Origin of the sequence: Bradyrhizobium sp. AUGA SZCCT0222, assembly GCF_018130205.1 — a bacterium.
Classification (GTDB): domain Bacteria; phylum Pseudomonadota; class Alphaproteobacteria; order Rhizobiales; family Xanthobacteraceae; genus Bradyrhizobium.
In genome coordinates, this window is the sequence record NZ_JAFCLX010000038.1 from 1 (window position 1) to 56,449 (window position 56,449).

At 63.7% G+C, this 56,449-nt stretch carries 54 protein-coding genes (1 of these 54 cut by a window edge); 22 read left to right on the forward strand and 32 right to left on the reverse strand.

From position 1 onward, the window contains the following. Positions 1-668 precede the first annotated feature (668 nt). From JQ629_RS26970 to JQ629_RS26980, 3 genes are all read right to left on the reverse strand, one after another. The gene (locus tag JQ629_RS26970) at positions 669-1,091 is read right to left on the reverse strand and encodes a DUF5413 family protein (protein WP_212390429.1); all 423 of its coding nucleotides are present in this window, start codon (positions 1,089-1,091) and stop codon (positions 669-671) included. A 111-nt stretch (positions 1,092-1,202) separates the two neighbouring features. Further along, positions 1,203-2,810, reverse strand: coding sequence for a hypothetical protein (locus JQ629_RS26975; RefSeq protein ID WP_212269197.1), 1,608 nt, complete (start codon positions 2,808-2,810; stop codon positions 1,203-1,205). Between the two features lie 37 nt (positions 2,811-2,847). After that, entirely contained in the window at positions 2,848-4,140 is a 1,293-nt protein-coding gene (locus JQ629_RS26980; protein WP_192737578.1) for an adenylosuccinate synthase, read from the reverse strand. Between the two features lie 373 nt (positions 4,141-4,513). On the opposite strand from JQ629_RS26980, the gene ybaK reads away from it, so the two are divergent. After that, positions 4,514-4,987 carry a Cys-tRNA(Pro) deacylase gene (gene ybaK, locus JQ629_RS26985; protein WP_212415208.1) on the forward strand — a complete coding sequence of 158 codons (474 nt, stop codon included), beginning with the start codon at positions 4,514-4,516 and terminating at the stop codon, positions 4,985-4,987. 4 nt (positions 4,988-4,991) lie between these two features. Here ybaK and JQ629_RS26990 read toward each other — a convergent pair whose 3' ends face one another. Genes JQ629_RS26990 through JQ629_RS37265 form a run of 4 tightly spaced genes read right to left on the reverse strand, consistent with a single transcriptional unit; the run spans position 4,992 to position 8,143 of the window. Continuing rightward, on the reverse strand, positions 4,992-6,191 hold the full coding sequence (locus tag JQ629_RS26990) for an MFS transporter (protein ID WP_212415209.1): 1,200 nt from the start codon (positions 6,189-6,191) through the stop codon (positions 4,992-4,994). Positions 6,192-6,208: 17 nt separating this feature from the next. Further along, positions 6,209-6,412: a hypothetical protein gene (locus JQ629_RS26995; RefSeq protein WP_212269200.1), complete on the reverse strand. Its 204-nt coding sequence runs from the start codon at positions 6,410-6,412 to the stop codon at positions 6,209-6,211. Beyond that, complete coding sequence (locus JQ629_RS27000) at positions 6,405-7,010, reverse strand: isochorismatase family protein (RefSeq protein WP_212034333.1); 606 nt, start codon at positions 7,008-7,010, stop codon at positions 6,405-6,407. Before JQ629_RS27000 ends, JQ629_RS26995 begins: the two co-directional genes overlap by 8 nt. Further along, positions 7,007-8,143 carry a GNAT family N-acetyltransferase gene (locus tag JQ629_RS37265; protein WP_249135296.1) on the reverse strand — a complete coding sequence of 379 codons (1,137 nt, stop codon included), beginning with the start codon at positions 8,141-8,143 and terminating at the stop codon, positions 7,007-7,009. The genes JQ629_RS27000 and JQ629_RS37265 overlap by 4 nt, the downstream gene beginning before the upstream one ends. Before the next feature lie 251 nt (positions 8,144-8,394). On the opposite strand from JQ629_RS37265, the gene JQ629_RS27010 reads away from it, so the two are divergent. The 9 genes from JQ629_RS27010 to JQ629_RS27050 all read left to right on the forward strand — a co-directional run bounded on the left by JQ629_RS27010 (position 8,395) and on the right by JQ629_RS27050 (position 16,600). Next, a complete protein-coding gene (locus JQ629_RS27010) occupies positions 8,395-9,390 on the forward strand; it encodes a LysR family transcriptional regulator (RefSeq protein ID WP_249135299.1) in 996 nt (331 codons plus the stop codon). 9 nt (positions 9,391-9,399) lie between these two features. After that, complete coding sequence (locus tag JQ629_RS27015) at positions 9,400-9,798, forward strand: helix-turn-helix domain-containing protein (protein ID WP_212415211.1); 399 nt, start codon at positions 9,400-9,402, stop codon at positions 9,796-9,798. Positions 9,799-10,035: 237 nt separating this feature from the next. Continuing rightward, complete coding sequence (locus JQ629_RS27020) at positions 10,036-10,965, forward strand: DMT family transporter (RefSeq protein ID WP_212415212.1); 930 nt, start codon at positions 10,036-10,038, stop codon at positions 10,963-10,965. A 76-nt stretch (positions 10,966-11,041) separates the two neighbouring features. After that, entirely contained in the window at positions 11,042-11,842 is an 801-nt protein-coding gene (locus tag JQ629_RS27025; RefSeq protein WP_212415213.1) for an MlaD family protein, read from the forward strand. A gap of 42 nt (positions 11,843-11,884) precedes the next feature. Next, positions 11,885-13,102: an alpha-hydroxy acid oxidase gene (locus JQ629_RS27030; protein WP_349631326.1), complete on the forward strand. Its 1,218-nt coding sequence runs from the start codon at positions 11,885-11,887 to the stop codon at positions 13,100-13,102. 140 nt (positions 13,103-13,242) lie between these two features. Beyond that, entirely contained in the window at positions 13,243-13,539 is a 297-nt protein-coding gene (locus JQ629_RS27035) for an antibiotic biosynthesis monooxygenase (RefSeq protein WP_192737587.1), read from the forward strand. Between the two features lie 202 nt (positions 13,540-13,741). After that, complete coding sequence (locus tag JQ629_RS27040; protein WP_212415214.1) at positions 13,742-14,287, forward strand: TRAP transporter small permease; 546 nt, start codon at positions 13,742-13,744, stop codon at positions 14,285-14,287. A gap of 1 nt (position 14,288) precedes the next feature. Then, the gene (locus JQ629_RS27045) at positions 14,289-15,596 is read left to right on the forward strand and encodes a TRAP transporter large permease (protein WP_212269207.1); all 1,308 of its coding nucleotides are present in this window, start codon (positions 14,289-14,291) and stop codon (positions 15,594-15,596) included. Positions 15,597-15,637: 41 nt separating this feature from the next. Beyond that, positions 15,638-16,600 (forward strand): TRAP transporter substrate-binding protein, encoded by a 963-nt coding sequence (locus tag JQ629_RS27050; RefSeq protein ID WP_249135297.1) that lies wholly within the window; start codon positions 15,638-15,640, stop codon positions 16,598-16,600. A gap of 67 nt (positions 16,601-16,667) precedes the next feature. On the opposite strand, the gene JQ629_RS27055 is transcribed toward JQ629_RS27050, so the two are convergent. Then, positions 16,668-17,090: a DUF1330 domain-containing protein gene (locus JQ629_RS27055; protein WP_212415216.1), complete on the reverse strand. Its 423-nt coding sequence runs from the start codon at positions 17,088-17,090 to the stop codon at positions 16,668-16,670. A gap of 132 nt (positions 17,091-17,222) precedes the next feature. Between JQ629_RS27055 and JQ629_RS27060 the strand changes: the two genes are divergently transcribed. Next, the gene (locus JQ629_RS27060; RefSeq protein ID WP_212415217.1) at positions 17,223-18,158 is read left to right on the forward strand and encodes a DMT family transporter; all 936 of its coding nucleotides are present in this window, start codon (positions 17,223-17,225) and stop codon (positions 18,156-18,158) included. A 111-nt stretch (positions 18,159-18,269) separates the two neighbouring features. Beyond that, positions 18,270-19,247: a Bug family tripartite tricarboxylate transporter substrate binding protein gene (locus JQ629_RS27065; RefSeq protein WP_212415218.1), complete on the forward strand. Its 978-nt coding sequence runs from the start codon at positions 18,270-18,272 to the stop codon at positions 19,245-19,247. Positions 19,248-19,355: 108 nt separating this feature from the next. Here JQ629_RS27065 and JQ629_RS27070 read toward each other — a convergent pair whose 3' ends face one another. Together JQ629_RS27070 and JQ629_RS27075 are read right to left on the reverse strand one after the other, a co-directional pair. Next, positions 19,356-20,702, reverse strand: a complete 1,347-nt coding sequence (locus tag JQ629_RS27070; RefSeq protein ID WP_212415219.1) for an amidase — start codon at positions 20,700-20,702, stop codon at positions 19,356-19,358. Between the two features lie 136 nt (positions 20,703-20,838). Then, positions 20,839-22,524: a methyl-accepting chemotaxis protein gene (locus JQ629_RS27075; protein WP_212415220.1), complete on the reverse strand. Its 1,686-nt coding sequence runs from the start codon at positions 22,522-22,524 to the stop codon at positions 20,839-20,841. Positions 22,525-22,766: 242 nt separating this feature from the next. Between JQ629_RS27075 and JQ629_RS27080 the strand changes: the two genes are divergently transcribed. The 4 genes from JQ629_RS27080 (at position 22,767) to JQ629_RS27095 (ending at position 27,302) form a co-directional block, all read left to right on the forward strand. Then, positions 22,767-23,810: a C-terminal binding protein gene (locus tag JQ629_RS27080; protein WP_212415221.1), complete on the forward strand. Its 1,044-nt coding sequence runs from the start codon at positions 22,767-22,769 to the stop codon at positions 23,808-23,810. A gap of 157 nt (positions 23,811-23,967) precedes the next feature. Then, complete coding sequence (locus tag JQ629_RS27085; RefSeq protein ID WP_212415222.1) at positions 23,968-25,308, forward strand: ABC transporter substrate-binding protein; 1,341 nt, start codon at positions 23,968-23,970, stop codon at positions 25,306-25,308. Between the two features lie 133 nt (positions 25,309-25,441). Beyond that, the gene (locus tag JQ629_RS27090; protein WP_192737598.1) at positions 25,442-26,407 is read left to right on the forward strand and encodes a carbohydrate ABC transporter permease; all 966 of its coding nucleotides are present in this window, start codon (positions 25,442-25,444) and stop codon (positions 26,405-26,407) included. Continuing rightward, complete coding sequence (locus tag JQ629_RS27095) at positions 26,400-27,302, forward strand: carbohydrate ABC transporter permease (protein WP_212415223.1); 903 nt, start codon at positions 26,400-26,402, stop codon at positions 27,300-27,302. Before JQ629_RS27090 ends, JQ629_RS27095 begins: the two co-directional genes overlap by 8 nt. Positions 27,303-27,312: 10 nt before the next feature. Here the strand turns inward: JQ629_RS27095 and JQ629_RS27100 are convergent, their stop codons facing one another. The 6 genes from JQ629_RS27100 to JQ629_RS27125 all read right to left on the reverse strand — a co-directional run bounded on the left by JQ629_RS27100 (position 27,313) and on the right by JQ629_RS27125 (position 32,811). After that, on the reverse strand, positions 27,313-28,137 hold the full coding sequence (locus JQ629_RS27100) for an energy transducer TonB family protein (RefSeq protein ID WP_212415224.1): 825 nt from the start codon (positions 28,135-28,137) through the stop codon (positions 27,313-27,315). A 5-nt stretch (positions 28,138-28,142) separates the two neighbouring features. After that, positions 28,143-28,592 (reverse strand): TonB system transport protein ExbD, encoded by a 450-nt coding sequence (gene exbD / locus JQ629_RS27105; protein ID WP_212415225.1) that lies wholly within the window; start codon positions 28,590-28,592, stop codon positions 28,143-28,145. Positions 28,593-28,595: 3 nt separating this feature from the next. After that, on the reverse strand, positions 28,596-29,390 hold the full coding sequence (exbB, locus tag JQ629_RS27110) for a tonB-system energizer ExbB (protein WP_212415226.1): 795 nt from the start codon (positions 29,388-29,390) through the stop codon (positions 28,596-28,598). 32 nt (positions 29,391-29,422) lie between these two features. Then, entirely contained in the window at positions 29,423-29,938 is a 516-nt protein-coding gene (gene hutX, locus JQ629_RS27115) for a heme utilization cystosolic carrier protein HutX (RefSeq protein ID WP_212415227.1), read from the reverse strand. Positions 29,939-29,950: 12 nt separating this feature from the next. After that, complete coding sequence (hmuQ, locus tag JQ629_RS27120; protein ID WP_212207247.1) at positions 29,951-30,286, reverse strand: heme-degrading protein HmuQ; 336 nt, start codon at positions 30,284-30,286, stop codon at positions 29,951-29,953. Positions 30,287-30,435: 149 nt separating this feature from the next. Then, entirely contained in the window at positions 30,436-32,811 is a 2,376-nt protein-coding gene (locus JQ629_RS27125; protein WP_212415228.1) for a TonB-dependent hemoglobin/transferrin/lactoferrin family receptor, read from the reverse strand. A gap of 259 nt (positions 32,812-33,070) precedes the next feature. On the opposite strand from JQ629_RS27125, the gene JQ629_RS37270 reads away from it, so the two are divergent. The 5 genes from JQ629_RS37270 to JQ629_RS27150 all read left to right on the forward strand — a co-directional run bounded on the left by JQ629_RS37270 (position 33,071) and on the right by JQ629_RS27150 (position 37,631). Then, positions 33,071-33,277 (forward strand): hemin uptake protein HemP, encoded by a 207-nt coding sequence (locus JQ629_RS37270; protein ID WP_249133696.1) that lies wholly within the window; start codon positions 33,071-33,073, stop codon positions 33,275-33,277. Positions 33,278-33,283: 6 nt separating this feature from the next. Next, a complete protein-coding gene (locus tag JQ629_RS27135; protein WP_212415229.1) occupies positions 33,284-34,237 on the forward strand; it encodes a heme/hemin ABC transporter substrate-binding protein in 954 nt (317 codons plus the stop codon). Further along, the gene (locus JQ629_RS27140) at positions 34,234-35,337 is read left to right on the forward strand and encodes a FecCD family ABC transporter permease (RefSeq protein ID WP_212415230.1); all 1,104 of its coding nucleotides are present in this window, start codon (positions 34,234-34,236) and stop codon (positions 35,335-35,337) included. The genes JQ629_RS27135 and JQ629_RS27140 overlap by 4 nt, the downstream gene beginning before the upstream one ends. Next, positions 35,334-36,134 (forward strand): heme ABC transporter ATP-binding protein, encoded by an 801-nt coding sequence (locus JQ629_RS27145; protein WP_212415231.1) that lies wholly within the window; start codon positions 35,334-35,336, stop codon positions 36,132-36,134. The genes JQ629_RS27140 and JQ629_RS27145 overlap by 4 nt, the downstream gene beginning before the upstream one ends. Positions 36,135-36,275: 141 nt before the next feature. After that, entirely contained in the window at positions 36,276-37,631 is a 1,356-nt protein-coding gene (locus JQ629_RS27150) for an esterase-like activity of phytase family protein (protein ID WP_212415232.1), read from the forward strand. A gap of 164 nt (positions 37,632-37,795) precedes the next feature. Here the strand turns inward: JQ629_RS27150 and JQ629_RS27155 are convergent, their stop codons facing one another. The 12 genes from JQ629_RS27155 to JQ629_RS27210 all read right to left on the reverse strand — a co-directional run bounded on the left by JQ629_RS27155 (position 37,796) and on the right by JQ629_RS27210 (position 51,001). Further along, positions 37,796-38,632 carry an enoyl-CoA hydratase-related protein gene (locus JQ629_RS27155; RefSeq protein WP_212415233.1) on the reverse strand — a complete coding sequence of 279 codons (837 nt, stop codon included), beginning with the start codon at positions 38,630-38,632 and terminating at the stop codon, positions 37,796-37,798. A 269-nt stretch (positions 38,633-38,901) separates the two neighbouring features. Next, positions 38,902-40,557 (reverse strand): mucoidy inhibitor MuiA family protein, encoded by a 1,656-nt coding sequence (locus tag JQ629_RS27160; protein WP_349631327.1) that lies wholly within the window; start codon positions 40,555-40,557, stop codon positions 38,902-38,904. A gap of 441 nt (positions 40,558-40,998) precedes the next feature. Then, positions 40,999-42,588, reverse strand: a complete 1,590-nt coding sequence (gene serA, locus JQ629_RS27165) for a phosphoglycerate dehydrogenase (protein WP_212415235.1) — start codon at positions 42,586-42,588, stop codon at positions 40,999-41,001. Between the two features lie 150 nt (positions 42,589-42,738). Continuing rightward, positions 42,739-43,911 carry a phosphoserine transaminase gene (locus JQ629_RS27170; RefSeq protein ID WP_212207237.1) on the reverse strand — a complete coding sequence of 391 codons (1,173 nt, stop codon included), beginning with the start codon at positions 43,909-43,911 and terminating at the stop codon, positions 42,739-42,741. A gap of 79 nt (positions 43,912-43,990) precedes the next feature. Further along, positions 43,991-44,203: a hypothetical protein gene (locus JQ629_RS27175; protein WP_212269228.1), complete on the reverse strand. Its 213-nt coding sequence runs from the start codon at positions 44,201-44,203 to the stop codon at positions 43,991-43,993. Positions 44,204-44,380: 177 nt separating this feature from the next. After that, positions 44,381-44,851: a GNAT family N-acetyltransferase gene (locus JQ629_RS27180; RefSeq protein ID WP_212415236.1), complete on the reverse strand. Its 471-nt coding sequence runs from the start codon at positions 44,849-44,851 to the stop codon at positions 44,381-44,383. Positions 44,852-44,868: 17 nt separating this feature from the next. Further along, the gene (locus JQ629_RS27185) at positions 44,869-45,459 is read right to left on the reverse strand and encodes a glutathione S-transferase family protein (RefSeq protein WP_212415237.1); all 591 of its coding nucleotides are present in this window, start codon (positions 45,457-45,459) and stop codon (positions 44,869-44,871) included. Between the two features lie 100 nt (positions 45,460-45,559). Then, a complete protein-coding gene (locus tag JQ629_RS27190) occupies positions 45,560-46,381 on the reverse strand; it encodes an outer membrane protein (RefSeq protein WP_212415238.1) in 822 nt (273 codons plus the stop codon). A 213-nt stretch (positions 46,382-46,594) separates the two neighbouring features. Next, complete coding sequence (locus JQ629_RS27195) at positions 46,595-47,440, reverse strand: outer membrane protein (protein ID WP_212269232.1); 846 nt, start codon at positions 47,438-47,440, stop codon at positions 46,595-46,597. A 278-nt stretch (positions 47,441-47,718) separates the two neighbouring features. Then, positions 47,719-48,978 (reverse strand): MFS transporter, encoded by a 1,260-nt coding sequence (locus tag JQ629_RS27200; protein WP_212415239.1) that lies wholly within the window; start codon positions 48,976-48,978, stop codon positions 47,719-47,721. A 286-nt stretch (positions 48,979-49,264) separates the two neighbouring features. Beyond that, positions 49,265-50,611 (reverse strand): phosphoglucosamine mutase, encoded by a 1,347-nt coding sequence (glmM, locus tag JQ629_RS27205; RefSeq protein WP_212269256.1) that lies wholly within the window; start codon positions 50,609-50,611, stop codon positions 49,265-49,267. 183 nt (positions 50,612-50,794) lie between these two features. Then, positions 50,795-51,001, reverse strand: a complete 207-nt coding sequence (locus JQ629_RS27210; protein WP_212415240.1) for a hypothetical protein — start codon at positions 50,999-51,001, stop codon at positions 50,795-50,797. A gap of 139 nt (positions 51,002-51,140) precedes the next feature. On the opposite strand from JQ629_RS27210, the gene JQ629_RS27215 reads away from it, so the two are divergent. Then, a complete protein-coding gene (locus JQ629_RS27215; protein WP_212415241.1) occupies positions 51,141-52,277 on the forward strand; it encodes an alpha-hydroxy acid oxidase in 1,137 nt (378 codons plus the stop codon). Positions 52,278-52,346: 69 nt separating this feature from the next. On the opposite strand, the gene JQ629_RS27220 is transcribed toward JQ629_RS27215, so the two are convergent. From JQ629_RS27220 to JQ629_RS27235, 4 genes are all read right to left on the reverse strand, one after another. After that, positions 52,347-52,958, reverse strand: a complete 612-nt coding sequence (locus tag JQ629_RS27220) for a single stranded DNA-binding domain-containing protein (RefSeq protein WP_249135303.1) — start codon at positions 52,956-52,958, stop codon at positions 52,347-52,349. A gap of 209 nt (positions 52,959-53,167) precedes the next feature. Then, on the reverse strand, positions 53,168-53,746 hold the full coding sequence (locus JQ629_RS27225; protein ID WP_502753370.1) for a hypothetical protein: 579 nt from the start codon (positions 53,744-53,746) through the stop codon (positions 53,168-53,170). Between the two features lie 146 nt (positions 53,747-53,892). Continuing rightward, complete coding sequence (locus tag JQ629_RS27230; RefSeq protein ID WP_212415243.1) at positions 53,893-54,735, reverse strand: shikimate dehydrogenase; 843 nt, start codon at positions 54,733-54,735, stop codon at positions 53,893-53,895. A 254-nt stretch (positions 54,736-54,989) separates the two neighbouring features. Then, positions 54,990-56,449, reverse strand: partial view of an elongation factor G gene (locus JQ629_RS27235; RefSeq protein ID WP_212415244.1) — the 3' portion only. Its footprint extends 604 nt past the window's final position; only the last 1,460 of its 2,064 coding nucleotides appear in the window; the start codon falls outside the window, past its right edge; the stop codon is at positions 54,990-54,992.

Consider the following 56,449-nt stretch of genomic DNA (forward strand, 5'->3'; position numbering starts at 1 on the left):
CCAAGACTGCCTCCCAAAAAGAAGCCTTGAATCTGATTTGCGCCTAAAAGGGAATCCTTAGAGTCCACACCACCTAGGGCCTGCGCCGGGACGACTGGGATACACCTTCGCCTTCCCGCGGCGCAAAGCGCCCGGGGTGTGCGTGTCGTTCGTGCCCTCGAAAAAATCAGAGGGCGCAGGGAATGCCGGATGCGCGCTGCACCCGCGGTCTCGCGTGCGATTGTGCATAAGAATGCTGCACACGAGCATACAGGGCAGCGGAGAACATCCGACATTCCCTGCGCAATGGCTTTACAGCTTATAACGCGCTCTCCCCGGTGAGACGGCCTCTATTGCCACCGTCGCCCCTCGAAAGCGTTAGCTCCCGAAAGACTTGACGCCGTTACGGGCGCCAGGACCACACGCTTTTACCGTACGCTTCAGCCGCGACCGTCAATCGCAACCTCAACGTCCACCGCAACCCGCCCCTCGTCGTGACGACGGCCGACGCCCCTCTGAGTGGGACGGGATGGGCATAGATGTGCAGGTGATTTGGGGTCGAAGGAAAGGGAAATATTTTTGATTTTCGGAAATTTAGAACTTGACACGATTTCCGGCAATCCGAACTGATTTGCCCCGGCTTCGCCAAGGCTACGCCGGGCGCAGCCGTCGTGCCAGATTGTCGCGCTTTACGTCGAATGCACCGGCGCCTGTTCGTCGGCATATTTGTGCGCCAGCCACGACGACAGCACCGCGGGCACGCCGCCGACCAGCCCGTAAAGGATGAACTGCGTCACGCCGGTGTCCGGGCCGCGCGAGCCATAGAGCAGTTCCGTGACCGTGAACCCGATCGCGCCCACGATGCATATGCGCACCCACCAGGGAAGCCGCCGCACGTGATACAGGATGTCGTCGATGGCGCCGATCATCAGCGCCGGCACGACGCCGAACAAATAGCTGTATTGCAGCGTCTTGGCGAAGGTGCCGAAGAATTTCCCGACCTCCTTCCAATCGGTCTGGGCCCAGTAACCGGAAGCCATCGTGATCGCGAACAGCATCAGCAGCCCGCCGACGAACGGGCCGATAGCTCCGAAGATCAGATAGCGTTTCATGGACCGTCCTCTTCCAATCGCGTGATCAGATGCGGTCTCAGTCTTACGACGATCTTGCGAAAAATTCGACAGGCTTGACGGAAGCGTTGCGAAACAATCCGCCGCCGCCCGCTACTCGCCCCAGGCCGCGAACGCCTCGTTGAACGCCCGTTCACCCGGCGCGCCCTTTTCGATCGCGATGATGGCGCGGCGCTGGTTGACGTAGACCAGCGGCACGTCGAACCAGGAACGCTCCTTCAGGAGCTGCAAATTGCGGGCGCGGTCGGCGTCGACGTTGGAGAGGCCGACCAGGAAGAAGCCGTCGGTGACCTTCACGGCGAGCCCCGCCAGCGGCGTGCCGCGCGCCTGCTCGTTGGATTTCATCAAGATGCCCGGCACGTTGCCGACGCCGCCGCCGGAGAAATCCTGCGGCAGGATGAAGGTGAGCTCCGCGGTGTGGCTTGCGGGGAGCGATGTGTCGGTGTTGCGGCGGAACGACATCGTCATCTTGAACTTGCGGTCGGGAATTTCGATGTCGGCGCGCACGCTGATGTCAGGCTTCTGGTTGCCGCTCGCCTTGATCGGTTCGGTACGCCAGATCACCGAGCCGACATATTGCTTGCCCTTGGGATCGGACGGGTCCTCATCATACAGCACCACGCGCTGCGCCACCGGCGCCACCTGGTCCGAAGACGGCTGGCCGACGCGATCGGGGATCTTCGGCTTCGACTGCGGCGCTGACGGATCCTTCGGCGCTTCGACGACGGGCGAGGATTTGAACAGGCTGCTCACCACGTTGATGGCGGACTTGCCCCCGACCATCGCAGCGCCGATCACAACAAGCACGATGCCGACCGCGATCGCGCTCTTGAACGGGAAAGCCGCGCCGACCCGGCGTGCCTTTTTCGGCTCGCGCTCGCGATCCTGCGACAGCCGCGAACGCTGCGGCGGCGGCTGCATCGGGGAAGCCTGCGGCGAATAGCGGTCGGCCTCCTCGAGCGACTCTTCATAGGAATACGGCGCTTCCGGATCGGCGCCGCGGTTCTCCATGCTCGGCTCGAGCCGGTCGAACTCCGGCGTGGGCGAGGGCACGTTGGCGTAGGTCTTGCGCGCCGAGCGGTTGGCCTGGGCGGCGGCGCGGCCGAGATCGTCGGCGTCGGCGGCGATGTCGCGGAACCCGCGCATGCCCGGAGGCTGTGGCATCTGCGGCGCAGAATTGTCGGGGCCGCGGCGCGCCGCGCCGGTGCGTTCACGGGTCGGCGGCAGCGTCGGTTCCTGCGCCGGCAGCTGCGGCGGACGTGGCGGCGGCGGCGGCAAATCGGGCCGCAGGTTGCGCGGCGGGCGTTGCTGGTCGCCGTCACCAAGCGGCGGACGGCCTTCGCGCGCGGGCGGCGGCGAAGCCGGGCGCGGACGGGGTGGGTTAGCTGCTGGCGCGCCGGATTCCGGCGGGCGCGCATTGGCGCGGCGGAAGGCGTCGCCGCCGCGCGCAGCCCCTGCGCCGCCGGGCCGCGAGGCGTCGCGGGCGCGCTGGGCGGCCTCGGACTCGACCTTGCGGACGGCCTCTTCCAGCGACAGCCGCTCCCGGGTGATTTCCGATTCGCTCAACGGCGGCTGCACGCTGCGCAGCTGCGCGATCAGCGCCGAGCGAGCCCGCTCATAGAGCGCACGGCGGCTCTCGCCGGGAGCACTGGGGTCCAGTCCGGCAATGGCGCGGGCGATCAGCGGGTAGTAGTCAGCCATAACGACTCAACAATGCGGACTTATGGGTAACAACTCGTTAAGCCTCGAACGGGTTTTGAACGAGAATAGTATCCTCGCGTTCCGGGCTGGTGGAAAGCAAGGCGATCGGACAGCCCACCAATTCCTCGACCCGGCGCACATATTTAATGGCCTGGGCCGGCAGATCCGCCCAGGAACGGGCATTGGCGGTCGGCTCCTTCCAGCCTTCGATGGTCTCGTAGATCGGCACCACCCGGGCCTGGGCGCCCTCGCCGGCCGGCAGATGGTCGATTTCCTTGCCGTCCAGCATGTAGCCGGTGCAGACCTCGATCGTGTCGAAGCCGTCGAGAATATCGAGCTTGGTCAAAGCCAGGCCCGTGATGCCGCAGGTTCTTGCGGCTTGTCGAACCAATACGGCGTCGAACCAGCCGCAACGCCGCGGCCGGCCGGTATTGGTGCCGAACTCGCGGCCCCGCTCGCCGATCTTGCGGCCGATCTCATTGTCCAATTCGGTCGGGAACGGGCCCTGGCCGACCCTCGTCGTATAGGCCTTGCAGATCCCGAGCACATAGCCGACCGCGCTCGGCCCCAGGCCGCTGCCGGTCGCGGCCTGCGCCGCCACCGTGTTGGACGAGGTGACATAGGGGTAGGTGCCGTGGTCGACGTCGAGCAGCGCGCCCTGCGCGCCCTCGAACAGGATGCGCTTGCCCTCGCGGCGCTTGAGATCGAGCAGCCGCCACACGGTCTCGGTGTAGGGCAACAATTGCGGCGCCAGCGCGGTGAGGTCCTTCAGGATGACGCGGCCGTCGAACTCCTCCAGCCCGAGGCCGCGGCGCAGCGCGTTGTGGTGCGCCAGCAGGCGGTCGATCTTGTGCGGCAGGGTGTCGAGGTCGGCCAGATCCATCAGGCGGATGGCGCGGCGGCCGACCTTGTCCTCATAGGCCGGGCCGATGCCGCGGCGGGTGGTGCCGATCGCGGTGCCGGCGTTGGATGATTCGCGCAAAGCGTCGAGCTCGCGGTGCAGCGGCAGGATCAGCGTGACGTTCTCCGCGATACGGAGATTTTCCGGGCTGATGGCGACGCCCTGGCCCCTCAGTCGGGTGACCTCGTCGAGAAAGGCCTGCGGATCGAACACCACGCCATTGCCGATGACGCCGAGTTTCGAGGGCCGCAGCACGCCCGACGGCAGCAGCGCCAGCTTGTAGGTCTCGCCATTGATGACGAGCGTGTGGCCGGCATTGTGGCCGCCCTGGAAGCGCACGACGATGTCAGCCTGCTCCGACAACCAGTCGACGATCTTGCCCTTCCCCTCGTCACCCCATTGGGCGCCGACGACGACAACATTGGCCATTTCTAAGCGTTTCCCTGCGACTCACGTGGTTTCAGCATGACCTCCCCGGAAAACTACTGCCCGACTTTCCGGATCATGCTCTCCGGCATGGTTCAGGTTGAACCATGCCGTCGACATTTCTTTAGTTTGGGCATGATCTTCTCGGAAAACCGGTATCCACTTTTCCGGATCATGCCCGTAGCTCGCCCAGCCCAAATCACGACCTTAAGGCCGTTCGCATGCGAGGCAGCCCAACCGGATAAAGGAAGCGGCCCGTCTAGGCAAGCAAGAAGGGAGCTTTGGGGGTCGTCAAAAAGGAGGACAACCCTTTGATATCCCCCAAAAATTTGTGGCGGCGGGAAGGCGGCGACATGAACGCGGAGTAATCTGGCAAATGTCTAAAACCACTCCTGCGACAAAGGCGCTGGAAAAGCTCGGCGTGAAGTTTGTGCTGCACAGCTACGTCTACGATTCCAGCGCGGACAGCATCGGCCTGCAGGCGGCCGAGGCGCTCGGCGTCGAGCCCTGCCGGATGCTGAAGACGCTGATGGCCGAGGTCGACGGCAAGCCGGTCTGCGTCGTGGTGCCGTCGGACGGCGAAGTCAGCATGAAGAAGCTCGCCAGCGCGTTCGGCGGCAAGGCCGCGAAGATGATGCGCCCGGCGGATGCCGAGCGGCTCACCGGCTATCATGTCGGCGGCATCTCGCCGTTCGGCCAGAAGAAGCGCGTGCCGGTCGCGATCGAGGCCACAGCGCTCGGGCACGCGACCGTGTTCCTCAATGGCGGGCAGCGCGGATTGCAGGTCGAGCTCGATCCTGATGACGCGATGCAGGCGCTCGGCGCGATCGCGCCGGCGCTGACGGTGTGAGGGTTCAAGACGCCGCGCGCAGTTTTGCTTCGTCGTTCGGCTGCGCGAAATCGCAGCGCTTGGCGACGACCAGGAACAGCAGGACCAGCGGCACCATCGATGCCAGCAGCGCGGCGCTGGCGACCAGTGCCGCCGACGGCGATCCCCAGGCGTCCTGCAGGCTTCCGGCGGCGGTGGGTCCGGCCGCCATCAGGACGTAGAAGCAGGTATAGAACAGGCCGAAGCCCATCGACCGGTCCGCCGGCTCGAGCACCCTGGCAGGCATCGACAGGATCGCACCCGACATCGGACCGATCGCGACGCCAAAAATCAGGCAGGCGATCGTCGGATGAAAATTCTCCACGAACAGCATCAGCGCACAGGCTGCGATCAAGCTGCAGGCGATGATTGCGGTGATCGGCCGGTCGGCGCGGTGCACGAGATAGCCACCGGTCGGAATGGCGAGAATGGTGAACCAGATCGAAAGACTCGTCAGCGACGCCGCAACCGTCGGCGACGATCCCTGCGCCACCAGCAACAGCGGTGCGTAGCTGAAGAACAAAACGCAGGCGAGATTCATCGCGCCCCAGATGGCGCCCGATATCACCACCGGCATCAGCGCCGCACGCGGCAGCCGTCCGCGGCCGGCGGCCTCCGCCTGGGCCAGCTGCGCCGCGCGCGGAATCATCGCAAACGCGAGCAGCACCGCCACCGAACAGATCGCGCCCGACACCATCACCGCGTGCCAGCCGAGCGAATGCGCGATCCAGGTCTGGATCGGCAGCGCAATCATGGCGCCGAACGGCCAGCTCATCTGCAGGAACGACATCGCCAGCACCATCTCGCGGGCATCGAACCAGTCCGCCACCATCTTGGTCGCGACCAGCCCCACGACCGTGCCTCCGATCCCGCCAATCGTGCGCGCCGCCAGTGCGAAAGCGAGATCGCCGGAGTAACTCAATGCCAGGCCGGAAACCGCCATCAGCACCAGGCCCACGATCCCGAGCGTCTTTTCGCGGCCCCGGCTTCCAAGCAATCCTGCCGGGAATGCGACGATGACACCCGGCAGCATATAGGCGCCGAGCAGCATGCCGATTTCCGAATAGCCGATGCCGAGATCGGCCATCAGAAGATTGGCCGCCGACCCGATCGATTGAAACTGGAATCCGATGGCGGCGCGCGTCGCGAACAACACCGCAAGGATGATCCACCTGCGTCCCGGCATACCGATACTCCTGGGGATCAATCCGTTCGTTCGCCGCTGAGTACGTTGGAGAACTCGGATAATTCATCCTCGGAGATCTCGTGCAGAGTCAAGCGCAATTGCATGATCGCGAGATCGACCAGATGGCCGGCAAAGGAGACGCCGCCGGAAACCAGCAAATTGCGCTGCTCCACCAGCACCGGAAGCACATTACGCAAACGACGCGCACTCAACTCATCCATAGCGGTGCCCCTTGAGAGGTCGCTGTGACGTCGCGACCAGCCACTGGCCCGTGGTGGCGACGTCGGCGAAAAGTTCGATCGCCCTTGTGGCGAGCACATGCACGGCGGCGGCATCGGTATTGGGCCGCGACCGGCTCACGGATGCATCGCTGAGGAAGGTGACGCTGTGCTCCCTGCGCGCGGCATCCATCGCCGTCGCAAGGCAGGTTTCCTCGGCGACGAGACCGGCAATGGCGAAGCTTCCGGCCTGCGAGACCACGCTTTCGAACAGATGATTGCTGTAGCAGGACGGCTGCTGGCGCTCGAACACCATGTCCGACCGCCGCGGCTCGAGACCGGAAATCCAGGCCGACTGGCTCGAGCGTTCGAGTATGCCCGGGCCATCGCCCCGACCCTCGGCTTGCCGCGTGAACGCGATCGGTATGGCGAACTCGCGCGCATGCCGGATCGCGGCCATGCAGTTGTTCAGCGACCGCTGGATGTCGCGCGCGTTGTCCCTGGCCAACGCGGCGTAGTTCTTCTCCTGCAGGTCGACCATGATCAGCAGGCGGCCACGCGATGCGCCGACATAGGTTCGCAGATCGATGACTGAACTCATTGGACGACATCCGCCGCTTCGCAAACTCCCCGGCTGGTGGATTTTTCGAGGATGCCCGGTCTATCCCAGCGGCCTTCGGGACGAATGAGCACGTAGGGATCGTCGTTGATGGTGATACATTGCGGATGCTTCTCGGTCTCGAGTTTGACCTCGACATAGTCAAAGTCGGAAAACACGAACTTGCGGCCGGGCGCGCGCTTGAAGCCACGTTGCTGCCAGAAGCCGAGCAGCCGGGCCTGCGCATGCGCGTACAGCACGCGGTAACCTTTCTTCCGGCACAGTTCGATGGCCGTGTCCACGATCTGGCCGGCCAGGCCGGCGTTGCGACTTTCGTTGCGGACGGCCAGCCGCTCGAGCTTGGCGAAATCCGCAAAATAGCGGATCCGCATGCAGCCGACCGGCTCGCCATCCTTGTGGCAGATCAGATGGGTGGCGGAGAAATCGTTGCCGTCGAATTCCTCTTCAAACGGGCAATGCTGTTCGCCCATGTAGACCGCTCCGCGGATCGCAATGACGCGCGCCATCTCGTCCATCGAGCGGACGACCTCGACGGTGACCGGCTCGGGCGGCATTGCCTTGACCCGCGGAATATCCTTCGAGCGGTCGAACATCTGCAGATGCGGCGCGAACAATTCCTCGTAGCTTGCGCCCGGCTGGAAGCCGAGCGGCTCCAGCACCCGCAGGCCGCCCTTGGTGATGGGACGCGAATAGAGGTTGACGCCCTGGTAGAGCGGCGAGGAGATTTTCTGCAGCACCAGCGGGATCGCTGCCGCGAGCGTACCCTTGGCGTGGATCGCCCAGACATAGATGCCGGCCGGACGCTCCGATTGCCGCGCGACGTAGCACAGCTCGGGATCCTTGGTGTTGAGCCGGCCGTCGAGCAGCCGGCGCATGCCCTCGTGGGTTAGCGGCAACACCGCAAGGAAGCCCTCGCCCTTGGGGTCGCTGATATCGAACCGGTCGCTTCGCGCGATTGCCCAGAAAATATCGGGGTTGTGGCGTGCCGCCGCCTGCAGGACTTCGTTCTTGGTTAATCCCGGTATGTCGGCGCGGGCCCTGTCAACCAGCGAGGCGATGCCGGCGGCCCCGACGGTGAAAATCACCGTGCGTCTGGCCACTTGAAGATTGGTCATTCGCTCCAGAGAATGGGCCGTAGACCGGCTGGCGGGAGCCGAGCGGCTGGCGCGAGCGTGTTCCCGGGCGGATTTTCTGATCAGATCGATGTCGAGCGCGTTCATTGATCGTCTCTTGATTGTGTAAAACTTGGTTTTCTGCCAATAATAGAAATATGGTTCCCTTAAATTAGAAGGCGACAAACGAGGCGATTTGTATGCACTCAGGTGAGCGCAGGGGCGCGCACAGCGGCGCGCACATGCCGGGACGAATGGCGAACTGGGATCTGGTCCGGATTTTCCTGGCCGTCGCCCGAACCGGAAGTTTCCGCGCCGCGGCTGCGGAGCTGAACATGTCCGCCAATTTCCTCAGCAAGCGCATTTCAGTCCTGGAGAATACCTACAAGACGCCGCTGATGACCCGCCACGTCGACGGCATCAGGCTGACGCCGGAAGGCGAGGCGGTTCTGGACGCCGCCAAGCGGATGGAAGAGGCGTCCTTCGGGCTCGACCGCGCGCTAAGCCGGGCGACGCCGGCGCTCACCGGCGAGGTCCGGCTTGCTGTGACCGAGGGGCTCGGCACTTTCTGGCTGGCGCCCCGGCTGGTCGAATTCCAGCGGGTCTATTCCGGACTGCTGGTCGATCTGAAATGCGAGATGCGATCGGCGGACGTGCTCCGGCTCGAAGCCGATGTCGCGGTGCAACTCGAGGAGCCCGCTAATCCCAACCTGAAGCGGGTCAAGATCGGCCGGCTTCACATCATGCCGTTCGTCAGTCCGTCCTATGTCGAAATCTACGGCATGCCGAAAGATCTGAACGATCTGCAGCAAAATCATCGCATGGTGATTCAGGACGCAGAGCAGACCAAAGGCAAGGAGATGTACGAACGGCATGCCGGACGCGAACAGCTCGGCTTTGTCGCGATGCGCAACAACGTCTCCAGCGCGCATGTCTGGGCCGTCTCCAAAGGCGCCGGCATCGGCTGGTTGCCGACCTACATACCGGCGATCGCCGGGCCCTTGATTCCGCTCGATCTTGGTGTCCAGTTTCCGCTCGACATCTGGCTCACCTACCATCCCGATGCGAAGCGGATTCCACGCGTCAAGCAATTGATCGACTGGACCATCCAGGCGTTCGACGGCCGCAAATATCCGTGGTTTCGGGATGAGTTTGTCCATCCCGACGATTTGCAGAAAACCTACAAGGGTGAGCCGCTGGTGAATCTGTTCGCTGGTTTCATGAAAGAATCACGGTCAAAGATTGGCTGAGCGAGACAAATGAGCAAGTCGACCGACGGGCAAATCGATCAACTGGTGAAGGCGCGATGGCTCGCGCTCGGGCTTTCGCAGAACGATCTTGCGGAAGTACTCGGAGCCCCCGGCCAGCCGACGCCGAAAACCAACAACGGGTCGGGCCGCGTTAGTGTCGGCCGCCTGATGCAGGTGGCGGACGCGCTCGGCGTTTCCCACGATCTGTTCGAGGGCCTGTCGCCGTCGACCAAGCCGCAAAAGCCGCAATCCGGCATCGCCAATTCCGACACGATGCAGGCGCTGCTCGAACTGCGTTTGCTGCGCGTGTTCCGCGAGCTGCAGGACGCCAATACCAAGCGGATGCTGATCCAGCTCGCCGAGCAGATCGTCAAGCGTCAGGCCGCGCCCCCCGACCAGGCCGGCTAGAGCCATTTCCGCTCCGATTGAATCGGAACAAGGCTCACGATTCTTGATCTGACGCGTTTTGCTGACGCAACTAACCAGAACGCCCGCGCATCTCCCTCCGCGCATGGTCGCGATGCATCTGCCCCATTGATGAACGCGGCAAATCGGTGTCTGTGACACAGGCCGGGCGACCTTCTCCGGCCCGGCTTGCATCGCCGGGCGGGCCGCGGCGTCATGAACCGGGCCTTGTTTTTGCGAATGTCTGCTTCCGAACCCAACGCGCCCGCGCAGCCCGCGACCTGGATCGCCAACCAGCCCTATTTGTTGCTCAGCATCACCGCGCTGTGCTGGGCCGGCAACGCCATCGTCGGCCGCCTCGCCGCCGGGCATATCCCACCGGTGACGCTGTCGTTCCTGCGCTGGTCGTTCGCGTTCCTCATCATTCTTCCGTTTGCCTGGAAACATCTGGTGCATGACTGGGCCGCGATCCGCGGCCGCCTCGGCATCATGATCTTTCTGTCGATCACCGGCATCGGCGCCTTCAACACCCTGCAATATTGGGCGCTCGAACACACCCAGGCGCTCAACACGCTGCTGCTGCAGTCGGCCGGGCCGCTGATCGTCGCAGTGTGGTCGCTGGTCCTGTTCGGCATGCGGCTGACGCTGGCTCAGGCCGGCGGGGTTCTGCTGTCGCTGGCCGGCGTGCTCGTGATCCTGCTGCACGGCGATCTCACCACGCTCAAGAACATCGAGTTCAACAAAGGCGACCTCATCTTCATCGTGGCGCTGGCGATCTTCGGGCTTTATTCGGTGCTGTCGCTGAAACGCCCCGCCATCCACGGCCTGTCGTTCGTCGCCTTCACCTTCGGCGCCGGCGCGGCGTGCCTGATCCCGCTGTTCATCTGGGAACTGTTCGCACGGCCCCTGATGCGGATCGACACCGCCAACCTGCTGACGCTGTTCTATGTGGCGCTGTTTCCCTCGACGCTGGCCTATCTCTGCTTCAATCGCGGGGTGCAGCTGATCGGCGCCAACCGCGCCGCGCCCTTCTTTCACGTGGTGCCGGTGTTCGGAACCGTGATGTCGATCGCCTTCCTCGGCGAACACCCGGAGCCGTTCCACTTCTTAGGGTTCGCGCTGGTCCTGACCGGGGTATTTGTGGCGTCGCGAAAGCCCGCGACCAGCTAGTTTTGGACAGCCTGGTTGCGGTGACTTGCCGCGCCAAATCCGCTATCACTCGGACCTGCTTCGCAGGATTTCGCTGATGGCGCGCGCCAGCAATCTGATGATCGGGACCTTGACCCTGGCGCTGATCGCCGGGTCGCTCGGCTCGTTCCTTGGCTATCAGAAATTCGCCAGCAATAAGCAGAAGACGCCGTTCCGGGTGATCTTCGAGGGCTCCGCCTCCGGCCTGCGCCAGGGCGGCAGCGTGAATTTCGCAGGCGTGCGGGTCGGCGAAGTGGTGTCGATGCAACTGGACCATCCGCGCCGCGTCGTCGTGCTCACCATGATCGACGGCAACACCCCGGTACGCAGGGACACCCAGGTCGGCCTCGAATTCCAGGGCCTGACCGGCATCGCCGCGATCTCCTTTACCGGCGGCACGGTCGATCCGCCACCGCTCGGCGCCGACGGCATTCCCGAACTGACCGCGGATCCCGAAGGACTGCTGGACATGCAGGAAAGGATCCGCGTCGCGCTGCGCAACGTCGACAAGGTGATCGCCGACAATGAAGTCGCGGTGAAAGACACGCTGCGCAATTTCGAAACATTCACGGCTTCGCTCTCTGGCAGTGGCGAGCGGATCAGCAGCATCATCGGCACCGCCGATGCAGGTATCAGTTCCGTCGACAGCGCCCTGACCAAGACCACGGATTTCCTCGGCGGGCTCGGCAGCGACAAATATGGCGGCGAACTGCTGCCGACCGTGATTTCGATGCGCGAGCTGATCGTAAGCTTCGACAAGAAGTCCGACTCGGCGCTGAAAGAAGCCCGAAAAATGCTGATCGATCTCAGCCAGTCCATCAACAATAGCAAGTTTGCCGCGCCCCCCGCCAGGCGATAGCGTATTGCCCGACAATAAACCAAGAACAGGGACTGCTCCGCCGTGCTCGATAAATCCGCTGGCCTGACCACTCCGCCGCCGACCGTGACCCGCGCCACGAGCGAGGTGCCGCGCGCCTTGAAACGCTATCTCTCGCTCGACGATTTCGAAGCCACGGCGCGGCGGCGGATTCCGAAATTCCTCTACGGCTATATTGCCGGCGGCGCCGAGACCGACGCCGCGGTCCGCGACAACCGCGCAGCCTTTGACGAATATGGTTTCGTGCCGCGCGTGCTCAACGACGTCTCCGGCCGCGACCAGACCACGACGCTGTTCGGCAAGACCTACGCCTCGCCGTTCGGCATTCCGCCGATGGGCTCCTCGGCGCTGTGCGCCTACCGCGGCGACATCGTGCTGACACGGGCGGCCGCCGCCGAAAACGTGCCGATGATTCTCTCCGCCTCCTCGCTGATCACGCTGGAGGACGTGCGCCGGGAAAATCCGGCCGCCTGGTACCAGGCCTATCTGGCGGGCCTGCCCGCCCGTATCGAGCCCCTGGTCGACCGCGTCGCCGCGGCCGGCTACGACACGTTCGTCGTCACCGCCGACGTGCCGGTGCCGCCCAACCGCGAGAACAACATCCGCAACGGCTTTCAGGTGCCGCTGGCGATCACGCCGCGCGTCGCCTGGGATACGGTAACCCATCCGCACTGGCTGTTCGGCACCTGGCTGCGCACCGTGAAGAACCACGGCATGCCGCATTTCGAGAACATGGACGCGCAGCGCGGTCCGCCGGTGCTGGCCAAGAATCTGATGCGCAACATCGGCGCCCGCGACCAGCTCGCCTGGAAGCATGTCGAACTGATCCGCAAGCGCTGGAAGGGCAAGCTCGTCGTCAAGGGACTGGTCTCGCCCACCGACGCCCGGATCGCGCGCGAGAGCGGCGTCGATGGCGTGATGCTCTCCAACCATGGCGGCCGCCAGCTCGACTACACGATGTCGGGCCTGCGCACGCTGCCGGAGATTGCGGCCGAGGCGAAAGGCATGACCATCATGGTTGACGGCGGCATCCGACGCGGCACCGACGTGATCAAGGCGTTGGCGCTCGGCGCCCATTTCGTCTGGGTCGGCCGTCCCTTCCTCTATGCTGCGATCGCCGGCGGCGAGGCCGGCGTGCAGCGCGCCATCAGCTTGCTCCATGCCGAGATCGACCGCGATCTCGCGCTGCTCGGCATCCGCAGCATCAGCGAGATCACGCCGGATCTGGTACGAAAGTTCTAGGGCCGGGGCCGCGCTGGGCGGTTCGCAGCATATTGCAGGCACAGGACTGCTCGCGCGGCGCGGTCAGGGACCTATTGTATTGCGCAACCGTGTGCAGGCTGGGTATCCTCGACACCCTCAAAGGCGAGGGGAGAAGGCCGATGACCGCTTTCAATACGGTGCGTTTCCGAGTGAAACCAGGACGCGATCAGGAGTTTCTGGATGCCCACAAGAACGTTGAAGCGACGTGGCCGGGTCTGACGCACGCCAACATCATCAAGACCGGCGACCGCTCCTACTGCATTATCGCCGAGTGGAAAGACATGGATGCGTGCGTCGCGGCGCGGCCGAACATGATCGCGACCCTCAATTCCTTTCGCGATACGCTCGAAGACCTCGGCGGCGGTCTCGGCGTCACCGATCCGGCGGCGGGTGAGGTTGTGCTGGCGCTGAAATAGTTAGTGGCGGTCTTGTTCGGCATTCCCAGAACGTCCCATTGACGGCTCTGAACAACTCGGAAACCCTGCCCGCGCTTTTCGGGATTGACTTCAGTCGCCCGTTTCGAGCACGGCTGACGGGGCATTTCCGGCCGGGACGGTTGGCTGAAATGGTACGTCTATTGCTTCCGGGCAATCTGCGCGTGAGGGGAAAGAACATACGATGATCCGCCTGTTTCTCGATCGGCTCTATCTTTTCTCCGGCTATCTCGCCGGACTTTTCCTGATTGCGATTTTCGTGCTGATGATGCTGCTGTCGGCCGGCCGGCCGCTCGGCATCAACATTCCGGCGGGCGATGATTTCATCTCCTGGTGCATGGCGGCGACGGCCTTCCTCGGGCTCGCCCATACGTTCAAGCACGGCGAGATGATCCGCGTCGGTCTTTTGATCGACCGCCTCAGCGACAGCGTCCGCCACTATGTGGAGATCGCCGCGCTCTTCGTCGGCACCGGCTTCATCGGCTTTTTCGCCTGGCACGCTTCGGTCATGACCTGGCAGTCGTGGAAATTTTTCGACATTTCGCAAGGCGTCATCGCGGTGCCGCTGTGGATCCCGCAGCTCGGCTACAGCGGCGGCCTCGTGATTCTCTTCATCGCCTTTGTCGATGAGCTGATCCACGTCCTGCGCGGTTTTCCGCCGCGCTACGAATTGCCGAAACCAAAGAGCGCCGAAGAGATCGTCGAGCGCGCCATGCAGAGCGGGGTCTGACATGGAGCTGCTCTCGATCGCCGCCATCCTGCTGGGATTTCTTGCGCTGCTGCTCGGTGCCGGCGTCTGGATCGGCGTCGCCTTGATGGCGACGGGATGGGCCGGCATGCAATTCGCCGGCGGCGCCATTCCGGCGGGCAGCGTGCTGGCGACGACGGTGTGGGGCAACAGCGCGTCGTGGTCGCTGGCAGCCTTGCCGCTCTTCATCTGGATGGGCGAAATTCTCTTTCGCACGCGGCTCTCGGAAGAAATGTTTCGTGGATTTGCGCCGTGGCTGAACTGGCTGCCGGGCCGGCTGATGCACGTCAACGTGCTCGCCTGCGGCGTGTTCGGTTCCGTCTCTGGATCATCGGCTGCGACCTGCGCCACGGTGGCCAAGATCGCGCTGCCCGAACTGAAGAAACGCGGCTATGACGAAGGCCTGAGCCTCGGCTCACTGGCCGGCGCCGGCACGCTCGGCATTCTGATCCCGCCATCGATCACCATGGTGGTCTACGCCGTGCAGGCCAACGTCTCCATCATTCAGGTTTTCCTCGCCGGCTTTCTGCCGGGCCTGCTGGTGATGGCGCTTTACTCCGGCTACATCGCCGTCTGGTCGCTTGCCAATCCGAAGCGCACGCCGCCGGCCGACCCGCCGATGAGCTTTCGCAAGCGCATCTCGGAATCACTCAATCTGTTCCCTTGTCTGCTGCTGATCGCTTTCGTCTTTCTGTCGTTGCTGATGGGCTGGGCGACGGCGACGGAATGTGCCGCCTGGGGCGTTTTGGGATCGCTCGCGATCGCATGGTGGCAAGGCGCGCTGACCTGGCAGGCGTTCTGGGCCAGCGTCATGGGCGCAACGCGGGTCAATTGCATGATCCTGCTGATCCTGGCGGGCGCTTCCTACATGGGCACGTCGATGGCCTATACCGGCATCCCGCTGGCGCTGGCGAACTGGGTGAACGGTCTCCAGCTCAGTCCCTACGCGCTGATCGCGGCGCTCACCGTCATGTACATCGTGCTCGGCACGGCCCTCGACGGCATTTCCATGATCGTGCTAACCACGGCCATCGTTATTCCGATGGTGAAGCAGGCCGGATTCGACCTCATCTGGTTCGGTATTTTCCTGGTGCTGGTGGTGGAAATGGCTGAAGTCTCTCCGCCCGTCGGCTTCAACCTGTTCGTGTTGCAGACCATGAGCGGCAAGGATTCCAACACCGTCGCCAAGGCGGCCCTGCCGTTCTTCTTTTTGCTCGTTCTGGCGGTTGCCATCATCACGGTGTTTCCTGATATCGTGATGCTGCTGCCGCGGATAGCGTTCCCTGGCTAGAGAAAGGTATTGTCATGTTGAGGCTTGTTAAGACGTGCGCAATGGCTGCCGGCGTCGCGGCGCTTGCGATTTCCGCAACGCTCGTTCCCGCGACGGCGCAGACGAAATGGAATCTTCCGGCGGCCTATCCGGCGGACAATCCGCATTCGGTCAATCTGATCGCGTTTGCCAAGGACGTCGGCGACGCCACCGGCGGCAAGCTGCAGATCACCGTGCATGCGGCAGCGTCGCTGTTCAAGGCGCCGGAAATCAAGCGCGCGGTCGCAACCGGTCAGGCGCAGGCGGGCGAAGTTCTGATCTCGCTGCATGAGAACGAGGACCCGCTGTTCGGCGTCGATGTCGTCCCGTTCCTGGCGACGAGCTATCCGGCGGCCAAGAAGCTGTGGCTGGCGTCGAAACCCGCTGTCGAAAAGAAGCTCGCGTCGCAGGGGCTGATGCTGCTGTTCGCGGTGCCGTGGGGTCCGCAGGGCATCTATGCCAAGAAGGACCTCAACACCGTCGAGGATATGAAAGGCCTGAAGTGGCGCGCCTATAATGTCGGGACCTCGCGCATCGCCGAACTCGTCGGCGCGCAGCCCATCACCATCCAGGCAGCGGAATTGCCGCAGGCGCTGGCGACCGGCGTCGTCAACGCGTTCATGACCTCGGGCTCGACCGGCTACGACAGCAAGGCCTGGGAAACCATGACGCACTTCTACGATACGCAGGCCTGGATTCCGAAGAACGTCACCTTCGTGAACAAGGCGGCGTTCGACGCGCTCGACAAGCCGACGCAGGAAGCGATCCTCAAGGCGGCCGCGGTCGCCGAAGAGCGCGGCTGGAAGCTCGCCGAAGAAAAGGCGAAGTGGTATCTTGAGCAGCTTCAGGCCAACAAGATGAAGGTGCTGCCGCCGCCTGCCGCGCTGAAGTCCGGCCTCGAGAAAATCGGCGAGCAGTTGACGGCCGATTGGTCGAAGAAGGCCGGCGCCGACGGTGAAGCCGTGGTCGCCGCCTATAAGAAGTAGGACGAATAGCGCTTGATAGCGAACGCCGTCATGCCCGGCCTTGTGCCGGGCATTTTACGTTCTTCGCTCAGACTCTCGGGGATGGAGACGCCCCAATCCCGAACTTGCTGTACGCCTCATTCGTACAGATGATCACATGCTCGGCGCAGCCATTGTGGCGGTGCGGATCGCAGCGGTTTTCGTAATCCGCCGACGTCATCATGTCGATGAAGGCCGAGACGTCGGGATAGTACACCAGCGCCAGGTAATCCCACTGATTGCCCTGCTGCGCGCCGAGCGCGACCGCCTTGGCGTCGCCGGTCCATAGCAGCGTGCCGCCGCGCGCCTTGATCATCGGCACGGTGAGCGCGCTGTAGCGCAGATAGGCATCCCACCCTGACCCGTCACCGTCGAGCGAGCGCTCACGGAAGCGCATCAGATTGACCATCACGACCGGCCCCTGATGCGCCAGCTCCTTGAGACCCCTGACATTCAACAGATCGACGCCCATGACTTTACTCCTAAATGACTTGCTCCCGGCCAGCTCAGACGAATTCAGGACATTGTAGCATTGCAGCCATAGTAGCATTGCAGACTCAGGCCTTGTCGCGCGGCGAAAATCCGGCACAACTCCCGCGAGACCATGACCAGCCCCGCGCCACTGCCGCCCGCCCGCGATCCCGTCGGCTGGCTCAACAACCAGCCTTACGTCCTGCTGACCCTGACTTCGCTGTTCTGGGCGGGTAACATCGTGCTGGCGCGGCATGTCGGCGACCACGTGCCGCCGATCACGCTGACCACCATCCGCTGGTTCGGCGTCTTCCTGATCCTGCTGCCGTTCGCCTGGCCGCATCTCAAGCGCGACTGGCCGGTTTTGCGCGCCCATCTGCCGCTGATGCTGTTCCTCTCGCTGATCGGCTTTGCCTACAACAACGCGATTTCCTGGTGGGCGATGCAATACACCCAGGCGCTGAACGCGCTGCTGATCCAGTCGTCCGGCCCGCTGTTCGTGGCGATGTGGTCGCTGGTCCTGTTCGGGGTGCGGCTGACCGGCGCGCAGCTGGCCGGCATTGCGCTTTCGCTGATCGGCGTCCTGACCATCATCCTGCGCGGCGATTTCGGAGCGCTCGCCAGCATCAGCTTCAACAAGGGCGACGTGATGTTTGGCTCATCGCTGGTGTCGTTCGGGCTTTACTCGGCGCTGATGCTGCGCCGCCCGGTGACGCATCAATTGTCGCTGATCTCCTTCACCACCTGCTGCGGCGCGATGATGCTGGTGCCGTTCTCGGTCTGGGAGTTTTCGACCGGTGCCGTGCTGAAATTCGATTTCCTGACGCTGGCGACGCTGGCCTATGTCCTGATCTTTCCTTCGACGCTGGCCTACACGTTCTTCAACCGCGGCATCGCGCTGATCGGGCCGAACCGCGCCGCGCCGTTCTTCCATCTGGTGCCGGTGTTCGGCTCGGCGATGGCGATCCTGCTGCTCGGCGAGCAGTTGCGGCTGTTTCACCTGGTCGGCTATGCGCTGGTGCTGGCCGGCGTCGTGATCGCATCGCGGCGGGGCTCGGCGCGGAAATGAAAACGCGCGGCTGCGACCTCTCGACCATGCTGGACCGCCTTTCACTTTCGTCCCGGGCAGGCTAGCTTGCCCGCCAACCCCTCAAAAAAACCAACCGGGAGAAACGACCTTATGATCGCGTCCTTGAAACGATACCGGCGCATGGCGGCGGCAACATCTCTGCTGTTCGCGCTGGCATCAACGGCTTCCGCGCAGGCTCCGTATCCGAACCGCAACATCACGCTGGTGCTGCCGTTCGCCGCCGGCAGCGGCACCGACACCACGACGCGCCTGATCTCGAAGGAGATCGGTGTTTCGCTCGGCGTCAGCATGGTGATCGACAACAAGGCAGGCGCCAATGGCTCGATCGCCGCAAGCTATGTCGCCCGATCGGCGCCGGACGGCTACACGCTGTTCGTGACGACCAACACCACGCATTCGGCCAATCCGTTTCTCCTGAAGACCATGAGCTACGATCCGGTCAAGGATTTCACGCCGATCGCGCGGACCGGCGACCTGCCGTTCATGCTGGTGATCCATCCCGACATTCCCGCCAATTCGGTCGCCGAGCTGATCGCGCTGGCGAAGAAGGAACCGGGCAAATACTCCTACGCCAGCGGCAGTTCGTCGGCGAGCGTCTCCGGCGCGACGTTTGCCCGCCTCGCCGGCATCGACCTGCTGCACGTGCCCTACAAGAGCTCGCCGCCCGCCTTGACCGACGTCATCGCCGGCCGCGTCTCGATGATGTTCATCGACGTTCCGACCGGCCTGCCCCACGTCAATGCCAAGGCGCTGAAGGCGATGGCCGTCACCACCAAGAAGCCTTCCGCTTTGTTGCCACAGCTCCCCACGATGGACGCCACGGTGAAGGGCTTCGACATCACCTCATGGCAGGGCTATTTCGGCCCGGCCAACATGCCGAAGGACATGGTCACCAGGCTGAACGCGGAAATCCGCAAGGTCATCGAGCGGCCGGACATCAAGAGCCAGCTCGCCGAGCGCGGCATGGAGGCCTTCTCGAGCACGCCGGAAGAGTTCGACGCGTTCCTGAAGGAGCAGCTGGTGCTGTGGGAAAAGCTGATCGCCGACGCGGGGATCGAGAAGCAGTAGGGGGTAGATCGTAGGGTGGGCAATGGCGCAGCGCGCCGTGCCCACCATCTATCGATTGACCGTCATCTGCAATGGTGGGCACGCTTGCGCTTTGCCCACCCTACAAAGCTACGAAGCGAAGCCGGTCGGAATACCTGGCTCGAAGCCCAAAGCGGCTTCGACCCATTTCGCGACCCGCAGCATGCGATGATCGTTCAAGTATGCGCCGACAATCTGAAGGCCGAGCGGAAGACCATTCTTGCCGAATCCGGCCGGAAGGGTGACGGCCGGCACGCCGAGCAAGGTCCACGGCGCGCAATATTCCGCGTCGCCGGTATAGTGCAGGCCGCGCGGCGCTTCGCCAAACGCCGGCAATGTCAGCACGGCATCATAGCCCGACATTTCCGAAGTCAGCCTGTGGCGCCAGGCGTCCTGGAACGCCTTGGCCGCAAGGTAGCCGGTCGCCGAATGTGTCTTGCCGCTCTCGACGAGCGACTTCAGATGATCACTGGTACGGTCCGGATAATTTGCGACGAGATCGGCGAATATCAGGGCAGCCTCGCTCGACAGGATGCAATTGATCGTCGTCCAGTTCGCGTCGTCGAGTTCGGATAATTCAAGTTCCTCCAGAATGGCGCCCTCGCCACGCAATTTGTCGATTGCAGCGTCGAACACCTTCTGCTGTTCGCCTTCAACGCGCGACCATTTTGCAAAACGCGCGACGGCAAGGCGCGGCTTGCTCAGCGGCGGCAGGCCGGTGTCGATCTCGACGGTAAAGGCAGGCAACGGCCGGCCATGGAGATCGCGATCGCTCGAGCCGGCCAGATGCGACAATGCGAACGCGACATCATCGACCCGCCGGGCAAAGAAGCCGACATGGTCAAGCGACGGGCTGAGCGGATGCACGCCGATGCGAGGGATGGCACCGAAACTCGGCTTGAATCCGACGATGCCGTTGAACGCGGCGGGCCGGATGATCGAACCGAGGGTCTGGGTGCCGAGCGCCAGCGGCACCAGTCCCGCGGCAACGGCGGCCGCCGAACCTGACGATGATCCGCCCGGCGTATGCTCGCGATTCCAGGGGTTGACCGTCGGTCCCGGATGCCGCCAGGCGAATTCGGTCGATACCGTCTTGCCGAAGATCGTCGCGCCGAGATTGCGCAACCGCTCGACCACCCAGGCATTTGCGGCTGGAACCTGACCGGCATAGACGGGCGAACCGTTCGTCGTCGGCATGTCCGATGTGGCGATGATATCCTTGATCGCTACCGGAATGCCCGAGAGCGGGCCTGGCCGCCGCGCGGTATCGACCGGCAGGTATTCAAACGCTCTCAGCGCGGGCTCAAGGGCTTTCGCCTTCTGCAGGCACAAGGCCGCATATTCGTCCGCCATTGGCTGGCTGTCGCCAAATAGACGCAGAAGCTCAAGAACCCCTGCTTCCGAATTGGATACGGGACGCGCGCGTCGATCGGTCATGCCAGCTTCCGGGAAGAATTAGCTCAAGACGGCAGAATAGCAGGCCCGCCCCCGGTCCAAAAGCATCATGCCCGGGACATCGCGAAGGCGCGCTTCGCGAAATCCCGGGCATGAAGAGATTAGCGCCGAGAACTGGTTACGCCGCCCGGACCTTGACGAGGAATTCGTCGACCGCGTTGCGCAGCATGCCGGACTGATTGTCGAGCTCGCGCGCGTTCGAGAGCACGTCGGACGCCGCCTTGCCGGTGGCTGCCGCCGCCGTGGTGACGCCGCCGATATGGGCGCTGATCTCGCTCGATCCCGCCGCCACCGACTGGATGTTGCGCGCGATCTCGCGCGTCGCGTCGCCCTGCTGTTCGATCGACGTCGAGATGCTCACGGTGATCTCGCTCATCTGCGCGATGGTTTCGGTGATGCCGCCGATCGAGGAGACCGCCTCGCTGGTGGAAGCCTGCATCGCCGCGACCTGGGCCGAGATTTCCTCGGTCGCCTTCGCGGTCTGGTTGGCCAAAGCCTTCACTTCGGAGGCGACGACCGCAAAGCCGCGGCCGGATTCACCGGCGCGCGCCGCTTCGATCGTCGCATTGAGCGCCAGCAGATTGGTTTGGGCAGCGATCGAGTGGATCAGTTTGACGACCTCGCCGATCTTCTCGGCACCCGTGGAGAGCGCCTGGACGGTGGAGTTGGTGCGCTCGGCATCGCCGACGGCCTTGCTGGCGATGTCGCTGGAACGCGCCACCTGGCGGGCGATCTCGGCCACCGAGCTCGACAGCTCTTCGGCTGCGGCCGCGACCGTGCCGACATTGTTCGACGAACTTTCCGATGCCGCGCCAACCGTGGCAGCGCGCGCACTGGCGTCGCTGGCGGTCGCCGTCATCGATTGCGCCGTGGTCTGCATGCCGGCGGCGGCCGTCGATACCGAGCGGACGATGCCGTTGACGCTGCGCTCGAAATCGCTGGCGATATTCTCCATCGCGGTCCGCCGATCGGCTGCGGCGCGCGCCTGCGTCGCCGCTTCGGCCTGTTCGAGGCCGCGGATCCGCACCGCATTGTCCTTGAAGATCTGCACGGTTGCCGCCATCGCGCCGACCTCATCGCCGCGCCCGAGACCGGGAATTTCACCGTCGATCTTGCCGTCGGCCAGCGCCTGCATGCGGGCGCCGAGTTCGCCAAGCGGCTTACTGATGCTGCGGCCGATCATCCAGGCGATGCTGCCCGCAATTACGGCGATGCCGAGCATGGCGAGCCCCAGCAGCCACGCGATCGGCTTCATCTTGGCGTCGAGATCGTCGAGATAGGCGCCGGTGCCGACAAACATGTTCCAGCCGGGGATTCCGACCGCGTAGGAAACCTTGCGGATCAGTGTCTCCTGGCCGGGTTTCATATATTCGTAGGGCAAGGTGACTTCGCCCTTGGCCGCGACGCCGTCGCGCAACTCGCGCGCGAGTTTTCTGCCGTTGGTCTCGACGTCGAGGCGGTTCTGACCGATCTGCTTGGGATCGGGCGTCACCACCGCGACGCCATCCATCGTATAGGCGAACACGTAGCCGGCGCCATTGTCGAAGGTCAGCGTAACGCCGCGGCGGCCGAATTCGGCGATCGCGGCTTCCTTGGTGAGCTGTCCCGCTTCAACCTGCTTTTGCAGCCCCAGCGCCATGTTGCGCGCCATTTCGACGATCGCCCTGGTCTGGTCGATGCGCGCGTTCAGCATCTCGCGCTGCATCAGGTAGCCCGCGAGCACGCCGGCAGCGCAAAGGCCGAGCAGCGTCACACCCACCAAGATACCGAGTTTGGGGGTGATCTTCAGATTTGACAGCTTCACGGGAGGATCTCCGGACATTTGCGCACGGGACGCGGTTGGCGAATTGATTCGCCGCACGTTATAGTGAGAGCCTTTAGCGCTTTGTTACGAAGCCTCTCCGTAGAAGCCCCGACATGCAAAAAACATTGGTCTCTATGCGCCGGGATTGTGCGAGAAACTGAACAGGGCGCGTAAAATTCGGGAGGCAACGGCGAGCTGCCGCGGCCATAATCAACACCGAACGGTCAAATCGGGAGCAGGAAATGTCGAAATTCAGGGTGCTGACGCCGAAAGGCGCAAGTTTCACGGTCGCCGGCGGCGGCTACGACTATGAAATGGAGGCGCTGGACCCGATCGGGGCCGAAATCATCGAGGCGCCGGCCAACGAGGCGGAATTCATCGCTGCCGCCCGCACCGCCGATGCCATCTACGCCAAGGGCATGCGGATCTCGAAAACGGTCATCGACGCGCTCGATAATTGCAAGGTCATCACGCTCGGCAGCGTCGGGGTCGACAGCGTCGACGTCAAAGCCGCTACCGCCCGCGGCATCCCCGTCACCAACATCCCCGACACCTTCATCGAGGAGGTCGCCGACCACGCCATGATGCTGCTGCTCTCGGGCTTCCGCCGCCTGGTCGAGCAGGACAAGATGGTCCGCACCGGCCGCTGGTCCGAAGGTCGGCCACAGCTTTTGAAGATTCCGCGGCTGATGGGGCAGACGCTCGGCTTCATCTCGTTCGGCCGGGTGGCCCGCGCGGTCGCCAAGCGCGCAGCCCCGTTTGGCCTGCGGATGATCGCCTATGATCCCTTCATCCAGGAAACCCTGATTTCCGACCATGGCGTGCTCCCGGCGACCCTGTCGGAGGTGCTGTCGCAGTCGGATTTCCTGTCGATGCACGCCCCGGCGCGGCCGGAGGTGCATCACATGCTGGGCGAGAAGCACTTCAAGCAGATGAAGAAGAGCGCAATCTTCATCAATACCGGCCGCGGCGCCACCGTGGACGAGGAAGCGCTGATCAAGGCGCTGCAGGAGGGCTGGATCGCGCATGCCGCCCTCGACGTGCTGGAAACCGAGCCGCCGTCGCACAACAACCCGATGCTCTCGATGGAAAACGTCACGCTGACGGCGCATGTCGCCTCGGCATCGGCACGTTTCGACGAAGCGCGCAAGCGCCGTGTGGGCTACGAATTGTCACTGGTGCTGTCCGGAATGTGGCCGGTAAGCTGCGTCAATCCGTCGGTGCTGCAAAACACCTCGCTTCGTCGCTGGCAGCCCGTCAGCATGGATCGCGGTCCCAACAGCTAGGACGGCCGAACGCGTCGTCGGGCGAAGCGGAGAATGGTCCGCGCCCGGGAAAACGCGCCGGGAAGAAAACACTACCCTTCGGTTCCGCTGGGAACCGGAGGCCGCGAGTTCATCGGCGATCAACGCCGGGAGCAGGAAAAACAGGGAGACGATTATAATGAAGAACGATATTACCCGCCGCGAGGCGCTGGCACTGGGCGTTTCCGCCGCCGCGCTCGCCGCAACCGGCGCATCGGCGCAATCGCCCATCAAGGCCGCCGATGTTCCGGTGCCCAAATTTGCGATCGAAAAAGGCGCCTCCTTGCGCATGCTGCGCCCGGTTCGCTTCGTGCAGGCCGACGAGGACGTGTTCCGCGCCAATGCCGCCAAGTTCACCAAGGAGACCGGGGTCGAGGTCAAGGTCGACTTCGTCGGCTGGGAGGACATCAATCAGCAGACCGCGGTGACCTCGAATTCCGGCGCCGGTCCGGACATGATCATCGGCTTCTCCGACGCGCCGCACATTTACGTCGACAAACTGGTCGAACTGAGCGACGTCGCCGATTACCTCGGCAAGCGCTACGGCGGCTGGCTGCCGCTGGCGCAGACGTACGGCAAGCGCAGCAAGAACAGTGCCTGGATCGGATTGCCGTTCGGCGCGACCGCCGGCCCCCTGATCTACCGCAAGTCGATCCTGAAGTCGGTCGGGTACGACACAGTCCCGGAAGATCACGCCGGAATTCTCGAACTGTGCCAGAAGCTGCAGAAGGCCGGCAAGCCGGCCGGCTTCGCGCTCGGCAACGCCAAGGGCGACGGCAACGGCTTTGCCAACTGGATACTGTGGTCGCATAACGCTGCCCTGCTCGATGAATCCGGTAACATCGTCATCAACAGCAAGGAGACCATCGCCGCGCTGAAATGGGTCAAGGAACTGTACCCGACCTTCATCGCCGGCACGCCGTCGTGGAACGACGTGAGCAACAACCGCGCCTACTCCGCGCAGGAAATCTCGCTGACCGCCAACGGCGTCTCGCTGTATTTTTCGCTGAAGAACGATCCGGCGACCAAGGCGATCGCCGAGGACAGCGAGCATCAATTGCTGCCGAAGGGCAATGCCAAGATTTCGCCGATGGCGGGCCTGACGCTGAACGCGATGCTGTTCAAGCACAGCCAGTATCCCAACGCCGCCAAGGCCTTCCTGACATTCATGCTGGAAAAGGACCAGTACGAGCCGTGGCTCAACGCCAACTCCGGCTACTGGTCGCAACCGCTTGCCGCCTACGCCGAAGCCAAGGTCTGGTCCGAGGATCCCAAGGTCGCGATCTTCAAGAACACCATGCAGAGCACGTATTACGACGGCTACAAGGGTCCGATCACGACCGCAACGGGTGCTGTCAACGCCGATTACGTGCTGGTGCAGATGTGCGCAGCGGTGGCGACCGGCGCCTCGACGCCGGAAGCCGCCGCCGCTGAGGCGGAGCAGCGTGCGAAGCGCTACTTCCGGCGCCAGGAGCGCTAACGCCGTCGCTGCAGAAGTAAAATTCCGTCATTCCGGGATGGTGCGCGAGCACCAGACCCGGAATCTCGAGATTCCGGGTTCGATGCTTCGCATCGCCCCGGAATGACACTGACCAAGTCGGGACAACCATCTGATGTCTGTGACGACCCTACCTTCTCGACCTCGACGCATCATTGAGCAGCGGCAACCGGGCTGGATCGTGCGCCTGTTCGACTACAAGCCGTTCCTGATCGTGATGTGCCTTGCGCCGGCGATCGGCCTCTTGGCGGTGTTCCTCACCTACCCGCTCGGCCTCGGCGTCTGGCTCGCCTTTACCGACACCACGATCGGCCAGCGCGGCGTCTTCATCGGCCTGGAGAATTTCCAGTATTTGCTGAAGGATCCCTTGTGGTGGAACGCGGTGTTCTACAGCGTGTTCTACACCGCGGTCGCGACCATCGGAAAATTTGCGCTCGGCTTCTGGCTGGCGCTGCTGCTCAACAACCACTTCCCGCTCAAGAGCCTGCTCCGCGCCATCATCCTGCTGCCGTGGATCGTGCCGACGGTGTTGTCGGCGCTGGCGTTCTGGTGGATCTACGATCCGCAATTCTCGATCATTTCCTATCTTTTGGTCGACGTGCTGCACGTCCGCACCACCAACATCGACTTCCTGGGCACGCCGTGGCCGGCGCGCTTCTCGCTGATCGTCGCCAATATCTGGCGCGGCATTCCGTTCGTGGCGATCTCGCTGCTGGCGGGCCTGCAGACCATCTCGCCCTCGCTCTATGAGGCGGCGATGCTCGACGGCGCCACCGCCTGGCAGCGCTTCCGCTTCATCACGCTGCCGATGATGATGCCGATTCTCGCCATCGTGATGACCTTCTCGATCATCTTCACCTTCACCGACTTCCAGCTTGTCTACGCCATTACCCGCGGCGGGCCGGTCAACTCGACGCATCTCCTGGCAACGCTGGCGTTCCAGCGCGGCATCGCCGGCGGCGAGCTCGGCGAGGGTGCGGCGATCGCGGTGTCGATGATTCCGTTCCTGGTATTCGCGACGTTGTTCAGCTACTTCGGCCTCGCCCGCCGCAAATGGCAGCAAGGAGAAGCCAATGACTGACGTAGCCGCCTCACCGGGCAACAGCAATGTCGCCAGCGCCACGCCGGATACGATGTCGTGGGATTCCCGCGCGCGGCGGGTGATGATGATCTACCTGCCGCTGTCGTGCTTCGTGCTGATCCTGCTGTTCCCGTTTTACTGGATGGCGATCACCTCGTTCAAACCGAACGCGGAGCTTCTGAACTACAAGGAGCACAATCCGTTCTGGATCACCTCGCCGACCATCGCCCACATCAAGCATTTGCTGTTCAATACCGCGTATCCGACCTGGCTGAAGACCACGATGTTCGTGGCGGTTGGTTCGACCTTCCTGTCGCTGTTTGCCTCAACGCTGGCCGCTTATGCGATCGAACGGCTGCGCTTCAAGGGCAGCCCCTATGTCGGCCTCGGCATCTACCTCGCCTATCTGGTGCCGCCCTCGATCCTGTTCATTCCGCTGGCCACCGTGATCGTGCAATTCGGCCTGTTCGACTCGCCGATGGCGCTGATCCTGGTGTACCCGACCTTCCTGGTGCCGTTCTGCACCTGGCTGCTGATCGGGTACTTCAAGTCGATCCCCTATGAGCTGGAGGAATGCGCGCTGGTCGATGGCGCGACGCGGCTGCAGATCCTGCGGCGGATCACGCTGCCGCTGGCGGTGCCCGGCCTGATCTCGGCCGGCATCTTCTCGTTCACGCTGTCCTGGAACGAGTTCATCTACGCGCTGGCCTTCATCCAGAGCGGCGCCAACAAGACCGTCCCCGTCGCCATCCTGACCGAACTCGTCACCGGCGACGTCTACCAGTGGGGCGCGCTGATGGCGGGCTCGCTGCTCGGCTCGCTGCCGGTCGCGCTGTTCTATTCGCTGTTCGTCGACTATTACGTCTCGTCGCTGACCGGAGCGGTGAAGGAATAGACGATCCCGGCTACCTGACCGTAAACGCCACAGGGATCGTAAAGCTGATCGATCCCTGCGGGATTTCGGATGGGATCGGGGGAAATGGGGAAGCCTGGCGGATCATAGCCGAGGCCTGCGCGTCGAGCGCGGCAACGCCTGACGATCCGCTGAGGCGGCCTCCGCTGACCTGTCCGCCGCGGCTCACCGTGAAGGACAGCCGCGCGACGCCGCGCTGGCCGTTGGCGCCCGACGGGTACTGGTGGAAACGCATCAGATGCGCGCGGACGCGCTGATTATAGGATGCGAGCGCCGAGGCCGATGCACCGGCGCTGGCCGCGGAGGCAGCCTGGGCCTGACGGTCAACTCGTGGCGGCGCCGCGGTGCGTGGCGCGGGTGTCGCCTGGTTCGGCTTCTTCGCGTCGGGCCGGACGACCTTTGGCTTGACCGGTGTCGGCGTGGCGGTCGGGACGGGCTTGGCGGGCTCGGCCGCCGGCTTCATTTCCACCTTCTGCTCGGGCGGCGCCACCACCTCGGGCTTCTCCTGCGGCGGGGTCGGCGCGATCTGCTCTTCGACTACCTCCTGCTGCTTGACCGGCTCCGGCGGCGAGGCGTCGGCCTGCTCCATCAGCTGGTCAGGGGCGCGCTCCAGCTCAGTCGATTGCGGCGCCGCCGATACCGGCGACATATCGACCATGATCGCAGGCAAGGTGGCGCCCGGCGGCGGCCGCTGCGTGTACCAGGTCATGAACAGCGCGATCAGCGCCGCATGCGCGACGAGGATCGCAATACCAGACGTGCCCCAGCGCCGCACCCCGGCGTGATCGGTGGCGTCATGCAGCGCGAACGCGTTCATGGCGGTCAGGAACGTCCGTCGAGGCCGACCAGCGCGACCTTGAGATAGCCGGCGTTGCGCAGCAGGTTCATCACCTCCATCAGGTCGCCATAGCTGACCGCCTTGTCCGCGCGCAGATAGATCCGCTCGTCCTTGCGGCCCTTGGTGGCGCCATCGAGCGTCGCGGTCAGCGTGTCCCGCGCGATGATGTCCTCGCCGACCGCGACCGACAGGTCCGGCTTGACCGTGACGAACACCGGCTTGTCCGGACGCGGCGCCGGTTCGACCGCGCTGGCGGGCAGTTCGACGCCGAGGTCGACGGTGGCTAGCGGCGCGGCGACCATGAAGATGATCAGCAGCACCAGCATCACGTCGATGAACGGCGTGACATTGATCTCGTGATTCTCGGCCAGATCGTCGTCGCCGCCGCGCGACCGGCCGCCGAAGCTTGCGCGTGTGCCCAGTCTAGCGCCCATGATTCACTCCGCGGCGCGCGCCAGCCGGAACGAGCCGCGATCGCCCTCGCGGCTGATCAGCAGCATGACCATGACAGAGGCGTCACCGAGCAGCGCACGGTGAGCCGAAATCGTGCGCGTCAGATGGTTGTAGATCACGACCGCCGGGATGGCCGCCACCAGCCCCAGCGCGGTCGCCAGCAGCGCCTCGGCGATGCCGGGCGCGACCACCGCGAGATTGGTGGTGTGGGCTTCGGAAATGCCGATGAAGGAATTCATGATGCCCCACACCGTGCCGAACAGGCCGACGAACGGCGCGGTGGCGCCGATGGTCGCGAGCACGCCGGTGCCGCGCGCGATCTGCCGCGACATCGCGGCCTCGACCCGCTCCAGCCGCAGCGCGATCCGCTCCTTGAAACCGTCATCGGCGATGCCGCCGGAAAGGCTGGCTTCGCGCGCCGCGGACTGCACGATCTGCGCCACCGCGTCGCCGCCGCCACGGCACTGCTTCTCGACGTCGGCGAGCACCGTATCGGCCTCGAGCAGGGAGATCCGCCGCCTGGCGGTCGCGGTCTTGCGCCTGATCTCGAGCGTCTTCGCCAGCCAGATCGTCCAGGTCACCAGCGAGGCAAACGCCAGTCCGACCATCACGGCTTGCACCGCGATGTCGGCATTGACGAACATGTTCCATGGCGAGAGATTGCGCGGCAGTAGTGCGGTATCAGTTGCGGCGAGCGCCGCCGCCGGAAATGCTACCACGCCAGCGCCGAACAAGGCCGCCAGCCTACCGATCGCCGATCTGAGCACATTCTGCTGCATGATTACCTCCCGGCTGACAACACTGCGGATGGCTAGGCCGCTTTTGCCGAAGCAAGGCTGTCCGCAAGCGACTGGAAACGCTTCAGCTGATCGCCGCGCAACGCGCGGGTCTCGTCGCGGCCGACGAACACCTTGAACATGATGCCGCCATCGACATTGATGAAGGCGACGAAGGCCGACGACTTGCCCATGAAGGGACGCTCGACAAAGGCGACCGCGTCGCAGCGTTCATGCCTGAGATGGCCGTGCAATCCCTTCGGCTGCATCAGGTTGAAATAGCCGCGGCCAACCTCGCCCGCCGGGATCGCGCCGGTGAACTCGAAGATCGCATCAACGGTATGGACGATCAGCGTCACCTCGCCCCATTGCGCGATGTCCTGCATCGCGGCGGCGAAATGACTGCCGGCACAGATACGCACCATCGTCCCGGGCATCGCCTCGATCACCGCGCGCGGCGTGACGTTACGCTCGCGCGCAACGTCCTCGATCACGGCGCCCGGATTATCCGCCATATACGCCTTGAGATCGGCGCTCTGCGTGCTCGACATGCAGGCCTCCCGTCAGGCGGCGGCGCTGGTTTTGCGCTCGGACTGGATCACCTCGAAACCTTCGAACTTGGGATGGCCGAGGTAGAGGCTTTCGCCGGTCTTGTTGTCGGCGCGGGCATGGGCGCGGCGGAACTCTTCCGAGCGGGTCCAGGCCTCGAACGCGGCCTTGTCGACCCAGGTCGTGTGCGACGAATACAGCGTGTGGTCGTCGGCGACCGGCCCCTTGAGCAGATGGAATTCGACGAAGCCGGCCATGTTGCCGAGATAGGATTCCCGCGTTGCCCACACCGTCTCGAAAGCCTGCTCCTGGCCCAACTTCACCTGAAACCTGTTCATCGCGATAAACATGGAAATCTCCTTGGTTGTCGTCGTAGCCGGTCTGGCCCGATCATATTGTAACGCAGAAATGCTCCGAGGCCGCGCTGGGACATCAGCACGGCCCGGAGCCCTAATGGTGGCAATCTCTCAAACAAGACCGCCGGTTGTTCTTACTCCGATCAGGTGCCTCCGAAGTGATATTTGAGACCGCCCTTGAAGACCATTCCAGGACCCGCACTCGCCCATTTCACGTCGTTTTGCGTGTCGCCGGTGCTGCCGACCGGGATGGCGTAAGGCCGGTAGTACGTGTTGAAGATATTCTCGGCAGAGAGGTTGAGGACCAGGTCGGGCGTCGGCTTGTATTGAAGATACAGGTTGACGAGATCGTACGACGTTGCCGGCGTATAGGTCACCGGAATGTCCCTGTTCGCCTTCGCCGACGTCCACATCACGGAGACCACCAGCTTATTCTCGAGGAATCTTAAACCAGCCGTTGTCGTGATTTTCTGCGGCGGGACGCTGTACAAACCGAGATTCGTCTGAAGATTTTTGCCTTCCTGGAAGGTTCCGGCGACCCCGAGGAACCAGAGTTGGGCGTCATACATGGCCTCGGCCTCGAAACCATGAATCCGGGCCCTCGCAACGTTCTGGTACTGCAGAAACGGGAAGAAACTACCAAAGCCCGGAACGACGACCGGCGTTCCGAACGCAACCTGATCGATGTAGTCGGTAATATCGTTGCGGAAGAAATTGAACTTGCCGCGGATGCTGTCGCCGGCAACCCACACGTCGTTCTTCTTCAGGTTGAAGCCGATTTCCTTGGTCTTGCCGATTTCGGGGCGCAGGTTCGGATTGGGAACGAAGCAGAATGTCGAATCGGCGCCGGGACCCGGCGTGCCCGACGGACAGCGGAAGAACGAGTCTTGCGGGGTGGCGCCGGCATGCGGCCCGTTGACGAGCGTCTCGGTGATCGACGGCGCGCGGTAGCCTTCAGCATAGCTGACGTAGGGCGTCAGCACGGCCAGGGGCATCAGACCGACCGTGATCTTCGGCGACAAGCGGTCGCCGCTGGACGATGTCGTGCCCGATTCCAGCTTGTAATTGTCGTAACGCAGCGCGCCCACCACTTCGAGCATCGAGGTGTAATTGGCCTTCCACTGCACGAAGCCGCCGGAGACCGTGCGCCTGCCGCCCGGCGTCGTCACCTCGGAGGTTCCGCGAAGATCCTCGGTCGACACCTTGTCCTGGAATGCATCGAGCCCGTAGGTAACGGCGTGACGCCAATCGTAGGTCTCGAAACGCGTCGTGTTGTGCACATCGATACCGATCGTGTCGAGCAGGTATCCGCGGTTGCTCCCGATACAGCCGGAGACCGCATTTCCGGGGACTCCGCCGCAATAGGTCGATGCCGTCGTGGTCGTATGTCCCGTCTTGATCTGGTCGTTATCGGTGCGATTCCAGTAGACCTTCGCGTCCCAATCGAACCACTTGTCCTCAGGCTTCGAGTATTTCCAGCCGAGCGTGGTGGTGTAGTTCTTCACATTGGTCGCGTAGATCGACGTTCCGTTGAGGTTGTTGGTGCCGTTCGCATTGGTCGAATTGGGATCACCGGCGCGGCGCGGCGGCTGGCCCACGCTGTAGATATTCTCCTGGAAGATCGCGCCGAGCTTGACCTCGTGTCCGTCGGCCGGCCGCACCGTCAGCTTGCCGATACCGCTGTTGAGACGGTTTCCGGTGTTGGCAACCTCATAGCCGGTGCCGTCCTTGTAGTTTTCCTGCGTGCTGTAGGTGCCGCCGGCAAACACATCGACGTTCGGGTTGACGTGAACGCCACCGAAGACCGAACCCAGCGCACGGCCGTAATTGGTGCCGAGAATCGTCTTGGCATCCACGCCCCAGCGCTCGCCCGGCCGCACCACGTCTTCGATGTCCTTGGTGCGGAACGAGGCCACGCCGCCGATCGCGCCGGAGCCGTAGATGTTCGCGGTCGGGCCGCGCACGATATCGATTCCGGCGATCAATTCGGGATTGAGGAAGAACGAGCCGTTCGCGAAATGGCCGGTGCGCTGATAATTCTGCCGGGCGCCGTCGACCACCACGGCGACACGGCCGAAATCCTGCAGGCCGCGAATATTGATCGCGGTGGACGGCTCATCGCCGCGGTTCTGCACCCAGACGCCGGGGATGTTGTAGAGGAGATCGCCGACCGTAGAGGCCTGACGTCCCTGGATCTGCTCCAGCGTCACGACGCTGACCGGCGCCAGCGCGTCGATCGCGCGCTCTTCGGTCTTCGATGCCGCGACGGTGATGGTGTCGAGCGACTGCACGGGTGCGCGGCCGACCTGCGCGTATGCATTCAACACCGGCGCGGCTGCCTGCTGTTCCGGTTGCGGTTTGGCGGGTTTGCGCCTGGCCTGTTTTTTCCGCTCCGACGGACGACCGGTCTCCTGCGTGTCCGCGGTCTGCGCAACCGCGGCATCGCCCATCAGCAACGCAAATGACACCACCGACGCACCCAAAAGAAGGGCGCGCGGATACCTAGCCCCGTCAGCCATAACAACCCCAACCTGTTAGCTATTTCTCGGGTCTGGCTGGCGGGCGCTGCGCGACGTGCGAGCTGCTTGCTGGCTACCACTTTTCGAACGCGGGCCCCCGCCCGCATTCTGTCATAATTGGTTAAGCGGTGGCGTCGGGGCGGTCAATGACCGCGGTGCACACTTTATATCTATTGTAAATTGCCGCGGTTGGATTGCGCTTCGGCCCAACTATACAAGGTTGGATCATAAGAACTTCTTTGGGGCACAACAGAATTAGATGGCCGCACCTTCCGGAGACAAACTCGGAGACGCCACCGGGAAAGCAGGGGATCCCCCTGTTGCGGGGCGATCGGTGGTCATGAGCGGCAACCGGCTCGACAGCCGCGAGCTGTTTGCAACCGAACGCGAGATCATCATTGCACACGGCGAAGAGAATTACCGCTTGCGGCTGACGTCGCAAAACAAGCTGATCCTGACCAAGTGATCCCTGATGGCAATCTGTCGCACACTCGCTCTGCTCGCCACCACTTGCGCCTTCGCCATTGGCGGCGCCGCGCTGGCGGCGGGCATCACGGTGCATGACGCGCGCAACCGCGACGTCACGATCTCGGATCCGGCGCGGATCGTTTCGATCGGCGGCGCCATCACCGAGATCCTCTACGCGCTGGGCTTCGAGGACCGGCTGGCCGGTGTCGATGCGACCAGCCTCTATCCGACGTCGGCGCTGCGCGACAAACCCAATGTCGGCTATATGCGCCAGCTCTCGGCCGAGGGCGTGCTCGGGCTCAACCCCTCGCTCGTGCTCGCCGTGCAGGGATCGGGGCCGAAGGAAACCATTGATGTGCTGGAGGCGGCGAAGGTGCCGCTGGTGCTGGTGCCCGAAACCTTTTCCGAACAGGGCCTGCTCGACAAGATCAAGCTGGTCGGCCACGCCATGGGCGCCGACGCGCGGGCGGAATGCCTGACCGCGGCGGTATCCGGCGACCTGGCGCAATTGCGTGCGCTGCGCACCAAAGTGACAAAACCCGTGCGCGTGATGTTCGTGATGTCGCTGCTCAACGGCCGCGCCATGGCGGCGGGCCAGAAGACCGCAGCCAATGAAATCATCGCACTGGCCGGCGGCGTCAATGCGATCGACAGCTATGAGGGCTACAAGATCATCAATGACGAGGCGATCGTCGCGGCCAGGCCCGACGTGGTGCTCTCGATCCAGCGCAGCAAGGATTCGCTGGAAGCCGAAGCGGTCTACGTCCATCCGGCTTTCGCGATGACGCCTGTGGTGGCGAACAAGGCCTTCATTTCGATGGAAGGCCTCTATCTGCTCGGCTTCGGCCCGCGCACCGCCGCCGCCGCGCGCGACCTCTCGGTCAAGCTCTATCCGGCGCTGGCGCCGCAGGCTGCGAGCTTCACGCCGGCCGTGCTGACCGCAAACTGCCGGCAATGACCGCGGTAGCGCCGGCCGAAGCGGACGGCGCGAAACAGCGTCGCAGCGGCGCCACGCTGCGGCCCGCCGCCACGCTGACGCTGGTTGGGTTGCTGCTGGCGCTGGCCGGTGCGGCGCTGATCGCGCTCACGATGGGTGCTGCGGGAATTCCGCTGTCACGGCTTCCGGCAGCCCTCGGCCTGTGGACGGACTCCTCTCCGCATCCGCTGGCGGCGCGCGATCAGCTCGTGCTGTGGTCGATCCGGATTCCGCGGATCGCGGCGGCGGCGATGGTCGGCGGCCTGCTCGCCGCGTCCGGCGCCATCATGCAGGGGCTATTTCGAAATCCGCTGGCTGATCCTGCCCTCGTCGGCGTCTCCAGCGGCGGCGCCTTTGCGGCGGCCAGCGCGATCGTGTTCACCGACAGCCATCTCGGCGAAAGCCTGCGCTTCATGCAGAACCAGTTGCTGCCGCTGGCGGCCTTCTTCGGCTCGCTGGCGACCACCATCGTGCTCTACGGCATCGCCAGCCGTTCGGGCCGGACCTCGATTGCGATCTTCCTGCTGGCGGGGCTGGCGATCGCCGCCATCGCCAATGCCGGCATCGGGCTTCTGGTGTTCATCGCCGACGATCGCCAGTTGCGCGACATCACCTTCTGGCTGCTGGGATCGCTGAGCGGCGCGACCTGGCCCAAGGTCGCCACGCTGGCGCCGGTACTTCTGTTCGCCCTGATCGCTTGCCTGTGGATTGGCCGCGGGCTCGACGTGCTGGTGCTCGGCGAGGCCGAAGCGTTTCACAGCGGCGTCGACGTCGAGCGGCTGAAGCGGATTTCGATCGTGCTGGTGTCGGCGATGACCGGCGTCGCGGTGTCGATCTGCGGCGTCGTCGGATTTGTCGGCATCGTGGTGCCGCATCTGTTGCGGCTGGTGATCGGCCCGGCGCACCGGCTGCTGCTGCCGGCCTCGGTGTTATTAGGTGCGATCCTGCTGGTCGGCGCCGATACGCTGGCTCGCACCATCGTTGCGCCTGCGGAAATGCCGATCGGCATCCTGACCGCGGCGGTCGGCGCGCCGTTCTTCCTCGCCATGCTGCTGCGCCAGCGCGGGCTGGTCGGGCTATGAACCCGCTCCTCGAAGCGCGGTCGGTCTCGCTGCGGATCGGCGACGCGACCCTGGTCGACGCCATCGACCTTCGCGTCGCTGCCGGCGAGATGGTCGCGATCGTCGGGCCCAACGGCGCGGGTAAATCAACGCTGTTGCGGATGCTGTCCGGCGACCTTCGCCCGACCCGCGGCCATGTCGAACTCAAGGGGCGCGACATTGACGCCTACAAACCGCGCCAATTGGCCCAGCATCGCGCCATGCTGTCGCAGCATGTCACCGTCACCTTCCCGTTCACGGTCGAAGAGATCGTCGCCATGGGGGCCGGCGACAACAGCCGCGCCGCCGCGCAAAGGCTGGTCGAGACGGCGCTGCACGAGGTCGGGCTGGAGCGCTTCAGCCACCGGCAATTGCCGACTTTGTCCGGCGGCGAACAACAGCGCGCGCATTTTGCCCGCGTGCTGGTGCAACTCGCCTGCGGCGAGGCGCAGCACGGGCCGGGATTGCTGCTCCTGGATGAGCCGACCTCGAGCCTCGACATGCGCCACCAGATCGATCTCGTGGAAACCGCCAAGCTGCGCGCGCGAGGCGGCACGGCCGTGATCGCGGTGCTGCACGATCTCAATCTGGCGATGCGTTTCGCCGACCGGATCGTGCTCTTGCACCGCGGCAGGCTGGCAATCGACGGCGGCCGCACCGACGCCATCACCGCCGAAACCATCCGCCGCATCTTCGAAGTGGATGTCACGGTCGAATATACCGACCATGGCGTACCGTTCCTGCTGCCGCAAACCATGCGACCGGTCGCGACCCGGTAGCCGCCCAAGGATCCTCGTTCGCGCGGGCGGCGTAAGGCCGCACGATTATCCAACGGCATCACCGGCGTTTCACAAAACTGTCAGGCGGCTGTTACACGCTCCCCGGAGAACACGGCATCGCTTCTCACAGGAGATACTACCATGCGCATGTCACTGCTCTGTTCCGTCGCCTCGGTCTTTCTGGCTACAGGTGCCGCGTTTGCGCAAGGCGAAGGCGAGTTTCCCGCCACGCTGAAGGGCCACGCCATCCTCCCCGCGCAATCCTTTGTCGAGGCCCCCGCCGACGCGCCTGATGATCTCAAGACATCAGGCAAATACACCACCGGTCGCAGAACCGATGCGCTGGGCAGCGTGATGGGAAAATCCTATGAGCGCCCGACCGGCGTCTCGCTGCCCTTCAAGGGCCAGCCGCTGCAGGGCCATTCCGGCATCAAGGTGATGCCGGACGGTTCGTTCTGGGTGCTCACCGACAACGGCATGGGCTCGCGCTATAACTCCGCCGACTCGATGCTGTATCTCAATCGACACAAGATCGACTGGACGACCGGCAAGATCGACCGCCAGGAAACCGTCTTCCTGCATGACCCCGAAAAGAAGGTGCCGTTCCGCATCGTCCACGAAGCCACCGCCAAGCGCTACCTCACCGGCGCCGACTTCGACACCGAAGGTTTCCAGATCATCGGCGACACCTTCTGGATCGGCGATGAATTCGGTCCCTACATCCTGAAAGCCGACAAGACCGGCAAAGTGCTCGCCGTGTTCGACACCACCGCCGACGGCAAGCCGGTGCGTTCGCCCGATCATTGGTCAGTGCAGTCGCCGGGCGCGCCCGGAGCCAGCTACACCACTGTCAACCTGCGCCGCTCCAAGGGCTATGAAGGCTTTGGCGGATCGAAGGACGGCAAGTTCCTCTACGGCCTGTTGGAAGGCCCGCTATGGGATGCCGAGAAAAAGGATGTTGAAAAGGTCGACGGCAAGGAAGCCGCGCGAATCCTCGAATTCGACGTCGCGGCGGAAAAATTCACCGGGCGCTACTGGCACTATGTGTTCGAGGCCAATGGCCACGCAATCGGCGATTTCAACATGATCGACGCCTCCTCCGGCCTGATCATCGAGCGCGACAATGGCGAAGGCACCGCGGACAAGGCCTGCCCGCAAGGCACCCGCGGTGAAAACTGCTTCCCGGACCTCGCAAAATTCAAGCGCGTCTACAAGGTCGAGCTTAACGACGCCAACGCCGGCAAGCCGGTGCGCAAGATCGCCTATATCGACCTGATGAAGATCCGCGATCCCGACAAGAAGGCAAGGAAGCCGCTCAACGACGGCGTGCTGACGTTCCCGTTCTTCACCATCGAGAACGTCGACCGCGTCGACGACACCCACATCATCGTCGGCAACGACAACAACCTGCCGTTCTCCTCGAGCCGCGATCCCAACAAGGCCGACGACAACGAGTTCGTGCTGCTGGAAGTCGGCGAGTTCTTGAAGGCGAAGTGAAGGCCTCCATCCTATCGGCCGTCATTGCGAGGAGCGAAGCGACGAAGCAATCCATCTATCCCCGCGCAGGGAGATGGATTGCTTCGCGGAGCCTGTCATCGGGCGTGCATTCGCGCGACCCGTTGGCTCGCAATGACGGTGGGTATCTAACTGCACTCGCGCGGTTACTCCTTCCTTGTCCGATAATCCCCAAACGTCGCGTCGCGCTGGTCGAGCTGTGATTTCACGCTTCCACCGTCGCGGCGGAACGTCGACATGTAGTTACGGGAAGCCTCCGTCGTGAACGCCAGCGCCTGGATTTCGGTGCCGGCGCGCATCGCGGCGCGGGCGCCCATGATCTCCATCGCGCGGTGCACCGAGCGCTTGTTGAGCTGCTGCAATTCGATCGGCACTTTGGCGGCGCGCTCGGCGAAATCCAGCGTGCGCGCATCTAGCTCTTCGAGCGGAAACGACCGCGTCGCAAAACCCCATTCGGCGGCCTCGCGGCCGGACATCGCGTCGCCGGTCAACATCAGTTCCATGGCGCGGCGCATGCCGACCAGCCACGGGTGATACTGCATGTCGGGCGGGCTCATCAGCCGCACCGGCGGATAGCCGATTTGCGCATCGTCGGCGACGTAGACGATATCGCAGGCGGTCGCGAGCTCCGTGCCACCGGCAAGGCAATAGCCGTGCACCTGCGCCACCACCGGTTTTGCAAGATCCCAAATCCCGAACCAGCCCTCGACGACGTGCCGCGACCATTGGCCGGGGCCGGCGGCCGAGTGATAGGGCTGGTCGACGCGGTTATCCGCCGACAGATCGTAGCCGGCGGAAAAACAGGGACCAGCGCCGCGCAGAATCGAGATCGAAATGTCAGGATCGCGGTCGGCCCGCTCCAGCACCTCGAACACTTCCGCCCGCAGGCGGTTGTTCAGCGCGTTGCGCTTTTCGGGGCGATTGAGCGTGACGCGGCGGACCCGCGGCCGGAGATCATCGACGAGAATGTGTTCGTAGGGCATTGGCGGCTTCTCCCTGTTCGCGGACCCCAATTCATTCAGGGGTGACGGGCTGAGCCCGTCGCCCCTCAATGAATTGTGTTCGGCGGTCCTTAGCTTGATGCTGATATCAGAGAGGAAGTCGCAAGCTGCGGCAAGGCCGCGGGATGCAGACCAGCACCCACGGCCTTTGCACACCTTCCGTCATGCCCGGCCTTGTGCCGGGCATCCACGTCTTGCTTATTTCTTGCCAAGAATACGTGGATGGCCGGGACAAGCCCGGCCATGACGAGCTAACCCGCCGGAATCATCACCACGCCCTTGTCCTTGGGCCAGCGCACGCGCCAGGCAAAGCCGATATCGCGGACTTCGCCGGCCTTGGCCTCGAACGCCCATTCCAGCACACCACGCTTGTCGCGCAGATTGGTCGTGGTCGGCGGCGTCGAGGACGACAGCATCTCGACCTGGATGTCCTCGGCTTCGCTGACCGGCAGTTGATCCTCGATCGCGATTCTGATCGGGAAGTCGTGGCCGTTGCGGACCGTGGTCTTGAACGAGCGCTCATCGGTCTTCGACGTCGTCACGATCAGGCCGGCCGAACCCTCATTGCGCTTGATTGTCGTGCGCTCGATCTTGATCTTGTCGTCGGCGCCAAAACCGAGCCGAACGGTTTCGTCCTTGCCGGCGGCGGTCATCTGGCCGCGGCCGACGAACACGCCGTCGCGGTAGATCGAAACCCGGCCGGGCAGCAAGGGTGCGTCCTCGGTCTGCTTGAAGCTGGCTTCGAGGAACGCGGTCGGGTCCAGCACCGGCACCGCGCGGACCGCAAGATCGGGCGCGATGATCGCGGAGGAGACGCGCAGGCTTTTTGCTCCCTCGCTGGCGCCGAGGCTGACACGGCCGGGAATCCTGAACACCACCTGGAAGCCGCTGACTTCGGCTGCGGCCTGCTGCTCGTCGGCGCGTTCGGACATTGACTCTGGCGCCCGTTGCGCCGGGGCGGCGCGCACCAATGGCTTGCTGGCATCCATGCCACCGCTGATGGATGCGGCAGCCCGCGGCGGCGGCGGATATTGCACGATCAGCGAATTCAGATCCGGCGCCTTGCCGCCGCGCGCGGTGCGCACGGTGGAGACGGCCAGCGCGACATTCGACCAGTCCTCGCCGGTGTTTTGAGTGATTTCGGCGCGGCGCACCAGTTCGAGCGCGGGCTTGCGGTCCCTGGCGCCGGTATCGAGACGGGCATCATAGAGCGGCGTCCAGCGCGCGTTGCGCACCGCATAGGTCACCCGCAGCGTGGCCTTGGTTGCGGCCGCGGCGGCGAGTTCGATCCGGACCTCGAGCTTGCTCGGCGGCTTCTGCGCCCGGTCGGCTTCCAGCCGCGCAATCTCGCGGTCGAGTTCGCGCTGCTTGCGTTCGGCATCGCGGATCGCGCTGTCGGCGGTGGCGACTTCCTCGGCCACGGCGGCAAAGGCCGCGCGCCATTCGGCAATCGGGCGCGCCTCGCCCTTGTCGCCAATCCCGGCCGGCGAGGCTTCCGCAAACCGCTCGGCGAATTTGCGTCGCGCCGCGGCTGAGTTGATCGCGCCCTGCAGATCGGCGCGCTGGTCCTTCAACGCCTCGATACGCTTGTCGAGTTCGGGCAGATTGACCGGCGGCGCCGCGCGCGGCGGCTTGGCGTCGATGGCGCCAATGGTGAGTCTTGCCCCCGCCTCGCCCTCGACCCGCAGCGAGGACGGATCCAGCGTCAGCGGAAAATCCTTCAGCACGGCCGAGTGGTCGCCGGCCGGAAGATCGAGGGTGATGACCCGGGTGATGCTGGCGCCGTCGGGATAGACGGTGACGGCGTCGACGGCCGAACTGGCTGCTACATCGGCCGCCCGCACCGGAGCTGCGGCCAGCGCCGCAACCACGACGAGGCTGGTCGTCACGAGGCTCGAGCGTTTCACGTTCCGATTGAATCGGAACGGGGCTCTCGATTCCTGATTTGACGCGTTTTCTTGACGCGAACCGGTGTCCACTTCGCTGGAAAACGCTCTGTTGGCTGAAAATCGCATTGGTTTCCCTCTCCTAAGGCCGCCTGCTGAACGGCGACGCGAAAATCCCACCACCCCTGGTGATGAGACGTTGCGAGAGAGGAACTGGTTCGATTGGGGTTTCCGTGAGGCTTATGCGAGGCGGCGCCGCGGCGACGGGAGTTAGGACCGCCGGATAGGCACAATGTCGTCCCGGCGAACGCCGGGACCCATACGCCGCGGCCCATCGATTTGGAGAATGCTGGAGCGACCACTTGGCGTAACCAACAAACGCCGGTGGCTATGGGTCCCCCGATGCGCAATTGCGCATCTGAGCTCAAGGCCGGGACGACAAAAGAGCGAAAGCAACGCCTCTTAAAACACCAACGCCTTGGCCTGCTTGACCTGCGGCAGTGCCTGCACCTTGGCGAGCACGTCGGCCGGGATTTCACCGTCGATTTCCACCAGCGCGATGGCGTCGCCGCCCTGCTTGACGCGGCCGAGATGGAAGGTCGCGATGTTGATCTTGGCGTCGCCGAGCAAACCGGCAAAGCTGCCGATGAAGCCGGGCTTGTCCTCGTTGGTGACGTAGATCATCGACTTGCCGAACTCGGCATCGACGCGGATGCCCTTGATATCGACCAGCCGCGGCTTGCCGTCGTGATAGACGGTACCCGACACCGAGCGTTCCTGGCGTTCGGTGATGACGGCGACGGTGATCAGGCTTTCGTAATCGCTCTGCGCCGCGCGCACGATTTCGTCGACCACCATGCCGCGCTCCTTGGCGACGACAGGCGCGGAGACCACGTTGACGTCGCCCAGCATCGGCCGCAGCAGGCCGGACAGCACGGCCGAGGTGATCGCCTTGATCTTCATTTCGGCGACATGGCCCTCATAGGTGATCTGCACCTTGAGGATGCCGCTCTCGGTGAGCTGGCCCGCGAACGAACCGAGCTTCTCGGCCAGTTCGATGAACGGCTTCAGCTTCGGCGCCTCTTCGGCGGTGATCGAGGGGAAATTGACCGCGTTGGAGATCGCGCCGGTCAGGAGATAATCCGACATCTGCTCGGCGACCTGCAGCGCGACGTTCTCCTGCGCTTCGGTGGTGGAGGCGCCGAGATGCGGCGTGCAGATCACGTTGGGATGGCCGAACAGCACGTTCGAGGTAGCGGGTTCCTCGATGAAAACGTCGAAGGCGGCGCCCGCGACATGCTTGGAATTCAGGGCATCGACCAGCGCCTGCTCGTCGACCAGGCCGCCGCGGGCGCAATTGATGATGCGTACGCCCTTCTTCATCTTGGCGATGGCTCCCGCGTCGATGATGTTTTTTGTCTTCTCGGTCAGCGGCGTATGCAGCGTGATGAAATCGGCGCGCTTCAAGAGATCGTCGAGCTCGACCTTCTCGACGCCGATGTCCTTGGCGCGCTCCGGCGACAGGAACGGATCGAAGGCGATCACCTTCATGCGCAGGCCGAGCCCGCGGTCGGCGACGATCGCGCCGATATTGCCGCAGCCGACCACGCCGAGCGTCTTGGCCGTGATCTCGACGCCCATGAAGCGGTTCTTCTCCCACTTGCCGGCCTGCGTCGAGGCATCGGCCTGCGGAATCTCGCGTGCCAGCGCCAGCATCAGGGTAATCGCGTGTTCGGCGGTCGTGATCGAATTGCCGAACGGCGTGTTCATCACGATGATGCCCTTGGCGGTCGCGGCGGGAATCTCGACATTGTCGACGCCGATGCCGGCGCGGCCGATAACCTTCAGCTTCTTGGCCTTCTCGATGATCTTGGCGGTCGCCTTGGTCGCGGAGCGGATCGCAAGCCCGTCATAATTGCCGATGATCTCGGCGAGCTTGTCCTTGTCCTTGCCGAGATTGGGCTGGAAGTCGACATCGATGCCGCGGTCCTTGAATATCTGAACGGCGGCGGGCGACAGCGCGTCGGAGATGAGGACTTTGGGTTTGGACATTGGTGTGATCCCTATGGGCGATGTACTGATGTCGTCACCCGCGGGCTAAAGCACGAAGCGCGTCTTCGCGCTTGAGATCCGCGGGTCCATCTTCTTTTTCGATGGATGGCCGGGTCAAGCCCGGCCATGACGATGTGAGATGACGCTAGCTTAAGCAGCCTTCGGCAACGCGGCCTTGGTCTCGGCGAACGCCCAGTCGATCCACTGCGTCAGCAGCGCGACGTCGGACGCTTCCACGGTGGCGCCGCACCAGATCCGCAGGCCCGCCGGCGCATCGCGGTAGTAGGCGAAGTCGTAGCCGGCGCCTTCCTTCTCCACCAGCGCGACCAGCTTCTTGGAGAAGTCGGCCTGCGCGTCCGCCGTCAGCGAGGTGATCGCGGGATCGACGAACTTCAGGCACACCGAAGTGTTGGAGCGGATCGCCGGATCCTTGGCCAGGAAGTCGATCCACGGCGTCCTGGCCTTCCAGTCGGCCAGCGCCTTGGTGTTGGCATCAGCGCGCGCGATCAGGGCCTTGAGGCCACCGATCGATTTCGCCCAGTTCAGCGCATCGAGATAATCCTCGACGCACAGCATCGACGGCGTGTTGATGGTCTCGCCTTCGAAGATGCCTTCATTGAGCTTGCCGCCCTTGGTCAGGCGGAAGATTTTCGGCAGCGGCCACGCCGGCTTGTAGGTCTCCAGCCGCTCCACCGCACGCGGCGAGAGGATCAGCATGCCGTGCGCGGCCTCGCCGCCCAGCGCCTTCTGCCAGGAGAACGTCACCACATCGAGCTTTGCGAAATCGAGCGGCTGCGCGAAAGCGGCGGACGTTGCGTCGCAGATGGTGAGGCCTTCGCGGTCGGCCTTGATCCAGTCGGCATTGGGCACGCGCACGCCGGAAGTGGTGCCGTTCCAGGTGAAGACGATGTCGGAGGCGGGATCGGCCTTGGAAAGATCGGGGATTTCACCATAGCCGGCGTGCAGCTTGGTGACGTCCTTGAGCTTCAGTTCCTTGACGATATCGCTGACCCAGCCTTCGCCGAAGGATTCCCAGGCGATGGTGGTGACGGGGCGCGCGCCGAGCAGCGACCACAGCGCCATTTCGACCGCGCCGGTATCGGACGCCGGCACGATGCCGATCTTGTAACCGGCCGGCACTTCAAGCACTTCGCGCGTCAATTCGATCGCGAGCTTGAGCTTGGCCTTGCCGACCTTCGCGCGATGCGAACGGCCGAGCGCTGCGTCCTTGAGATTTGCGGGGTTCCAGCCGGGGCGCTTGGCACAGGGGCCGGAGGAGAAATGCGGCACATTTGGCCGCGAAGCGGGCTTCGCTACGGTCATATTCTATCCTTCCAGATAGCAAGCCTCCCGTTGGGGGGAGGTGTCCCGCGGCGGTGATTAGGGGAATCGTGCCCGATCGTCAAGGAACTTCGGGCGCTTCCGATATGTCCCTGACATCACAGGTGATTGAAGCATCGACAGCTGTGGACGAGACCGGCTGCTGCTCCAGCAGTCCAGCCGCATCGTTGATCAGCCTGGCGGCCATTCGCCGGCTCGAAGTTTTCAGAACGCTTTTTTCGCCGGCCTGCACGACATATTCATTGCCGATCCGCACGATCGAATAATCCTTCATCGAAAATCCCCCAGAGTTGCCCACGGCCCCATGGGAGACGCTGACATAGCGGAGACGCTCCTCTCCGTAAAATCACGGAGGTCGAGGTAGTTTATCGCCTGTTAACGGGATCGCAGAGTCAGAACGACCATCGGCAATTGCCTGCGTCGTGACGCAGCTCTGCACAAGAATAAAGCATCAGAATCTCAAGGTCATGCCGAGATGGCTGCGCGCGAATCCAAGCCGTTCATAAAACCGTTGCGCATCCACGCGCGTATGATGCGTCAGCAGTTCCACCAGCTTGCAGCCCTTGGCGCTCGCTTCTGAAACCGCCCATTGCACCAACTGCTCGCCAATGCCCCGGCTGCGGCAATGGCTGGCGACGCGGACATCCTCGAGCAATCCGCGCGAGGCGCCCTGCGAACTCAGGCCGGGCAGGATGCACAGCTGCAGGCAGCCGACGACAGCGCCCTTGCCATCCTCGGCGACCACAAGCTGGATATTCCGGTCGCCCGCGACGCGTTCGAACGCGTCGAAATAGGCTTGCGGCAGCGGATCCTCGAGCCGCTCGCGCGGGCCACCGAGCGGATCGTCCGCCAGCATGGCGACGATGTGACCGACATCGTCACGGCGCGCGCGACGGATGGTGACTTGCGAAACGGTGGCCATGGGGTTTTCCGGTGAATTCAGCGCGCCGGCGGCAGGCCGAGCGATTTTTCGGTCTCGCCGATCCAGCGGCGCACGGCGGCATAGCCGTCGAGATGGAAGCCGCCTTCATGCGCCAGCCTTGTATAGGCCAGCAGCGAAACGTCGGCGAGCGAGACGGCGTCGCAGACCAGGAACGGCGTGATGGCGAGCTGATGTTCCATCCGCGCCAGCGCCGCATAGCCGCGCTTGACCTTGTCGGGGTCGAGATCGGAGGCAGATTTCCCGAGATAGAACATCTGGAAACGGCAGACCGCGATATAGGGCTCGTGGCTGTATTGTTCCCAGAACAGCCATTCGTCCATCTTCGCGGCGGCGAACGCATCCGCTGGAATGAGGTCGCTGCCGCGGGCGAGATAGCGGATGATGGCGTTGGACTGCGCCAGCGTGCGGCCGTCGTCGAATTCGACCGCCGGCACCTGGCCGGCATAGTTGAGCTTGAGGAACTCGGTGGTGCGGGTTTGGCTCTTGAGCGTATCGATCGCAACCCAGCCATAGGGCAGCGCGAGTTTGTCGCACACCCACTTCACCTTCAGGCAGTTGCCGGAATTGGTATCGCCGTAGATTTTCATGCGCGGCCGCCCTCGTTAAGGGCGACAGTGCAACAGCCCGCGGCAAATCTGTCAACGGTATCAGGATCGACGACGAGGCCAGGTCAGAGCCTGCAACCCATCAGAACTTGTAGCCGAGGCCCGCGCGCACCGTGTTGACGGTGGTATCGACACTGGAGGTGAAGCGGAGATATTCCCACTCCGCGCGCAGGAAGAGACCCGCATACAGCATCATGTCGATGCCGAGACCGCCGGCAAATCCTGTGATGAACTTGGAATTGGCGTTGTCCGTCAAGAAACCGGCTGCAGAGTAATTGGGAAGTCCGTTCGTGCCGACATAGAGATAATCAATGCTGGCGTCGGCCCTGCGATTGATACTCGCCTGTCCCATCGCAACGCCGACGAATCCATAGGGCAGAAAGCTGTCGATGGCGTATCCGCCACGTACCCGCAACGAGCCGTAATCGGTGATGTTCATCGAGGCGCTCGAGGACACGCGCGCTGTCGATATGTAATCGGTGGGGTATTGGAACGAGCGACCCTGCGAACCGCTGTTGGCACCGAAGAAGTTGCCGTGGGTATAGTTCAGCTCGACACCGATGACGGCGTCGCTCCACTGAAAATTATAACCGACGAACCCGCCATAGCCGCTGCTCTGCATATGGGACTTCCCGAGCAGAGGCCATTGCGAGATGTTGAACTGCGATTCCAGATCGAGATTGTTCAGGAGCTTGGCGAGCAAATCCTGGCCGGAATTGGTGAAGTCCATGTCCGCCGCGCCATGCGCGACATGGCCGCCGACATAGACGCCCGACCAGTTGACGCCGCTTCTGCTCAGCCCGTCGGTGAAACTGCCGCGGAGAATCGGCAAGTCCGGCATATCGGCCGCCTGCGCGCCAGCCGCCGCGCCACACATCACCGCCACCAGCAAAAAACGACGCATCGCAACACTCCATCGGACAACTCTAACTTGCGTTGATCATGGCTCGTTAACCCTAACCAATCGTTATCGCAGGCTCCGATGAGACGTGATCTTGCGCGAAAAAGCCAAACCCGTCGCGTGCCTGCGACAGGCGCCAGGTGCGGCCGCGCCAAAAGCAAAACGGCGCGGGAAGATCCCGCGCCGTTCTCAATCCTTAACAGATGGAAGTCGCAATTAACCTTTGCGCATCAGCGGCGCCGGCGCATAGACCTGCGGGCTTTCCAGGTTCCAGCGCACGCCGAGCTTGAGGTCATGCGAGGTCATGTCGCGGTACTGGAAGGTCGAGGTACCGGCGGGCGTGCCATCGAAGAAGCGGCCCTGGCCGTGGATGCCGGTACCCATGTCGAGGTAGCGGTACGCCAGTTCGACCGTGAAGTTGTTGCTGACCTTGTAGGCAAGACCGGCGTGCACGGCCCATGCGAAGTTGGTCTTGCTCGCGCCTTCAGCGAAGTACGAGCTGGCGCGGCCATCGAACGCCGGGAACGTCGCGACATCGCTAAAGCCGGTGGTCTTGATGGTGGCTGCGCCGAAGCCGGCACCGATGAACGGCGTGATGCACCACCAGGTACCGAGGTCGACGTAACCGTTGACCATTCCGACCCAGCTCTTGTAGCCGCCGTTGTAGGCATCAGCGAGCCCGCCGCCGGGATTGAACATGAAGAAGTCCGTGCCCTTGAAGCTGACCTTCGAGCGATACTCGCCGGTGATGTCAGCACGGAACCAGCTGTTGAACTGGTAGCCGACACCGACGCCGTACAGCGTGCCGCTGTCGAAGCCATGGCCGTTCTGACTCCAAACCGTATTGGCCGGCAGGGTGTCGTAGGCGTTGACGTGCAGCTTGCTCTGGGTGTTGGTCATACCGATATCGCCGCGCAGATACCAGCCACCGAAATCCTGCGCCGGAGCCGGTGCATAGGCCATCGGAGGTGGCGGTGCAATCGAAGGCATGTCCGCGGCGAAGGCCACCGACGACAACAGGGATGCCGCTCCGGCGGCAAGAAGTGACTTAACGCTACGCATTGGCTTCGTCCTTTTGTCCGGTGAGGCGACTGCGGAGGCCTCACATCAAAAACTCACGAGCGGACGATGCCAGCAAATGCTTAAGCGGCGCTTAACCCTAATTTTTAAGGTTGATAATCTCCGAATATTTCTGCCAGCACGTGTTCACACAACGCAAGCTGATGCATTTGCAGCACAGAAAATGGCGAAACCGCCATACATCCTAACGATGTGTTGACGGAAATGACACGGATGCTGACCTACCCGTTTGCTTGCCCGCGCCGTTTGCAAACGCTTCGCTAACGCGCGAGCTTCGGCATCTTCGGCAGGAACACGGCGAGCAGGCCGAGCGCCGGCAGGTAGGCGCAGAGATGATAGACAAAGGCGATGCCGGTGTGATCGGCAAGCTTGCCGAGCACCGCCGCCCCGAGCCCGCCGATGCCGAAGGCGACGCCGAAGAACACGCCGGAAATCATTCCGAAGCGATGCGGCATCAGCTCCTGCGCGAACACGATGATCGACGACGTCGCCGAGGACAGGATCAACCCGATGATGACAGTCAGCACCGCACTTCCAAACAGGCCGGCATAGGGCAGCGCCAAAGTGAACGGCAGCGCGCCGAGGATCGAGAACCAGAGGACGTATTTGCGGCCATAGCGGTCGCCGAGCGGCCCGCCGAAGAACGCGCCTGCGGCATTGGCGGCGAGAAAGATGAAGAGATAGAGCTGGGCTGCCTGGGTCGAGACGCCAAACTTGTCGATCAGATAGAAGATGTAATAGCTCGACAGGCTCGACACGTAGAGCTGTTTTGAAAACAGCAGCGCCACCAGCACCACGAGTGCGATCTTGACGCGGCGCGCGTCCGGCGCATCCGGATGACGTTCGACCACGGCGGACTTCTTCGTCGTGATCTGCGGCCGGTACCAGACGCCGATCCGCCACAGGATCACGATCGCCAGAAACGCGATCGAGGAAAACCAGGCGATGCTGGGCTGGCCGAACGGCACCACGATCAACGCCGCCAGCACCGGCCCCATCGAGGTGCCGAAACTGCCGCCCAATTGAAACACCGATTGCGCAAAGCCATAGCGCCCGCCCGAGGCAAGCCGCGCGATCCGCGCCGATTCCGGATGGAACACGGCCGATCCCAATCCGACCAGCGAGGCCGCGATCAGAATGATCGTGTATTGATGCGCGACGCTGAGCAGCAGCAGGCCGAAGAATGTGAACCCCATGCCGATCGCGAGCGAGAACGGCTGCGCCTTCTTGTCGGTGAAGTGCCCGACCAGCGGCTGCAGCAGCGACGCGGTGAACTGGAACGCCAGCGTGATCAGGCCGATCTGCGCATAGTCGAGCGCGTAATTGTCCTTCAGGATCGGATAGACCGACGCAATCAGGGACTGCATGGTGTCGTTGAGGAAGTGCGAGAAGCTGATCCCGGCCAGCACGACATAGGCCGGCCCCGCGGCTACCGCCTTGGCGGCGAGCGCCGGCGACAAGTCGGGCACCACCACGGGCGCGGTGAGCGCTTCCTCGGAGACGGTGACGGGCTTGTTCAAGGGCGCGATTCCCGAATATCGACTGGCAATAATGCCCGTTCCTACGCCGCGCGCGGTGCTGCGACCAGCATCAATAGCTAATGGCTGCGATGCGTTAGGGTGCTCGACCGCGGGAATTCTTCCCCTCTCCCCTTGTGGGCGAGGGTGGCTTCGCGAAACGAGGACGGGTGAGGGGTTGTCTCCGCGGAGAGAAACCTTTCCATGGAGAGAAACCCCTCATCCGGCGCTTCGCGCCACCTTCTCCCACAAGGGAGAAGGGAAGATTTCCTCAGGTGATGGTGCTCGCCTACGCCGCGGCGGCGTGGCCGAGGGCGGTGACGATGTGATCGACCACTTCCTCGACCAGGATGCGATCGTCGCCCTCACCCATCACGCGGATCACGGGCTCGGTGCCGGACGAGCGGACCAGCAGGCGGCCGCAGCCGTTGAGGCGTTTTTCGCCATCGACGATCGCGGATTTGACCTCGGCGTCGTCGAGCGGCTTGCCGCTGCGATAGCGTACGTTCTTCAGGATCTGCGGCAGCGGATCGAATTTGTGGCAGACCTCCGACACCGGGCGGCGGAGCTTTTGCACCACGGCCAGCACCTGCAGCGCCGCGACGAAACCATCGCCTGTCGTCGCATAGTCGGACAGGATGATGTGGCCCGACGGCTCGCCGCCGAGATTGTAGCCCTGCTTGAGCATCTGCTCGAGCACATAGCGGTCGCCTACCGGCGTGCGCACCATCTCCAGCCCAATGCCTTCGAGGAAGCGCTCCAGCCCGAGATTGGACATCACGGTGGCGACGATGCCGGGCTTGGCGAGACGGCCGTCTTCCTTCCAGCTCTGCGCGATCACCGCGAGCAGCTGGTCGCCGTCGACCACATGGCCGCGCTCGTCGACCAGGATCACGCGATCGGCGTCGCCGTCGAGCGCGATGCCGATATCGGCGCGCATTTCCCGCACTTTCCGACTCAATGCCTCCGGCGAGGTCGAGCCGCATTCCTTGTTGATGTTGAAACCGTCGGGCTCGACGCCCATGGCAACGACGTCGGCGCCGAGCTCCCACAGCGCTTCCGGCACCACCTTGTAAGCCGCGCCGTTGGCGCAATCGATCACGACGCGCAGGCCGTCGAGCGAGAGTTCGCGCGGCAGCGTGCGCTTGGCGAATTCGATGTAACGGTCATGGACGCCGTCGATGCGGCGGGCGCGCCCGAGGCTGGCGCTCTGCGCCAGACGCCGGTCGATCGGCTCGTCGAGCAATTGCTCGATCTGCTTTTCGACGTCGTCGGACAATTTGAAACCCTGCGGGCCGAACAGCTTGATGCCGTTGTCCTCGAACAGATTATGCGAGGCCGATATCATCACGCCGAGATCGGCGCGCATCGACTTGGTCAGCATCGCGACCGCCGGCGTCGGCATCGGGCCGAGCAGCAGCACGTCCATGCCGACAGAGGTAAAGCCCGCGACCATCGCGTATTCGATCATGTAGCCGGACAGCCGCGTGTCCTTGCCGATGACGACGCGATGGCGGTGATCGCCGCGCTGAAACACCAGGCCGGCCGCCTGCCCCACCTTGAGCGCGAGCTCCGGTGTGATCAGACCATTGGCACGGCCCCGAATTCCGTCGGTACCGAAATATTTGCGGCTCATATAACCCCCAGCCATTCCGACGCCTCTGTAAAGCCATCCGGCAAGAAGCAGCGAACACCCACCATAGCGTGCACCGGCCTTATAGTCTCTCAGGCGCTAAAATGGCTTCAAAAAATATGATGAATCATTACCGGCACCGGAAGTCGCGGTCGGAGCATAACCCATTGCAAAACATGATACTTTTTAATCCAGCCGCTGCTTGGCTACCCCTTGATCGCGCCGCTTGATGTGATGGTCGCCCTTCGACGGCGGCGGCTGGGTCACATTCACGGGGTCCGAGCCCGGAAAGGTCTCCTCAAGCCCCTCCTCCAGGGCCTCGTCCAACCGGCGCTTTTCAGCGCTCTCGCGGGACTCGCGGGCGGGCTTGGGATGGCGATCAGGTCCGGTCATGAGATGTCCTTATGTTTTCCTTGGGACTGCCCCCACGCAGGGTTCCGCGAGCCTGATTTGGCTGACGTATCAACCATGCTAGATGACGACGCAGAAAAGAAATTCAAGCAAGAGATCCAGGAAGGGGCCGGGAACGTCCATGAAGCACATTACCTGCATCGAGGATCTGCGTCAGTTGCACAAGCGCCGCGTTCCGAAGGCGTTTTTCGACTATGCGGATCGCGGCTCCTATTCCGAGGACACGCTGCGCGCCAACCGTGCCGATCTCGAAGCGATCAAGTTCCGCCAGCGCATCCTGGTCGATGTGTCCAGGCGCGATACGTCGACGACGATCCTGGGCGAGCCGGCCGCGCTGCCGCTGAGCCTCGCCCCGGTCGGATTGCTCGGCATGCAGCACGGCGACGGCGAAATCGCCGCCTGCCGCGCCGCGCAGGCCGCCGGCATTCCGTTCACGCTGAGCACGATGTCGATCTGCTCGATCGAGGACGTCGCCGCCAATGTCGACAAGCCGTTCTGGTTCCAGCTTTACGTGATGAAGGACCGCGGCTTCATCAAATCCCTGATCGAGCGCGCGATCGCGGCGAAATGCAGCGCGCTGGTCCTGACCGTCGACTTGCAGGTGATGGGACAGCGCCACCAGGACATCAAGAACGGCATGACGATTCCGCCGGAATGGTCGTTGTCGAAACTGATCGACTTCGCGACCAAGCCAGGCTGGGTCGCCGGCGTGATGCGCGGCAAGCGCCGCACCTTCGGCAACATCGCCGGCCACGTCAAAGGCACCGACGATATCACCCAGCTCTCGCAATGGACCAACGCGCAGTTCGACACCACGCTGAGCTGGAAGGATGTCGAGTGGATCCGCTCGATCTGGCCGGGCAAGCTGATCCTCAAGGGCATTCTCGACGTCGAGGACGCCGAGGAGGCCGTGAAGACCGGCGCGCATGCGATGGTGGTCTCCAACCATGGCGGCCGCCAGCTCGACGGCGCGCCGTCGTCGATCGAGGTGCTGCCGGAGATCGTCGATGAGGTCGGCGGCAAGATGGAGATCATGTTCGACGGCGGCATCAGGTCGGGCCAGGACGTGATGCGCGCGCTCGCGCTCGGCGCCAAATCCTGCATGATCGGCCGCGCCTTTGTCCACGGCCTCGGCGCCGGCGGACAACAGGGTGTGGCCAAGGCGCTCGATCTGATCCGCAACGAAATGCTGGTGACGATGGGCCTGTGCGGCGTCAACACCATCGCCGAAATCGACGATCACGTGCTGGCGATTTAGCTGCACGAATAATCTATCGTCGTCCCGGCCTTGAGCCGGGACGACGTGTTGAGGGAGCTTTGCTTCCCCTCACATCGGCGGTGTGATCCCGTTGCGGCCGACATTGACGCGGGCGGCTTCCAGCGTGCCGTCTTCCTTCTTCGCCGCACCGAAGATGATGATTTTTGCACCCGGCTTCAGCTCGGACTTGTCGCCGGCGACGAAGGTGACAACAGGCGTATCCGGCGGCACCACGACTTTCTTCTCGCCGTCCTTGTACTTGACCAGGATGTTCTGACCATCGGTGCCCTTGACCGTCTGGGCGACGGTGGCGTTGGTCATGGTCGAGTTCGGGCGCGCATCCCAGGGCCGGAAACCTTCCGCGGCGCCGCGCTGGTTTTCGGGAAAGATGTGAACGGCAACCGCCCGCTGGGTACCGTCGGGCTCCGGCAGGCCGGTGACGCCGATGTAGGAGCCTTCCTTGATCTCAGACAGTTCGGTTTTGGCGACGCCGAACACCGCCACATTGTCGGTCATCCGCACCTTCATGTCGGCGCCCTCGCGCGACTTGATCGAGAGAACATTGCCATCGACAGCCTCGATGGTGCCGCGGATCCGCACGGTCGGCGGTTGTTGCGCCCAGGCGGACGCCCCAAACACGGTGGCAAATGTCAATGCAGCAGCGAGCAGGCGTGACGTCATCCGCATGGCGGTATCCCTTCCGATATCTGAACGTCCCATCAACGCGAACACCGATAGGGAATGGCTATTCCATCTCTGTCATTCCGGGGCGATGCGCAGCATCGAACTATGGTGCGCAATTGCGCACCTGAGAATCTCGAGATTCCCCGGTGCGCAATTGCGCACCTGCGGTCTGGTGCTAGCGCACCATCCCGGAATGACGCTTCGCGTCACATCGGCGGGGTCAGCCCATCGCGGCCGACGCTGACGCGGTTGGTCTCGAACGAGCCGTCCGGCAGCTTTTTCATGAACGCGATCACCTTGGCACCAAGCTTGAGATCGGATTTGTCGGCGGGGACATAGGTCACGACCGGCGTCTCCGGCGAGACCAAAACCTTCTTCTCGCCGCCCTTGTATTTGATCAACAGCGTGTGACCGTCATTGCCGGCTACCGACTGATCCACCGTCGCATTGGTCATGGTGCTGTTGGGGCGCAGATCATACGGCCGCGAGCCCTCGCCGGTGCCGCGCATCGCCTCGGGAAACACGTGCACCTCGACCGCGTTCTGGCTGCCGTCCGGTCCCGGCACCGTGGTGGCGCCGATGAAGGAACCCACCTTGACATCGGACAGCGGGATTTTGGTAATCCCGACCACCCTGATATCGCCGGTCATGTGCAGTTTGACGTCTTCACCGCCGCGCGACTTGACCGCAAGTATGTCGCCCTCGACACCTTCGATGGTGCCGCGAACCCGCGTCGGCGTGGGCGGCTGCTGGGCGATGGCGTAAATGGTGGACGCGGCCACCATCGCGGCGGCGAACAGCGGGCGGATCAGTGTAGAACGATGCTTGGACAGATTCTTGGACAGATTCTTGGACAGATTCTTGGACATGAGGGATCTCCGGTAGGCCACCACGTAGCCATTGCCCCCAACTCCCGCAACGATACTCCCGCTCAAACTTTATTGAGATCGGCCTCGACGATCGCACGAAGTTCTGATGTCACTTCGGGGCGCTTTCCGAACCACAATTCGAACCCGCGCACCGCCTGGTGCAGCAGCATGCCGAGCCCGTCGGCGGTCTGCAGCCCGCGCCCGCGCGCGGCGACCAGCAATGGCGTATCCAGCGGCACGTAAACCAGGTCGCTGACGACGGCGCCCTGCGGCAACCGGCCGACATCGAGTTCAAGCGCCGGCTGGCCGTGCATCCCGAGCGAGGTCGTGTTCACCAGCAGCCCGGCGCGCGGCAGCAATTCGTCCAGCGCATCCCATGCCACCGGCAATACGCTCGCGCCGAATTGATCCGCCAGCGCCTGCGCGCGCTCCCCGGTCCGGTTGGCCAGATGCACGCGCTTGACGCCGCGTTCGATCAACCCGAACAGCACGGCGCGCGCCGAACCGCCGGCGCCCAGCACCAGCACCTCCTCGGCACGCTCCCATCCGGGCGCGCAGGCATCGAGATTATTGATAAAACCCTCGACATCGGTGTTGGTCGAACACAGCTCACCGTTCTCGAACCACAAGGTGTTGGCGGCGCCGACCGCGCGGGCGCGGTCATCCGGCTTCGACAGCGCCAGCGCGCGCTCCTTGTGCGGAATGGTGACGTTGGCGCCGACGAAGCCGCGCAGCGAAAGCCGAAAGACAAAGTCCTGAAGTTCGTCGGGCGGCACCGCTTCGATGACGTAGCCGCCTTCGATGCCCAGCGTCCGCAGCCAGTAATGATGGATCAGCGGCGAGCGCGAATGCGCGGCCGGCCATCCGATCAGGCACGCGGCGGGGGGTCTGGTTGCTCGGGTCATGGCAGTCAATTCGGCCAAGCCGGCGGCGGTGTCAATGCTCAGGTGGGGGTGCCGGGCTGGACCGGGTTGCTTGTAGCCAAACTCGTCATGCCCGGCCTTGCCGCCTTCGCCAAAGCTTTGGCGGGCCGACCGCTTGTGGCCCCGTCGAAGCCATTGGCGGAGAAGGGTGCCGGGCATCCACGTCCACTTAACCAAGAAAGACGTGGATGGCCGGGTCAAGCCCGGCCATCCCGAAAATGACGATCGTCAAACCATCACGCCGCGACCCTGTTCGCGGCGATGATCTGGTCGGCGGCGCGGCCGGTCACTTCGGCCATGCGGTCGAACTGCCGCGTAAAGCCGCCGGCGCCGGCGGTGGCGGAGCGCAGCTCGACGATCAGGTCGCCGATCTCGGCCTCCGGCATGGTGGCGCGGACGCAATCCCAGCCGGCCCAGCCCTCGCGGGTGTCGAAGCCGAGGATCTGGCCGCGCCGCGCCGACAGGATGGCGTTGATTTTTGCCGTCGCCTCGGTCGGGCAGACGATCTCCACCATGTGGATCGGCTCCAGCAGCACCGGCTGGCACTGCGGCAGCGCCTCGCTCATGCCGAGCCGCGCCGCGGTGCGGAAGGCAAGATCGGAGGAATCGACGCTGTGATAGGAGCCGTCGGTCAGGGTGACGTGGAGGTCGATCACGGGAAAGCCGAGCGGGCCGCGCGTGAGGCTGTCGACCACGCCCTCTTCCACCGCGCCGATATAGTTGCGCGGCACCGCGCCGCCGACGACCTTTTCGTGGAATTCAAAGCCCGAGCCGCGCGGCATCGGCTTGATGTCCAGCACCACGTCGCCGAACTGGCCATGGCCGCCGGACTGCTTCTTGTGGCGCCCGCGCTGCGTGATCGATTTGCGGATCGTCTCCTGATAGCCGATCGCCGGCGCCTGCGATTTGACGTTGACGCCGAAACGATCCTTGAGCCGCTCGAGCGCGACGCGCAGATGCATCTCGCCCTGCCCCCACAGCACGATGTCGTGGGTCTGGGTGTTGTGGATCATCGACAGCGACGGATCCTCCTCGTTCAGCCGCAGCAGCGCCTGGCCGAGCTTGACGTCGTCCTTGCGATCGTTCGCGGCCAGCGACATCGCCAGCACCGGCGGCGTCGGCTCGACCCGCGCGAGCGAGGCCGGCGCAGTCTTGCCGCTCGAGAGCGTGTCGCCTGTCTTGATGGCGTCGAGCTTGCCCAGCGCCACGGTTTCGCCGGCTTCCGCCGCCGCCCGTTTGCTGTCGTGCCCGCCACTGACCGCGAGGATGCCGGAGACCCTGCCCGCTTCGCCGGACGAGGATTGCAGCGTCGCACCGTCATCGAGGTGCCCGGCGAGCAGCCGCACCAGCGACAGCTTGCCGCCGTGCGGCTGATGCAGGGTCTTGAACACATAGCCCAGCGCATCCTTGGGCGAAGACGCGCCGAGGCGCTTGGCGGTCTCGGTCACGCCGGGCGCTTCATGCCGCAACGCCTTCATCAGCCGCAGCACGCCGTTTTCGCGTGTCGCGGCACCCAGCAATACCGGGCAGATCAGGCCTTCGCGCAATTCGCGCGCGAGATCGTCGAACACCGCATCGCGCGGCGGCTGGATGTCTTCCAGGAGTTGCTCCATCAGCACGTCGTCGTGATCGGCGAGCTTTTCCAGCATCGAGAAGCGCGCTTCCTTCTCGCGGTCGAGATTGCCGCCGTCCAGCG

What these genes read in the sequence shown, in the direction of transcription:
- JQ629_RS27230 (WP_212415243.1), bottom strand. Translation starts at nt 54,735, where the DNA reads ATGACCCGAGCAACCAGACCCCCCGCCGCGTGCCTGATCGGATGGCCG.
- JQ629_RS26995 (WP_212269200.1), bottom strand. Translation starts at nt 6,412, where the DNA reads ATGGATGAGTTGAGTGCGCGTCGTTTGCGTAATGTGCTTCCGGTGCTG.
- JQ629_RS27035 (WP_192737587.1), top strand. Translation starts at nt 13,243, where the DNA reads ATGACCGCTTTCAATACGGTGCGTTTCCGAGTGAAACCAGGACGCGAT.
- JQ629_RS27170 (WP_212207237.1), bottom strand. Translation starts at nt 43,911, where the DNA reads ATGACCGTAGCGAAGCCCGCTTCGCGGCCAAATGTGCCGCATTTCTCC.
- exbD (WP_212415225.1), bottom strand. Translation starts at nt 28,592, where the DNA reads ATGGGCGCTAGACTGGGCACACGCGCAAGCTTCGGCGGCCGGTCGCGC.
- JQ629_RS27055 (WP_212415216.1), bottom strand. Translation starts at nt 17,090, where the DNA reads ATGGGCGTCGATCTGTTGAATGTCAGGGGTCTCAAGGAGCTGGCGCAT.
- hutX (WP_212415227.1), bottom strand. Translation starts at nt 29,938, where the DNA reads ATGTCGAGCACGCAGAGCGCCGATCTCAAGGCGTATATGGCGGATAAT.
- JQ629_RS37270 (WP_249133696.1), top strand. Translation starts at nt 33,071, where the DNA reads ATGGCCGCACCTTCCGGAGACAAACTCGGAGACGCCACCGGGAAAGCA.
- JQ629_RS27015 (WP_212415211.1), top strand. Translation starts at nt 9,400, where the DNA reads ATGAGCAAGTCGACCGACGGGCAAATCGATCAACTGGTGAAGGCGCGA.
- serA (WP_212415235.1), bottom strand. Translation starts at nt 42,588, where the DNA reads ATGTCCAAACCCAAAGTCCTCATCTCCGACGCGCTGTCGCCCGCCGCC.
- JQ629_RS27180 (WP_212415236.1), bottom strand. Translation starts at nt 44,851, where the DNA reads ATGGCCACCGTTTCGCAAGTCACCATCCGTCGCGCGCGCCGTGACGAT.
- JQ629_RS27080 (WP_212415221.1), top strand. Translation starts at nt 22,767, where the DNA reads ATGTCGAAATTCAGGGTGCTGACGCCGAAAGGCGCAAGTTTCACGGTC.
- JQ629_RS27215 (WP_212415241.1), top strand. Translation starts at nt 51,141, where the DNA reads ATGAAGCACATTACCTGCATCGAGGATCTGCGTCAGTTGCACAAGCGC.
- JQ629_RS27195 (WP_212269232.1), bottom strand. Translation starts at nt 47,440, where the DNA reads ATGCGTAGCGTTAAGTCACTTCTTGCCGCCGGAGCGGCATCCCTGTTG.
- JQ629_RS27065 (WP_212415218.1), top strand. Translation starts at nt 18,270, where the DNA reads ATGATCGCGTCCTTGAAACGATACCGGCGCATGGCGGCGGCAACATCT.
- JQ629_RS27100 (WP_212415224.1), bottom strand. Translation starts at nt 28,137, where the DNA reads ATGAACGCGTTCGCGCTGCATGACGCCACCGATCACGCCGGGGTGCGG.
- ybaK (WP_212415208.1), top strand. Translation starts at nt 4,514, where the DNA reads ATGTCTAAAACCACTCCTGCGACAAAGGCGCTGGAAAAGCTCGGCGTG.
- JQ629_RS27020 (WP_212415212.1), top strand. Translation starts at nt 10,036, where the DNA reads ATGTCTGCTTCCGAACCCAACGCGCCCGCGCAGCCCGCGACCTGGATC.
- JQ629_RS27155 (WP_212415233.1), bottom strand. Translation starts at nt 38,632, where the DNA reads ATGCCCTACGAACACATTCTCGTCGATGATCTCCGGCCGCGGGTCCGC.
- JQ629_RS26980 (WP_192737578.1), bottom strand. Translation starts at nt 4,140, where the DNA reads ATGGCCAATGTTGTCGTCGTCGGCGCCCAATGGGGTGACGAGGGGAAG.
- JQ629_RS27060 (WP_212415217.1), top strand. Translation starts at nt 17,223, where the DNA reads ATGACCAGCCCCGCGCCACTGCCGCCCGCCCGCGATCCCGTCGGCTGG.
- JQ629_RS27225 (WP_502753370.1), bottom strand. Translation starts at nt 53,746, where the DNA reads ATGGTGGCCGCGTCCACCATTTACGCCATCGCCCAGCAGCCGCCCACG.
- JQ629_RS27010 (WP_249135299.1), top strand. Translation starts at nt 8,395, where the DNA reads ATGGCGAACTGGGATCTGGTCCGGATTTTCCTGGCCGTCGCCCGAACC.
- JQ629_RS27040 (WP_212415214.1), top strand. Translation starts at nt 13,742, where the DNA reads ATGATCCGCCTGTTTCTCGATCGGCTCTATCTTTTCTCCGGCTATCTC.
- exbB (WP_212415226.1), bottom strand. Translation starts at nt 29,390, where the DNA reads ATGCAGCAGAATGTGCTCAGATCGGCGATCGGTAGGCTGGCGGCCTTG.
- JQ629_RS37265 (WP_249135296.1), bottom strand. Translation starts at nt 8,143, where the DNA reads ATGACCAATCTTCAAGTGGCCAGACGCACGGTGATTTTCACCGTCGGG.
- JQ629_RS27095 (WP_212415223.1), top strand. Translation starts at nt 26,400, where the DNA reads ATGACTGACGTAGCCGCCTCACCGGGCAACAGCAATGTCGCCAGCGCC.
- JQ629_RS27085 (WP_212415222.1), top strand. Translation starts at nt 23,968, where the DNA reads ATGAAGAACGATATTACCCGCCGCGAGGCGCTGGCACTGGGCGTTTCC.
- JQ629_RS26970 (WP_212390429.1), bottom strand. Translation starts at nt 1,091, where the DNA reads ATGAAACGCTATCTGATCTTCGGAGCTATCGGCCCGTTCGTCGGCGGG.
- JQ629_RS26990 (WP_212415209.1), bottom strand. Translation starts at nt 6,191, where the DNA reads ATGCCGGGACGCAGGTGGATCATCCTTGCGGTGTTGTTCGCGACGCGC.
- JQ629_RS27025 (WP_212415213.1), top strand. Translation starts at nt 11,042, where the DNA reads ATGGCGCGCGCCAGCAATCTGATGATCGGGACCTTGACCCTGGCGCTG.
- JQ629_RS27220 (WP_249135303.1), bottom strand. Translation starts at nt 52,958, where the DNA reads ATGACGTCACGCCTGCTCGCTGCTGCATTGACATTTGCCACCGTGTTT.
- JQ629_RS26975 (WP_212269197.1), bottom strand. Translation starts at nt 2,810, where the DNA reads ATGGCTGACTACTACCCGCTGATCGCCCGCGCCATTGCCGGACTGGAC.
- JQ629_RS27140 (WP_212415230.1), top strand. Translation starts at nt 34,234, where the DNA reads ATGACCGCGGTAGCGCCGGCCGAAGCGGACGGCGCGAAACAGCGTCGC.
- JQ629_RS27185 (WP_212415237.1), bottom strand. Translation starts at nt 45,459, where the DNA reads ATGAAAATCTACGGCGATACCAATTCCGGCAACTGCCTGAAGGTGAAG.
- JQ629_RS27000 (WP_212034333.1), bottom strand. Translation starts at nt 7,010, where the DNA reads ATGAGTTCAGTCATCGATCTGCGAACCTATGTCGGCGCATCGCGTGGC.
- glmM (WP_212269256.1), bottom strand. Translation starts at nt 50,611, where the DNA reads ATGAGCCGCAAATATTTCGGTACCGACGGAATTCGGGGCCGTGCCAAT.
- JQ629_RS27125 (WP_212415228.1), bottom strand. Translation starts at nt 32,811, where the DNA reads ATGGCTGACGGGGCTAGGTATCCGCGCGCCCTTCTTTTGGGTGCGTCG.
- hmuQ (WP_212207247.1), bottom strand. Translation starts at nt 30,286, where the DNA reads ATGTTTATCGCGATGAACAGGTTTCAGGTGAAGTTGGGCCAGGAGCAG.
- JQ629_RS27210 (WP_212415240.1), bottom strand. Translation starts at nt 51,001, where the DNA reads ATGACCGGACCTGATCGCCATCCCAAGCCCGCCCGCGAGTCCCGCGAG.
- JQ629_RS27175 (WP_212269228.1), bottom strand. Translation starts at nt 44,203, where the DNA reads ATGAAGGATTATTCGATCGTGCGGATCGGCAATGAATATGTCGTGCAG.
- JQ629_RS27150 (WP_212415232.1), top strand. Translation starts at nt 36,276, where the DNA reads ATGCGCATGTCACTGCTCTGTTCCGTCGCCTCGGTCTTTCTGGCTACA.
- JQ629_RS27135 (WP_212415229.1), top strand. Translation starts at nt 33,284, where the DNA reads ATGGCAATCTGTCGCACACTCGCTCTGCTCGCCACCACTTGCGCCTTC.
- JQ629_RS27070 (WP_212415219.1), bottom strand. Translation starts at nt 20,702, where the DNA reads ATGACCGATCGACGCGCGCGTCCCGTATCCAATTCGGAAGCAGGGGTT.
- JQ629_RS27050 (WP_249135297.1), top strand. Translation starts at nt 15,638, where the DNA reads ATGGCTGCCGGCGTCGCGGCGCTTGCGATTTCCGCAACGCTCGTTCCC.
- JQ629_RS27090 (WP_192737598.1), top strand. Translation starts at nt 25,442, where the DNA reads ATGTCTGTGACGACCCTACCTTCTCGACCTCGACGCATCATTGAGCAG.
- JQ629_RS27145 (WP_212415231.1), top strand. Translation starts at nt 35,334, where the DNA reads ATGAACCCGCTCCTCGAAGCGCGGTCGGTCTCGCTGCGGATCGGCGAC.
- JQ629_RS27190 (WP_212415238.1), bottom strand. Translation starts at nt 46,381, where the DNA reads ATGCGTCGTTTTTTGCTGGTGGCGGTGATGTGTGGCGCGGCGGCTGGC.
- JQ629_RS27045 (WP_212269207.1), top strand. Translation starts at nt 14,289, where the DNA reads ATGGAGCTGCTCTCGATCGCCGCCATCCTGCTGGGATTTCTTGCGCTG.